Annotated in this window: 49 protein-coding genes and 1 riboswitch (2 of these 50 only partly in view); of the genes, 41 read left to right on the forward strand and 8 right to left on the reverse strand. The window is 30.8% G+C overall.

The annotated features are described in order from the left end of the window. The 7 genes from AC0N0V_RS04650 to AC0N0V_RS04680 form a co-directional block, all read left to right on the forward strand. On the forward strand, window positions 1-389 hold the final stretch of the coding sequence (locus AC0N0V_RS04650; RefSeq protein ID WP_474462418.1) for a PhoH family protein. The gene continues 988 nt to the left of window position 1, outside the view; 389 of the gene's 1,377 nt are visible here — the last part of the coding sequence; its start codon lies beyond the left edge, outside the window; its stop codon occupies window positions 387-389. A 219-nt stretch (window positions 390-608) separates the two neighbouring features. After that, on the forward strand, window positions 609-1,619 hold the full coding sequence (locus AC0N0V_RS04655; RefSeq protein ID WP_474462419.1) for a phosphodiester glycosidase family protein: 1,011 nt from the start codon (window positions 609-611) through the stop codon (window positions 1,617-1,619). Between the two features lie 40 nt (window positions 1,620-1,659). Then, a complete protein-coding gene (locus AC0N0V_RS04660; RefSeq protein ID WP_474462420.1) occupies window positions 1,660-2,685 on the forward strand; it encodes a hypothetical protein in 1,026 nt (341 codons plus the stop codon). A gap of 153 nt (window positions 2,686-2,838) precedes the next feature. Continuing rightward, window positions 2,839-3,483, forward strand: coding sequence for a site-2 protease family protein (locus AC0N0V_RS04665; protein WP_474462421.1), 645 nt, complete (start codon window positions 2,839-2,841; stop codon window positions 3,481-3,483). 301 nt (window positions 3,484-3,784) lie between these two features. Further along, on the forward strand, window positions 3,785-4,420 hold the full coding sequence (trmB, locus tag AC0N0V_RS04670) for a tRNA (guanosine(46)-N7)-methyltransferase TrmB (protein WP_474462422.1): 636 nt from the start codon (window positions 3,785-3,787) through the stop codon (window positions 4,418-4,420). A gap of 423 nt (window positions 4,421-4,843) precedes the next feature. After that, window positions 4,844-4,929, forward strand: a riboswitch (cyclic di-GMP riboswitch). A 107-nt stretch (window positions 4,930-5,036) separates the two neighbouring features. Beyond that, a complete protein-coding gene (locus tag AC0N0V_RS04675) occupies window positions 5,037-6,245 on the forward strand; it encodes a sensor domain-containing diguanylate cyclase (RefSeq protein WP_474462423.1) in 1,209 nt (402 codons plus the stop codon). A 542-nt stretch (window positions 6,246-6,787) separates the two neighbouring features. Next, window positions 6,788-6,997: a hypothetical protein gene (locus tag AC0N0V_RS04680; protein ID WP_474462424.1), complete on the forward strand. Its 210-nt coding sequence runs from the start codon at window positions 6,788-6,790 to the stop codon at window positions 6,995-6,997. Window positions 6,998-7,471: 474 nt separating this feature from the next. On the opposite strand, the gene AC0N0V_RS04685 is transcribed toward AC0N0V_RS04680, so the two are convergent. Next, the gene (locus AC0N0V_RS04685; protein ID WP_474462425.1) at window positions 7,472-8,656 is read right to left on the reverse strand and encodes a sensor domain-containing diguanylate cyclase; all 1,185 of its coding nucleotides are present in this window, start codon (window positions 8,654-8,656) and stop codon (window positions 7,472-7,474) included. A 402-nt stretch (window positions 8,657-9,058) separates the two neighbouring features. Between AC0N0V_RS04685 and AC0N0V_RS04690 the strand changes: the two genes are divergently transcribed. Then, window positions 9,059-9,712 (forward strand): (Fe-S)-binding protein, encoded by a 654-nt coding sequence (locus AC0N0V_RS04690; protein ID WP_474462426.1) that lies wholly within the window; start codon window positions 9,059-9,061, stop codon window positions 9,710-9,712. A gap of 15 nt (window positions 9,713-9,727) precedes the next feature. Next, window positions 9,728-10,297 carry a bifunctional transcriptional activator/DNA repair enzyme AdaA gene (locus tag AC0N0V_RS04695; RefSeq protein WP_474462427.1) on the forward strand — a complete coding sequence of 190 codons (570 nt, stop codon included), beginning with the start codon at window positions 9,728-9,730 and terminating at the stop codon, window positions 10,295-10,297. 178 nt (window positions 10,298-10,475) lie between these two features. Here AC0N0V_RS04695 and AC0N0V_RS04700 read toward each other — a convergent pair whose 3' ends face one another. Next, window positions 10,476-10,631 carry a hypothetical protein gene (locus AC0N0V_RS04700; RefSeq protein WP_474462428.1) on the reverse strand — a complete coding sequence of 52 codons (156 nt, stop codon included), beginning with the start codon at window positions 10,629-10,631 and terminating at the stop codon, window positions 10,476-10,478. Between the two features lie 231 nt (window positions 10,632-10,862). Here AC0N0V_RS04700 and AC0N0V_RS04705 point away from each other — a divergent pair, with 231 nt between their 5' ends. The 12 genes from AC0N0V_RS04705 to AC0N0V_RS04760 all read left to right on the forward strand — a co-directional run bounded on the left by AC0N0V_RS04705 (window position 10,863) and on the right by AC0N0V_RS04760 (window position 25,913). Then, window positions 10,863-11,429 (forward strand): TetR/AcrR family transcriptional regulator, encoded by a 567-nt coding sequence (locus AC0N0V_RS04705; protein ID WP_474462429.1) that lies wholly within the window; start codon window positions 10,863-10,865, stop codon window positions 11,427-11,429. Between the two features lie 172 nt (window positions 11,430-11,601). Continuing rightward, window positions 11,602-13,611, forward strand: a complete 2,010-nt coding sequence (locus AC0N0V_RS04710; RefSeq protein ID WP_474462430.1) for a methyl-accepting chemotaxis protein — start codon at window positions 11,602-11,604, stop codon at window positions 13,609-13,611. A gap of 62 nt (window positions 13,612-13,673) precedes the next feature. Further along, window positions 13,674-13,982, forward strand: coding sequence for a winged helix-turn-helix transcriptional regulator (locus AC0N0V_RS04715; RefSeq protein ID WP_474462431.1), 309 nt, complete (start codon window positions 13,674-13,676; stop codon window positions 13,980-13,982). A gap of 285 nt (window positions 13,983-14,267) precedes the next feature. Beyond that, complete coding sequence (locus tag AC0N0V_RS04720) at window positions 14,268-14,969, forward strand: pirin family protein (protein ID WP_474462433.1); 702 nt, start codon at window positions 14,268-14,270, stop codon at window positions 14,967-14,969. Between the two features lie 74 nt (window positions 14,970-15,043). Further along, window positions 15,044-15,643 (forward strand): nitroreductase family protein, encoded by a 600-nt coding sequence (locus AC0N0V_RS04725; protein WP_474462434.1) that lies wholly within the window; start codon window positions 15,044-15,046, stop codon window positions 15,641-15,643. Window positions 15,644-16,138: 495 nt separating this feature from the next. Beyond that, window positions 16,139-18,136, forward strand: a complete 1,998-nt coding sequence (locus AC0N0V_RS04730; RefSeq protein ID WP_474462435.1) for a methyl-accepting chemotaxis protein — start codon at window positions 16,139-16,141, stop codon at window positions 18,134-18,136. A gap of 186 nt (window positions 18,137-18,322) precedes the next feature. Next, on the forward strand, window positions 18,323-18,595 hold the full coding sequence (locus AC0N0V_RS04735) for a late competence development ComFB family protein (protein WP_474462436.1): 273 nt from the start codon (window positions 18,323-18,325) through the stop codon (window positions 18,593-18,595). A 13-nt stretch (window positions 18,596-18,608) separates the two neighbouring features. Continuing rightward, complete coding sequence (locus tag AC0N0V_RS04740; protein ID WP_474462437.1) at window positions 18,609-20,051, forward strand: thioredoxin domain-containing protein; 1,443 nt, start codon at window positions 18,609-18,611, stop codon at window positions 20,049-20,051. A gap of 223 nt (window positions 20,052-20,274) precedes the next feature. Continuing rightward, a complete protein-coding gene (locus tag AC0N0V_RS04745) occupies window positions 20,275-22,281 on the forward strand; it encodes a methyl-accepting chemotaxis protein (RefSeq protein ID WP_474462438.1) in 2,007 nt (668 codons plus the stop codon). A 455-nt stretch (window positions 22,282-22,736) separates the two neighbouring features. Beyond that, window positions 22,737-23,906: an iron-containing alcohol dehydrogenase gene (locus AC0N0V_RS04750; RefSeq protein WP_474462439.1), complete on the forward strand. Its 1,170-nt coding sequence runs from the start codon at window positions 22,737-22,739 to the stop codon at window positions 23,904-23,906. A gap of 248 nt (window positions 23,907-24,154) precedes the next feature. After that, window positions 24,155-24,448, forward strand: coding sequence for a hypothetical protein (locus AC0N0V_RS04755; protein ID WP_474462440.1), 294 nt, complete (start codon window positions 24,155-24,157; stop codon window positions 24,446-24,448). 154 nt (window positions 24,449-24,602) lie between these two features. After that, window positions 24,603-25,913 (forward strand): hemolysin family protein, encoded by a 1,311-nt coding sequence (locus AC0N0V_RS04760; protein WP_474462441.1) that lies wholly within the window; start codon window positions 24,603-24,605, stop codon window positions 25,911-25,913. A 179-nt stretch (window positions 25,914-26,092) separates the two neighbouring features. Here the strand turns inward: AC0N0V_RS04760 and tpx are convergent, their stop codons facing one another. Both tpx and AC0N0V_RS04770 read right to left on the reverse strand, forming a co-directional pair. Next, window positions 26,093-26,587 carry a thiol peroxidase gene (gene tpx, locus AC0N0V_RS04765; RefSeq protein ID WP_474462442.1) on the reverse strand — a complete coding sequence of 165 codons (495 nt, stop codon included), beginning with the start codon at window positions 26,585-26,587 and terminating at the stop codon, window positions 26,093-26,095. Window positions 26,588-26,717: 130 nt separating this feature from the next. Beyond that, entirely contained in the window at window positions 26,718-27,605 is an 888-nt protein-coding gene (locus tag AC0N0V_RS04770) for a DUF2156 domain-containing protein (RefSeq protein ID WP_474462443.1), read from the reverse strand. Window positions 27,606-27,915: 310 nt separating this feature from the next. Here AC0N0V_RS04770 and ymfI point away from each other — a divergent pair, with 310 nt between their 5' ends. The 4 genes from ymfI (at window position 27,916) to hflX (ending at window position 31,678) form a co-directional block, all read left to right on the forward strand. Further along, window positions 27,916-28,659, forward strand: a complete 744-nt coding sequence (gene ymfI / locus AC0N0V_RS04775; protein ID WP_474462444.1) for an elongation factor P 5-aminopentanone reductase — start codon at window positions 27,916-27,918, stop codon at window positions 28,657-28,659. A 115-nt stretch (window positions 28,660-28,774) separates the two neighbouring features. Continuing rightward, window positions 28,775-29,149, forward strand: a complete 375-nt coding sequence (locus tag AC0N0V_RS04780) for an SdpI family protein (protein ID WP_474462445.1) — start codon at window positions 28,775-28,777, stop codon at window positions 29,147-29,149. A 155-nt stretch (window positions 29,150-29,304) separates the two neighbouring features. Next, window positions 29,305-29,688 carry a GntR family transcriptional regulator gene (locus AC0N0V_RS04785; protein ID WP_474462446.1) on the forward strand — a complete coding sequence of 128 codons (384 nt, stop codon included), beginning with the start codon at window positions 29,305-29,307 and terminating at the stop codon, window positions 29,686-29,688. Between the two features lie 208 nt (window positions 29,689-29,896). Further along, window positions 29,897-31,678 (forward strand): GTPase HflX, encoded by a 1,782-nt coding sequence (hflX, locus tag AC0N0V_RS04790; RefSeq protein WP_474462447.1) that lies wholly within the window; start codon window positions 29,897-29,899, stop codon window positions 31,676-31,678. A 151-nt stretch (window positions 31,679-31,829) separates the two neighbouring features. Here the strand turns inward: hflX and AC0N0V_RS04795 are convergent, their stop codons facing one another. Next, window positions 31,830-33,143: an SH3 domain-containing protein gene (locus AC0N0V_RS04795; RefSeq protein ID WP_474462448.1), complete on the reverse strand. Its 1,314-nt coding sequence runs from the start codon at window positions 33,141-33,143 to the stop codon at window positions 31,830-31,832. Window positions 33,144-33,660: 517 nt separating this feature from the next. Between AC0N0V_RS04795 and AC0N0V_RS04800 the strand changes: the two genes are divergently transcribed. Beyond that, a complete protein-coding gene (locus tag AC0N0V_RS04800; RefSeq protein WP_474462449.1) occupies window positions 33,661-35,733 on the forward strand; it encodes a methyl-accepting chemotaxis protein in 2,073 nt (690 codons plus the stop codon). Between the two features lie 420 nt (window positions 35,734-36,153). Here the strand turns inward: AC0N0V_RS04800 and AC0N0V_RS04805 are convergent, their stop codons facing one another. Then, a complete protein-coding gene (locus AC0N0V_RS04805) occupies window positions 36,154-37,836 on the reverse strand; it encodes a methyl-accepting chemotaxis protein (RefSeq protein ID WP_474462450.1) in 1,683 nt (560 codons plus the stop codon). A 422-nt stretch (window positions 37,837-38,258) separates the two neighbouring features. Between AC0N0V_RS04805 and AC0N0V_RS04810 the strand changes: the two genes are divergently transcribed. The 7 genes from AC0N0V_RS04810 (at window position 38,259) to AC0N0V_RS04840 (ending at window position 47,118) form a co-directional block, all read left to right on the forward strand. Then, the gene (locus AC0N0V_RS04810) at window positions 38,259-38,942 is read left to right on the forward strand and encodes a DedA family protein (protein ID WP_474462451.1); all 684 of its coding nucleotides are present in this window, start codon (window positions 38,259-38,261) and stop codon (window positions 38,940-38,942) included. Window positions 38,943-39,108: 166 nt separating this feature from the next. Beyond that, window positions 39,109-39,576 carry a hypothetical protein gene (locus AC0N0V_RS04815; RefSeq protein WP_474462452.1) on the forward strand — a complete coding sequence of 156 codons (468 nt, stop codon included), beginning with the start codon at window positions 39,109-39,111 and terminating at the stop codon, window positions 39,574-39,576. Window positions 39,577-39,692: 116 nt separating this feature from the next. Continuing rightward, window positions 39,693-42,131, forward strand: a complete 2,439-nt coding sequence (locus AC0N0V_RS04820; RefSeq protein WP_474462453.1) for an ATP-dependent DNA helicase — start codon at window positions 39,693-39,695, stop codon at window positions 42,129-42,131. A gap of 35 nt (window positions 42,132-42,166) precedes the next feature. Next, on the forward strand, window positions 42,167-42,808 hold the full coding sequence (locus tag AC0N0V_RS04825) for an HDIG domain-containing metalloprotein (RefSeq protein ID WP_474462454.1): 642 nt from the start codon (window positions 42,167-42,169) through the stop codon (window positions 42,806-42,808). Window positions 42,809-43,009: 201 nt separating this feature from the next. Continuing rightward, the gene (locus AC0N0V_RS04830; protein WP_474462455.1) at window positions 43,010-43,444 is read left to right on the forward strand and encodes a hypothetical protein; all 435 of its coding nucleotides are present in this window, start codon (window positions 43,010-43,012) and stop codon (window positions 43,442-43,444) included. A 253-nt stretch (window positions 43,445-43,697) separates the two neighbouring features. Further along, complete coding sequence (locus tag AC0N0V_RS04835; RefSeq protein WP_474462456.1) at window positions 43,698-46,262, forward strand: EAL domain-containing protein; 2,565 nt, start codon at window positions 43,698-43,700, stop codon at window positions 46,260-46,262. Between the two features lie 145 nt (window positions 46,263-46,407). Further along, window positions 46,408-47,118, forward strand: a complete 711-nt coding sequence (locus AC0N0V_RS04840; RefSeq protein ID WP_474462457.1) for a L,D-transpeptidase family protein — start codon at window positions 46,408-46,410, stop codon at window positions 47,116-47,118. Between the two features lie 52 nt (window positions 47,119-47,170). On the opposite strand, the gene AC0N0V_RS04845 is transcribed toward AC0N0V_RS04840, so the two are convergent. Together AC0N0V_RS04845 and AC0N0V_RS04850 are read right to left on the reverse strand one after the other, a co-directional pair. Beyond that, window positions 47,171-48,337 (reverse strand): aminotransferase class V-fold PLP-dependent enzyme, encoded by a 1,167-nt coding sequence (locus tag AC0N0V_RS04845; protein ID WP_474462459.1) that lies wholly within the window; start codon window positions 48,335-48,337, stop codon window positions 47,171-47,173. Between the two features lie 511 nt (window positions 48,338-48,848). Next, window positions 48,849-49,544 carry a hypothetical protein gene (locus tag AC0N0V_RS04850; RefSeq protein WP_474462461.1) on the reverse strand — a complete coding sequence of 232 codons (696 nt, stop codon included), beginning with the start codon at window positions 49,542-49,544 and terminating at the stop codon, window positions 48,849-48,851. 169 nt (window positions 49,545-49,713) lie between these two features. Between AC0N0V_RS04850 and AC0N0V_RS04855 the strand changes: the two genes are divergently transcribed. From AC0N0V_RS04855 to AC0N0V_RS04890, 8 genes are all read left to right on the forward strand, one after another. Further along, the gene (locus tag AC0N0V_RS04855; RefSeq protein WP_474462463.1) at window positions 49,714-51,384 is read left to right on the forward strand and encodes a spore germination protein; all 1,671 of its coding nucleotides are present in this window, start codon (window positions 49,714-49,716) and stop codon (window positions 51,382-51,384) included. 74 nt (window positions 51,385-51,458) lie between these two features. Then, window positions 51,459-52,658, forward strand: a complete 1,200-nt coding sequence (locus AC0N0V_RS04860) for a Ger(x)C family spore germination protein (protein ID WP_474462465.1) — start codon at window positions 51,459-51,461, stop codon at window positions 52,656-52,658. A 6-nt stretch (window positions 52,659-52,664) separates the two neighbouring features. Beyond that, window positions 52,665-52,898: a hypothetical protein gene (locus tag AC0N0V_RS04865; protein WP_474462466.1), complete on the forward strand. Its 234-nt coding sequence runs from the start codon at window positions 52,665-52,667 to the stop codon at window positions 52,896-52,898. Between the two features lie 157 nt (window positions 52,899-53,055). After that, the gene (locus tag AC0N0V_RS04870; RefSeq protein WP_474462468.1) at window positions 53,056-54,165 is read left to right on the forward strand and encodes a GerAB/ArcD/ProY family transporter; all 1,110 of its coding nucleotides are present in this window, start codon (window positions 53,056-53,058) and stop codon (window positions 54,163-54,165) included. 18 nt (window positions 54,166-54,183) lie between these two features. Beyond that, complete coding sequence (locus AC0N0V_RS04875; protein ID WP_474462469.1) at window positions 54,184-55,296, forward strand: GerAB/ArcD/ProY family transporter; 1,113 nt, start codon at window positions 54,184-54,186, stop codon at window positions 55,294-55,296. After that, window positions 55,286-56,383, forward strand: coding sequence for a GerAB/ArcD/ProY family transporter (locus AC0N0V_RS04880; protein WP_474462470.1), 1,098 nt, complete (start codon window positions 55,286-55,288; stop codon window positions 56,381-56,383). The genes AC0N0V_RS04875 and AC0N0V_RS04880 overlap by 11 nt, the downstream gene beginning before the upstream one ends. A gap of 242 nt (window positions 56,384-56,625) precedes the next feature. Beyond that, window positions 56,626-57,537, forward strand: a complete 912-nt coding sequence (locus tag AC0N0V_RS04885) for a putative selenate ABC transporter substrate-binding protein (protein ID WP_474462472.1) — start codon at window positions 56,626-56,628, stop codon at window positions 57,535-57,537. 86 nt (window positions 57,538-57,623) lie between these two features. Next, a protein-coding gene (locus AC0N0V_RS04890) for a phosphonate ABC transporter ATP-binding protein (protein ID WP_474462474.1) crosses the window boundary here: on the forward strand, window positions 57,624-57,671 show its start. Its footprint extends 708 nt past the window's final position; 48 of the gene's 756 nt are visible here — the first part of the coding sequence; the start codon lies at window positions 57,624-57,626; its stop codon lies off the right edge, out of view.

Genomic DNA, 57,671 nt, shown 5'->3' on the forward strand with positions numbered 1-57,671 from the left:
TAGACTCCGATGAAAAAGAAAGATATAAGAATGAGAAAGAATTGGCAGATAAAGTCAGAGAGTTATTTGATAGAAGAATCATAACCACTGAGGCTGTAGCGTATTTAAGAGGAAGATCTATAGTTAAGAATTGGGTAATTATAGATGAAGCGCAAAACTTAACGCCTAAACAGGTTAAATCAATAATTACTAGAGTTGGAGCAGGGACAAAGCTTATATTAATTGGTGACCCGGATCAAATAGATCAACCATTTTTAGATTCAAGATCAAATGGGTTATGTTATGCTTCCGAAAAAATGAAGGGCAGCCAATTATGTTACCAAATTACATTAAAATACGATGAATGTGAAAGATCACCACTTGCGTATGAAGCATCTAAGCGGTTATAATTAAAATATAATAATAATTGAGCACTAAAGACTTTATTCGCCTTTAGTGCTTTTTGTTTAGAACTTAAAGTATAATGTAATTAAAAATTAAGATTAATTTTAGGATTTTATTTTTATTAGTAAAGTTTTTGATTTATTTATAATTATTTCTATTTAAAAAATATATCATTTATTGTACAATGTTGAAGTATGAAGTTTTAGAAAGGAAAGGTTTAACGTATGGATAAAAAGAAAACCGAAGGTAAGAAAAAGAAATCCTTTTGGAAGTTATTTTTAGGTTTTTTAATATTTGAAGTGATCTTTACAGGGGTAACGGCTCCGCTTATAATATTTCATGGACCTTTTGAAAATGTAAAAAAGACAGTGGTTGGTGCGGCTATGACAACTCTTAGTCACCAATATATTGCCAAAGCATTTTTATCAGATGATGAAATAAGTAGAATATTAAGTGAAAACTCAATAGAAACTATCCAACAGGATAGTGATGAAGTAACTGTTAACTTTGCAAATAATCATGATAGTAATATTGAAAGAGAAGATATAAGTGATGGAAGAAAATTCAAAGGATATATGTTAATCATACATGATCCTACTAGGGTAAAAGTAGGATACAGCAAGGATATACCAAAACAGGGAGAACTAACAAGCCAAATAGCTAAGAGAAATGGAGCGGTTGCAGCTATAAATGGTGGAGGATTTGTTGATAGCTCTTCTGAAGGAAGTCAGTGGACAGGTACTGGAGGAAAACCAGTAGGAATAATTATGGGTGATGGAAAAGTTATATCTAGTGATATACAGGATGAAAGCACAAAAGTAGATGTTATGGCTTTAACTAAGAAGGGAGTTCTTTTAGTAGGACCTCATAGTTTAAGTGAAATGAAGGAACTTGGAGTTACAGAAGCAATTTCCTTCGGCCCAGCTATTGTTGTTAATGGTAGAGGAACAATTAAATCAGGTGATGGTGGTTGGGGAATAGCTCCAAGAACAGCAATTGGTCAGAGAAAAGATGGTGCTATACTTATGCTTGTTATAGACGGAAGACAAACAAGAAGTGTTGGAGCCACTCTAAAAGATGTACAAAACATCATGCTTCAATATGGAGCTGTTAATGCTACGAATTTAGATGGTGGTTCTTCTTCAAGTATGTATTATGAAGGTGAAGTAATAAACAATCCTTCTGATCCTTTAGGTGAAAGATCAGTGCCATCAGCAATATATGTAAAGCCTTAGAGCGAGTAGTCATCGGAGAATTATTAAAGGGGAGTGGGAAATGAAAATTTTTAAAAGGATATTTTTATGGATTATGATATCCCTAGCTGTACAATTTGCCGGGCTTTATTATGCTAATAATTTTTTCTTATCTACAAATACGTCTATAGAAACTAAAAAAATAGTAAAAAATGATACAAAAAAACCTGATGCGGAAATTAAGGTGCCAGATAATGCTAAGCATGTTGGGGTATCCTTTGATGCAAGGTATTTAGCTTATTATGATGGAGACGTGTTAAAGGTGGTTAACACGAAAACAGGAGAAGAAAAAAACGTAGAGTTTGAAGATGGTATACAAGTATCTTATTATAAATGGCTTCCAGACAGAAATAGGATGCTTATAGCAGAAAAAGAGACATCTAAAAAAAGCTCGAATTTTAAGTTAGCCTATTACGATGTAGATAAAGATGTAAAAGAAGAAATAAAAGAGTTAGATTGGGCAGATAAAAAGGCAGAAGTTGAAGATATACAGGCATCACCTCTAACTAATATAATTTATGTTAAGGTGACTAGTACTGGAAAGAGAAGTAGTATTTACTGGATAAATATTATGAAGGAAATGAAGAAAGTTACTACTAAAACTTATGTAATAGGGAAAACTAGAGTAGTTCCTCATGAGGATAAACTTGTATATGAGGACTTGACTTACAATAGAATATTAGTAACTGGACAAAATAATCCAATAACTATAAATGGAGTAGAAAAACTGTCATTAATAGCTGTTGATGATAATGACAACGTCTATGTAGGAGAAACTCAAGAAAATAAGGTTACTAAAATATATTATGGAAACATAAAGGATGATCCAAGTAAGTTTCAGATGGTAGATTTAAGAATGGCAGTAGGAAAAGAGGATATATTTGTTAACCCTCAAGGTAAAATTTATATAAATGATAATCTAAGAGGGGTTGTAAAAGAGTTCGGAAGTGGTAAAGAATACCTTTACGCTGGAAACTTTGTTCAGATGTATGATGGTGGATCTATATCAGTAAGTGATGGAAAGCTTGTAAAAACTTTATTTAACTAAAGAGAAGGGATTAGTGAAAGTATGTGTCACTAATCCTTTTTATATAACTGTGAATGTTTTCTTAATTTACATCACATTTGTTGAGTATTAGTGTTGCTTTTGTTATAATTAAGATACTTTTAGTGGAATTGATTAAAGAAGGGATGATTTTGTTTGAATAATTGGTTATTAGGAAAAATTCTTATAATACCAGCAATATTAATAGGACTTACTTTTCACGAATATGCCCATGCTTTTGTTGCAGACAAACTTGGAGATAAAACGCCAAAGTTTCAAGGTAAGCTTACCTTAAATCCGTTTGTACATATAGATATATTAGGATTTATAATGATATTAGTAATAGGATTTGGATGGGCAAAGCCTGTAGAGACTAACCCAAGTGCTTTTAAAAATAGATACAAGGATGATTTAAAGGTGTCTATAGCAGGACCAATTGCAAATTTAATAGTAGCCTTTGTTGGAGCGATACTTATGGGTCTTCTGTTGAAATTTGGATACAATGCTTTAGGTTCAACTCCTACTCTATATGCAATATTAGTTACTATACTTAGAGCAGTAATTAGCATAAACTGTATGCTTTTTATCTTTAATCTAATACCTATTCCAGGGCTTGATGGATTCCATGTTTTAAGGGACTTATTTCCATCTGCTTATTACAAGATATCTGATACTTTTTACAGGTATCAACTTATAATACTTCTTATTTTTATTGCAACTCCATTAGTAAATTATATTGTAGGAATTCCATCAGCATTTTTATATAATGCGCTGACAAGAATTGCTGGAGCTATGATGTAAGTAATAATTAATGGGAAATTAACAGTTGACAATAAAGGTTAATTTTTGTTCTTTGTGGAAAGATTCTTAATTAAGTTTGGTAGAAAATATATTTAATGTAGATAAAATTAAATTAGAACTAAATTTAAGAATTGAACAGGTAGTGGTTAACAAGCTGCATAATGGCGATTTGCCTTATGCAGTAATTTTTGTGCAATTATTCTTAGTACATAATTGACAATATTAACTTTAAACTGCATAATTATTTTGTAGAAAATATATAATTAATGTAGAATTTTATTTGTAAATCAGGAGGAATTTCATGAGATTAAGAAAGAAATGGTGGGCTAGACCTGAGATGGAATCAAGTCCTTTAACTATAGTAAATCCAAAAGAATATAAGGGTAAATGGCATGAGGAATTTAAGAATAATAATGATATATACTTAGAGCTAGGATGTGGAAGAGGAAAGTTTATATCAACTCATGCCGAGCAAAACCCTAATATAAATTATATAGGTGTGGATTTAAAAGATGAAGTAATAATATATGCTCTAAAGAAATTAGTTGAAGCTGAATTAGAAAATGGAAGGGTCATCCCTATGAATATAGCTGGTATATCAGAAGTATTTGATAAGGATGAAGTAAGTAGAATTTATATAAACTTTTGTAATCCATGGCCGAAGGAAAGACATAACAAAAGAAGACTTACACATACAAAGTTTTTAACAGAGTATAAAAAGTTTTTGAAACCAGGTAGCGAAATATGGTTTAAGACAGACGATGCTCAGCTATTTGAGGATTCACAGGTTTATTTTAAAGAGAGTGGTTTCAGCATGGAGTACTTGACTTATGACCTGCATAAGAGTGATTTCCAAGGAAATGTTGTTACTGAGTATGAAGAGAAATTTACTTCACTTGGCATGAAGACTATGTTTTTGCTAGCTAAGTTATTGTAGCCCCCAAAAATAGTTCTGACACTTAAAAAAGAGTCCTTACAATGAAAAAAAAGTTCTGACAAAAAAACGGAATAAACATAGGAAAAGAATCCACATTTCTGGAATAAACTAAGCCAGGGATGTGGATTTTTTATTGGATTTTTTCTTCCCTCTTTTCATTCAAGCCATAAAAGATTGATATAAGGATTGACATCAAACTGCTGGAAGGCTTGAAAATAGGGAGATTAGAGACATGAGTGAATCTCCGAAGGGGGAATGTATGGAATAAAGAAGCCTTGAATTATTGATACAATTACTCTATAATCAGACTAAATGATTGAGAAAATTATTGAAAAGTTATTTTTCTGCATAATTTAATCAAAGTTTGTCAGTAAAGCATGGAGAAAATGAAAGAGAAAAATTTTTAAAATTAAAACTTTTAAATCAATTAAATGGCAAATTCAGCGAAAGTTGGAGACGCAAAGCTACGAGTCTAAAGTTTTTAATGCTATGATAGTCGGGTTGCAAATAGGTATAACTATTATGTTATAAGCTATAGCAGTCTGAGGTATGTGCTATAGCTTATATTTTTAACAAAAATTTTATTATATAAAGTATTAAAGGATTTGGTGTTGACATGGAATGTTTAGAGAAGGGCAATTCAATTTGGGATAGTATAAAAAAAGAGATTACGTTTGAATTAGATAGCAGTAATTCAATTATTGATATAAGTCATAACGTAGTTAACATATTGGGATTTCCTCATGATGAAATGATAGGGAGGAGCATTTTTGATTTTATTAAAGATGAGGAAATTCATTCTAACCTTAATTTGAAATTTGTTGACAATATAGACATGCTCTTTACACATAAGAATGGAAGTTTAGTATACATAGAGTTACAAATTAAAATAATAGAGGATGATTGTGGAAAAGTTCTTAGGAAATATGGTTCTATGATTGATATATCAAGATACAAGAAGATTGAACAAAGAGAACAAAAATTAAGAAATGTACTTGAAAATGCAAAGGATATAATATATCGTTTTCAAATTGTTCCTGAACCTAAGTTTGTTTATGTTAGTCCAGCTATTGAAGAAGTAGTTGGATATGAGGTGCAAAACAATTATGATGACTATATGTTCGTTTTTAAGGTTGCACATCCAGAGGATGTCCCAATTTTAATTAAGAAAATGAATAATGAATTAGATTATTCAAAACCAATTGAATCAAGATGGGTTCATAAAAATGGTAGTTGCATTTGGATAGAAGATTATGTTACACCAGAATATGATAGTAATGGAAACCTTATAGCATTTGCAGGTGTTTGTAGAGATATTAGTAAGAGAAAAGCATTAGAAGAAAAGCTGAATTATTTAACTTATCATGATAGCTTAACAGGGTTGAAAAATAGAACCTTTTATGACAAACAAATAGAAGAACTGAATACTCTAAATAACTTACCAGTTGGAGTAATTGTTTGCGATTTAGACAACCTTAAGGTAATAAACGATACTATGGGACATGGTAAAGGTGATGAAATTATTAGGATAGTCTCAGACCTGTTATTATCTATAGAAAATAAGGATATATCTGTTTCAAGAATAGGTGGAGATGAATTTGTAGTTATAGTTAGGAATACTGATAAATCTGGAATAATAGAGCTTTGCAAAAATATTAATTCATTAATTAAAAGTTATAATATGGTTAATAAAAAATGGTCAATTCAAATATCTATTGGACATGCCTTTACTGAGAATTCGATTGGCAAAATGGAAGAAACTTTTAAAAATGCAGACAAAGATATGTATACTAATAAATTACATAAACATAAAAAGATAAAATAGATAGTCGAGTTAAACAAATAATATCAGATGTAATTGGAGAATATGTATTATGAAAATAAATTCTGCATGTAGGTAATAGAGTTGTTAAGAATATAGAGGAAATATTTGTTCCAAGTTTATATTTAAAATTCAGAGCAAGTATCAGAATAGAAAGAAATCTTCGGAGAAGAAGATAACACTACATCAAATAGAATGATGAAACTAGACTGAGAGATGTTGAAGCAATATTTAATGGAGAAAAGATAACTAATTTTAATGGGAGCAAAAATGCAATTAGAGACATAGAAAATCATAAAGAGCTTTGTCAGGATATTTTTAAGTTAAGTAAGGAAACTAAAATGAAGCTATCTATGGATATAATTGAGAGGGTTTATTTTGTTCTAACGGGAAATAAAGTGGCAACAGAAGAGTATGAAATCCTAAGTTAATTAGTACAAGACATTAATAATATTGAGATAGATTACTGCAATGCATTAGAGATAGTCTGCTATTTTTACTGTTACTCTCAAACTGTAAGCAATTATTATGGCAGGGGGGGCAGAATGTTACTTAATTATCTTCTTATGGCTAATAATCTTCCACCAATTATCATGTTTTATTTAGATAAAGAACAGTATCATTTAGCGTTAGAATATTTTAAGGAAACGCAAGGGATAGATAAAATGATTAAACTTTTAGATGGCCAGGCATATAAGACGTGGGTTAAGGATTATAACTTAAAAGTAAAGAGTCTTAAAGACTTTTTCAATTAGAAGTAGGCGTATTAACAAAACAAACTCTTTTCACAGTTAAAAAATCATTCTACGAATAAAAAAACGTTCCATAAAGTATGAGCAAAAATCAGGAAACTCTCCTGAGTCTTCATGCTTTTTTTAACATCCATCATTCAAGCTAACATTAGCATGAAAATAGTTGGAATAAAAATCAGGAAATTAAGCAAGAGAGAACTGTTGAAAGGCTTGAAAATAGACGGATTTATAGAATGAGTTTTTAGCAGGGAACAAAGTAGTCTAATAATTTTAAGCTTAAGCATTAACCAGATATACGCTTAAAATTCTAAGATGAGAAATTCAAATTGCGTTCCGAAATAGAAATAATGAACAGTTGTTAAAAATACAAAAGGTGTTTGAACGAGTTTGATGTTAGACTATAAAGTATGGTCTAAGGGAATTAATAATAATTTAAGTATATATGATGTTATTAAAAAAACAAGATGACTTTTATTATCATCTTGTTCCCTTCTTTTTCTCATACTTGTTTTTATACATGTTTTTATCGGCTCGGCTTAGTTGTTCAGGAATGTTTTTCGATGACGAAGAATATGAAAAACCTGATGATAGATGAATTGGCATTTCATTAGTTTTGTTATATTCTTCAATCAAAAATAGCATTTTAGAATACATACCCTCAGCCTCTTTGGGAGAAGCATTAGGAATAAGAATAATAAATTCATCGCCACCGTTTCGTACAATTGTATAATTTTTACTGAAAGTATTAGTAAAAAAAGTAGAAACATTTTTTATTAATATATCTCCTTTTTGGTGTCCCAAGCTGTCATTTATATATTTTAGATTATCCAAATCACATACTATAACACCAATAGGAACATCAACTTTACTGGTTAGTGTTTCTATCTGCTTATTAAGGTATGTCCTATTGTATAATCCTGTTAATCCATCATGATAACTAAGCTCTTCCAATTTTTTTTCTAATTCTTTTCTTTCTGTAATATCTCTACTAATTCCTTCAACAGATATCAACTCTCCATTAATATTAAAGTTTGGTATTAAATAATCTTCAATCCAAACGTAGTGGCCATTTTTATGTCTATGTCTTACACGAAAAGCCTTAGAAAAATCAGCATGTTTATCAACCTTACTTTGTTGTATTTTGATATCATCTTCATGTATAATATTAAATACTAAATTGGGGTCATTATAAAATTCGTCTACGCTAAATCCCAGGATGTTGGCAACAGAAGAGCTAAGATATGTAAACATTGGTTTAGGTAGAAGTTGATATCTGAAAACAATGTCTTTAGCATTTTCAATCATCTTAAGTAAACTATTATATTTTTTCTCGAAATCAATATAACGACTAATTTCAAAACACGAAAGTTCTAATCCAATATTTTTATTATTGGCATCATATAAAGGATTTGCTACTAAATCCAAATATAATTTTTCACCATCTTTTTTTGAAGCTGAAATTTGAATATTTGAATTGATAATTATGCTATTAAAATCACAGTCCAAATATTTATTTATATAAGTGTTTAGAATTTCACTAGCAGTAAAGCCTAAAAGATCATAACAGTTAGAAGAAATTGAAGTGATTATTCCTCTATTATTTAGTTCAATATGTAACTCTCTTAATGTTTGAAATTTTTTAATATTAACAAGTAAGTTCATTTAGTATTCCCCCAAATATTAAATTTGCAACGATTCAAAATAAGTAAATTTCCATATATATCATATAAACAATTATAACTATAGCAATAGAGATTTTCCATGTAATTTATTGGAAGGAAGGTGATTATCATTCAGGTCTTTTGAGCAAAATTAATAGCTAAGAATATCATATTATACTTATTAAGAAGAGATAGCTGATATTTTGAATGAAAGTTTCAAGATGCAAAGGGAAATATGTAAAAAGGTATGTTATCGAATTTAACATATCTTTTTCAGAAGAATAGTTGCTAGATAACTTTACTTTTATTCTTACACAAAATTACTTGATGGAATATAGGAAGATTTATAGTTATAGTTCTTGTAAAATATGTTTGTGTTAGAATAATTGCTGGGGGGATTGAAATGAAACAAGTCTATGCACCAGGATGTGCGCTTATGATTTATAAGCCTGAGCTTGCAAAAAAAGTTTTGCAGTTTTTAAATAGGAATTTAGGAACTATTCATGAACATCTAACATGTTGTAGGCATGAACCTAAACTTGAAAGTGGTACACAAGTAATTAACACTTGTGCAGGTTGTGATAGGCGGTATAGAGAACTTTATAATGAAATATCTACTACATCGCTTTGGGAGATTTTAGCTGAAAATAACACTTTTCCTTTTCCTAATTATAACGGTATGGAAATGTCTATACATGATGCTTGTCCTACACGTACAGAGGAAAGAGTACATTCTGCAATAAGAAAACTTCTTGAAAGAATGAATATAAGGATTATTGAACCGAAAAATACCCGTACTAAATCGGCGTACTGTGGTGACAGTTTTTATGGCAAACTACCTTTAGAACTTATAAAGGAGCAGATGAAAAAACGTTCAAATGAAATGCCTTGTGAGAATGTAGTAGTGTACTGTGTATCCTGCATTAAAGCAATGTATATAGGAGGTAAAAAGCCACGTTATATTGTAGACCTTTTATTTGGAGAGGAAACAGGAATTGGTACTTATGAACTTGAAGCATGGCATGATGAATTGCAAAAATTTATAGATGAACATTGATAAAGGAGAAACCTCATGAAAGAATCTATGAAAATTTCAGAAAGTGAAAAATGGGATGCTGTTGTAAAGTGTGACAGAAACTATGATGGCTTATTTTTATATGGGGTAAAGACAACAGGAATTTTTTGTAGACCATCCTGCAAATCAAAAACACCAGTGCGAAAAAATGTGATTTTCTTTGATGATGCAACAAAGGCTATAGAAACTGGGTTTAGACCATGTAAAAGATGTTGTCCAGATAAAGTATCTTTTGGACCTGATTTAGAGCTTATAAGGAGAATTCAAGATACACTAAATAGAGATTATAATAAGCAGATTGATTTATATGATATTTCGTCACAATTTGGAGTGAGTAAAAATCATCTAGTAAGAGTTTTTAAACAACACAGTGGTTTTACTCCTTCACAATATATTGTTAAAGCAAGAATAAATATAGCCGAAGAACTGTTAAATACAACAGATAAAAGTATTATCGAAATAGCCTTTGGAAGTGGGTTTAATAGCTTATCTAACTTTTATAAGTGTTTTAAGGAGCGTACTGGGTATACTCCAAATGAATATAGGAAAAGTAGAGGTGATTTATAGTGCCTTTATATTTTTATGAATTTTTCCAGTTTAAATAAAGCATTATTATATACATTTAAATAGAAGCTTATATCCATAGTTAAAGGATATAGGCTTTTTTAAGAAATATATCTATTTGTTTTGTTGACGTAATTTAAAGGCTATCAAATGTAACAAATTCTCCTACAGGCTTTCTGTATCATCTCATTCTTCTTTTAGAGGTATCTTCTTTTACCATAGCTATCAGAAGAGCTATTTCATAATTTTCAGGGAAGTTGAAAAGCTGCCTAACTTCCTCTTGATTAAAACCAATCATAGGACAAGTATCCCATTCCTTATCCTTTGCAATCAGCATAAACATCATAGCAGATAATTATGAATGAAGTAGATTTTTCTATGTTTTATTAATTACTATTAGAATAATTTAAAAATATGATATATTTCATTAATTCATAAGTCGAAATGTTAAATAAATGTTAAATAAAATATTGAAATTTAGTGAATTATAATATATAGTTGTATTTGGAAATAAGCCGTATATGAGTATTATTTAAGAAATATTTTAAAATATTAATGAGGAGATAATATGAGCAAAGAAGAACTAATAGCAAAAAGTGCAATAAATGTATTTGCTAGAGAAGGTTTTCATGAAGCAAAAGTTCAGCAAATAGCTAATGAAGCTAGTGTAGCAGTAGGTACAATTTATAATTATTTTAAAAGTAAAGAGGATATTTTAAATTATATACTTGAAAAAGAGTATCAGAAAAGAATTGATTTTTTACGTAATTATAAAGATAGTAATATTAGCACAATACAAAAAATTCAAGGCTATTTAGAATTTAACCTTGATATGATTAGGAATAATTCACGTATTGCTAAGGTGCTAGCACAACAGTCTGAGTACCCAGGGGGAAATATTAATAACAGCGTAAGGGAGCTTAGAACTCTTGTAGCGGATATATTGCTAGAATTAATAGTTGATGGTCAAAACAAGGGAGAGATTAGAAAAACAGATGCCAATATATTAAGACAAATAATTAGGATGACAATAAATGGTGCCATATTTACTGAACCTTTTGACGCTTCAGATGAGAGCTACAGAATATTGAAAAATGAAATAATGGAGTTTATAAAAAGGGCTACACAAATTTAGAAACGGTATTTATAGGGGGTAAAAGCAATCCTATTTCAGCCGAATAAGTTTATAGCCTTTTTGAAAATGGCTTATTGAATGAAGGCTCATTCAGATATGGTATGTTTGTAAATTGGTATTATAATAATATTTTTATTCAAAACATCATTAAAAAGGAGAGGTTTAGCTTATTATGAACAAAGCAAAAATCAAAATTAAATTTAATAGCATAAGAAGTAAGCTATTAGTAAGCTTACTGAGTATTTGTCTTATACCAATGATTGCACTTGGAGTAGTATCTTATATTGAATCTAAATCAGTATTAACTAATAAATTAAAGAGTACAAGTTCTCAAATATTAAGAGAAGCCAATAGAGGAATTGATAAAGAGCTTGTTGCTATGGGAAATGGTGTAACAATGCTTTCAAATAGCTTTAATTTTATAAATATAGAGAGCAATCCTGAAATTTCACAGTATCTCATAGATACTCTTAAAGGTGTAAAAGATAGCAACCAAATTGTACGATCTGTTTATATGGGCACAGTTACAAAAAAACGTTATGTATATCCTAATTCTGATGTTGGAGCAGATTATGATCCAACATCGAGACCTTGGTACAAAAAGGCAGTAGAGAATAAGGGAAAGGTAGTATTCAGCGATCCGTATAAAGATGTATCTACTGGAAAAACTGCAGTATCTATTTCAAAAACTGTAGAAAAGAATGGAGAAATAGTAGGAGTAGTATCTATGGATATAGACTTTTCCGCGTTAGCTAAAAGTATGTCAGAAATCACGGTTGGGGAGAATGGATATGCGGTACTTCTTGATAAAAATGGTTTAATTTTAACACATCCAGATGCAAAGTTAATTGGAACTGATACCTTTGCTAAGCTTCCTGTGTGGAGTGAAGTAAAAGAAAAAAGAGAAGGTTTTACTACATACGAATATAACCGTGTAAAGAAGTTTGCTGTATATACAAACAGCCCTGTGACTGGGTGGACAGTATTAGGTACTATGGAGCTGAATGAGCTAAATAAGGATACAAGTTCTATTTTAGTAACTCTTATTATATTTCTAATTATAACTGGTATTATAGCAGTTGTGTTATCCGTGATAATAACTAAATCATTAATTATAAATATAAACAAGATAAAGGATATTATAACAAAAGCATCTAATGGAGATTTAACAGAAATTATTGATGTTAAATCAAACGATGAAATTGGAATCTTAGCAAAAAACTTTAATACTATGATAGAGGATATTTCTAGCATTTTAAGAAACGTTGAAAATTCATCACAAACAGTTTTAGAAACAACAAGTAACCTAACTGCAATAACAGAAGAAACTACAGCTTCTGTATCAGAAGTATCAAGAGCAATAGATGAAATATCACACGGAGCGGTTCAACAAGCTTCAAGCACACAAGAAGTAGTTTCTGAAATGGAAGAATTAGCTGATGGATTAGAAAGCATTGCAAATTCAACTAACGAAATGAATGAGGTATCTTCAAATACTAAAGATTTAAGCAATAAGGGGTTAGAGATGGTTAAACTTCTTATGGATAAATCAGTAGAAACTAAAAAAACTACGCAATCTATAGCCGAAATAGTTGAAGATATGAGCAGAAGTACAGAAGAAATTAGCAAGATTTCTGATAGCATTACACAAATAACTACACAAACAAATCTATTATCTCTTAATGCTTCTATTGAGGCTGCAAGAGCAGGAGAAGCAGGTAGAGGATTTGCTGTAGTAGCTGATGAAATAAGAAAGTTAGCTGAACAATCTAAGAACTCTACAGAAGAAATAAAGAAGATTGTTGAGGTTATTCAGAAAAAATCCAATATAGCAGTACAAGCTATGGAGGAAACTAAAAATATTGTTACTGAGCAAGATAAAGCTGTAGAAGGAACAAATGAAATATTCAATGATATATATAAGTCTATAAATGACTTAATTGAAATGGTTCATAGGGTAAAGGAAGGGGTTTCAAATATTAATAATCAAAAAGAAGAAGTTGCTAGTCAAATCCAAAGTATATCCTCTGTATCAGAGGAGACAGCTTCATCATCAGAACAAGTATCTGCTTCAACAGAAGAGATAAATGCTACTATGGACGAATTCACTAGATATGTGATGGGGCTTCAAAATTTATCTGAAAAGCTAAATGAAGAACTAAGTAAGTTTAAAATAAGATAATAAAGAATGTTTTTACTTTTATTAAGTCTATATGATAAAATAATCAAAGGTGGTGATTTAGTATGGAAAGGTATCATATGTGTCCGAAATTTGAAGCCGCTTTTGAGTTACTAGGTAAGAGATGGACTGGATTAATCATAAGAACATTATTAAGTGGACAAAAGAGATTCTCTGATATAGCTGAAGCTATTCCAAATTTGAGCGCTCGCATGCTTACTGAGAGATTTAGAGAGTTAGAGAGTGAAGGGATTGTTGTTAGAAAGGTTTATCCAGAAACTCCTGTTCGTATAGAATATGAAATCACTGAAAAAGGAAAAGAATTGCAGTCAGTTATGGATGAAATTCAAAAGTGGGCAGAAAAATGGAGTTAAAAAATAATATTATTTTTATAGAAAGTTTCCTGTTTATAGGTAGGGAACTTTCTTTTTTTTATATTTAAATAAAAGAAAACTATTAATAATTACTATTGACTAATAGTTGATTTTGTGACATAATACAAATATAGAGGTTACTAAATGTAACTTAATATTAAAATTAAATGTTATATTTAATAGTAAGTGAAAAAGATATGTCCCAGATTGCTATTATACAACCGAAGAAAATAAGTATTTATTGAGATAGGGTTTTAAATAGAAATTGAAAAGGGGAGACAGTAGATGTTAAGAAAAGTAGATAATAAAAATATGGGAAGAAGCAATCTTGGATGGTTAAAAAGTATATTTCATTTTTCATTTGCAGAGTATTTTAACCCTAATAATATGAATTTTGGAGTTTTAAGGGTAATAAATGATGACTTAATTCAATCCAATACTGGGTTCGATACACATCCTCATAAGGATATGGAAATTATATCATATGTTGTAAATGGTGATTTAACGCATGGTGATAGTATGGGAAATAAAAACACTGTAACTCGTGGCCAGGTGCAATATATGAGTGCAGGAACTGGAGTGTATCATAGTGAGCATAATTTAGGAAAGGAAACAGCAAGATTTTTGCAGATTTGGATATTGCCTGATAAGAAAAGCTATAAGCCTAATTACGGAGATTACAGATTTAACTCAGAAGATAGAAAGAATAAGTGGTTGCATATGGTTTCAAGTAAAGAAGGCGGTGCACCAATAAAAATAAATCAAGATGCTAATATTTATTCTTTAGAACTTGATAAGGAAAAAGAAATTAGCTTTCCTGTAAAAGAAGGAAGACAGGCATATCTGGTTCAGATAGAAGGAAGTTCAATAGTAAATAATATTAATCTAGCTGACAGAGATGCAGTGGAAATTGTTCAGGAAGATATTTTAATTAAGGCTAAGGAGAATTCTCATATTTTAATTATAGAAATGAATAAAGAAGTCTAAAATATAGTACATTAACAATATTGGTATTAAATACAATAAGAAATATATCTTATATAAATCAGGAGGAAAATAAAATGTCAAAAGATTTTTATACTGCAGTAGCACAAAGACGTTCATTTTATGGTATTAGCAAGGAATCGATCGTTTCAGATGAAAGAATCAAAGAAGTTATTGAACATGCTGTAAGACACACACCATCAGCATTTAACTCTCAAAGCACAAGAGTTATCTTGTTATTAGGAAAGCATCACGATAAGTTATGGGATATCACAAAGCAAGCTTTAAGAAAGGTTGTTCCAGCAAACCAATTTAGTTCTACTGAAGAAAAAATAAATTCATTCCAAAATGGATACGGTACAGTTTTATTCTTTGAAGATAATAGTGTTATTGAATCTCTTCAACAACAATTTTCTCTTTACAAAGATAACTTTCCAATCTGGTCTCAACAAACTAACGGAATGCATCAATATGTCATATGGACTTCATTAGAACTTGAAGGCTTCGGTGTGTCATTGCAGCACTATAATGAATTGATTGAGGAAGATGTAAAGAAGGAGTGGAGCATACCAAGTAATTGGAAGATCATTGGACAAATGCCATTTGGGAAACCAACTGGAGAGCAAGATGAAAAAGAATTTCGACCATTAGAGGAACGTGTAAAGATATTTAAATAGCATTGTATATAAACAGAGTTCTTGGTGCCTTTACACTTAGAAATCGTTACCCAAGGACGTAGCCGCTCTAATCCTCCCGCTTTCACACTTTTGGGGGGATTAGAGTGGGCAGTCATTGGATAAGAGCTAGAGAATCTAATATTATGATCAGAGGGGCTGTCTCGCAATGCATAGATATGCATTGCGAGAAGCCTTTTTTATAATATAAATTAAAACTACAACTTTATTTTTTTGTTTTTCTAAAATAATATATTGAGCTACTCTTTTTAGACAACATTGAGGCTACATCAGAGCGTTCTGTATGCTGTATTAATTCTTTAGACACCACACATATGTCAATTGAATTCCATTTGTACAATGTATAAATATGAGTTTAAATTATGGATTTATTTTCCAATGAAGATAGGAAGAAAGAGTACGATAGATTTTATATAATAATTAGTAAGGTATTAATATACAGAATTATTATTAAAAATCTAAGGAGGATTACAAGAGATGAAGTTGAAAATTAAAACCATAAAAACAAAATTAACTGTAAGCATGATACTTATATCTTTATTTTCGGTGTTGGTACTAGGAATATCTTCTTATATTAAAGCAAAATCAATCTTAGAAGATAAATTACAGGTTACAAGTAAGCAGACACTTTCAGAAATAAACAATTCGTTAAACAATTATTTTGATGGTGTTTCTATACAGCTTAAAATGGCAGCCTCTAACGTAAATTTTTCTCAAATAGACTTATCGGAAGGACGTATAGAATTTACAAAAGGATATCTTAAAGATATAAAAGATAGTAGCGGAGATATTATAAGAGCGTTCTATGGGACTGAATCAGGAAAATTTACAATATATCCACAAGTTGAGTTGGGTAAGGATTTTAGCTACAAATCTAGGGATTGGTATACTCTAGCTATGAGTAATAAAGGAAAAACAGTATTTACTCAGCCATATAAGGATTTAGTAACAAATAAAATAATTGTTACTGCAGCAAGAGCTGTAGAATATAATGGAAGTGTAGTGGGAGTAGCTGCTATGGATTTATCACTCGAAGCTATTTCTGACATTTTCTCTAAATCCAAAGTAGGTGACTCTGGATACGTAACTATATTTGATCAGAAAGGAGTTATTGCTTCTCATCAAGATAAGGATAAGATTGGCACTGATAACCCAACTAAGCAAAGCTATTGGAACGAAGTGAAGACAAACAAAACTGGATTTACTTACTATGCAATTGAAGGTGAAAATAAATTTGCATCTTACGATACTAATGAGCAAACTGGATGGAAATTGTTGGCTTCTATGGATGAAAGTGAACTTATAAATGATGTAAATGTCATTAAATATATAATCTTTATAACAGTTCTAATAGTTGTAATTTTGGCTTCAGTAATAGCATTTATTTTAAGTAGGTCAATAGGGAATAATGTGAACAAGCTTAAGAGTTCATTTAGTATTGTAGCTAATGGAGATTTAACAACAATAGTAGATATCAAGTCACAAGATGAACTTGGAGATTTAGGTAAAGATTTTAATTTAATGATGTTAAATATATCTGACCTGATGAGAAACGTTGAAGCGTCTTCTAAAACAATATTAGAGGCATCATCAAATATTGCTAGTATGTCAGAGGAAACCACTGCATCTGTTGGTGAGATTTCTAAGGCAATTGAGGAGATAACACATGGAGCAACAAGTCAGGCTCAAGATGCTCAGCAAAGTTCTATTAGTATGAATGAGTTGTCTCAAAAGTTAGATGAAATTACTAAGTCTACAAACGAAGTAGGAGAGATTTCTTCTGAAACTCAGTTATTAAGTTCAAAAGGATTAGAAATGGTCGAAATATTAACTGTAAAATCTAGTCAGACAAGGCAGTCATCAGAACATGTAAGCGAAATTGTTCAGGATGTGAATAACAGTATAAATCAGATTACATCAATATCTGATGCTATATCTCAAATTACAGAACAGACAAATTTATTATCTTTAAATGCTTCTATAGAAGCAGCAAGGGCTGGTGAATCTGGTCGAGGATTTGCTATAGTAGCAGATGAAATTAGAAAACTTGCAGATCAATCAAGAAGCTCAACAGAGGATATTAAAAAAATAGTAGAGGTTATACAAAATAAGTCTGTAACAGCTGTAAATGCTATGAGGAATTCTGAGATTACAGTTAAAGAGCAAGAAAAAGCTATGTTCGAGACTAAGAATATATTCAATCAAATAATAAATGGAGTTTTAATGCTAACAAAAAGAATAGAGGAAATGGAGAAGTCTATTTTAAATGTAAATAAAAACAAGGAAGACGTTGTTGTTCAAATGGAGAACATATCTGCTGTTTCTGAGGAGACTGCATCGGGAACAGAAGAAGTGTCAGCCTCTACTGAGGAAGTGAATGCCACTATGGATGAGTTGACAAGATATGCAGAACAGTTGCAGAATCTTTCTGAAGATTTGAAAGGGCAAATTAACAAATTTAAGATTAATAGTTAAAGAGGAGGTTAGTTAAACTTCCTCTTTAACTATTGTATCTTTTTATCATATTTATAGGCAAGTATAAGAATTTAATATATACTTAATATAAGTAAACTTTTTAGTTATGATGGGTCAAATAAGAATTAAAAGGAATATAATAGATTAAGGTTCTGGAAATATCTATAAAATTAGGGGGAGAAAGAAATGCTTAAAAATTATATGGAGACTATTGTTGATAATATATTACCTGATGTTTTACAACAATATAAAGATATATGTAAATGTGAATTATGTACTGAAGATATTAAAGCGATTGCCTTAAATAATCTGAAACCATTATATGTGGTTACTCAAAAAGGAGTAGTGTATACAAAGGTAAATGAATTAAGAACACAGTTTATGACAGATGCATTGAAGGAAATAGTCAAAGCAATTGAAATAGTATCAAAGCATCCAAGACATAATTTAAGCGATTAAAGCATATAATCTCATGCAACATATTGTAACATTTAATACCTTTTTAGAATACAATAAAAAAGATAAGCATGAGAAAGGAATTAATACTATGGACGAACATTGCAGTGGTAAAATTAACAAGTCTATAAAGGGTAATAAACCCAAAATGCTGCATGGAGAGACCTTTGTATCAAAAGATATTATAGAAAAAGCAGTTGACGAACTTAAGAGAGAGTTCGATAAAGAACATGGAGGATTTGGTGAAATTCCTAAGTATCCTAGACCACATAGTTTGTATTTATTGTTAAAGTATTATAAGCTAACAGAAAAAAGAGATATCTTAAAAATGATAGAAAAAACCTTATTGAATATGTATAAAGGTGGTTTCTTTGACCATGTAGGTTTCGGGTTTTTTAGATATTCAACTGATAGAAAGTGGTTAGTTCCAAGTTTTCAAAAAGCCTTACAAGATAATGCACTTTTAGCTATTGTTTATACGAATGCATATGAGATTACTAAAAAAGAATTTTATAAAGAAGTGGCAGAAAAGATTATAACCTATATACTTAGAGATATGACAAATGAGTATGGTATTTTTTACTCTGCTGATGGGGAAAAAAATGTATGTGAGGTTGCTAGTCTTGGAGGCACGAATACAGATTTTTACACTTGGAGTATAAGTGATGTTGAAAAAGTGTTAGGAAAAAATGATGGACAGCTTTACTGTAAATATTATAATATTGGAAGAAAAGGTAATGTTAATGATAAGAGCATTCCTAACTTAATTAATACGGATTTAAATAAAATTGAGAACAATATAGATTTGAAGAAAAAACTTAACTGGTTAAATTTAAAACTTTATTCATATAGACTAGAAAGAGAAGTGCCAAAAAAAAATTATAAAGTTTCAACCTTCAAAAATGGACTTATGATAGCAGCCTTAGCTTACGGTGGTAAAGTACTTAATAATGTGGGTTATGTTAACGAAGCAAGTGAAGCAGTTAACTCTATATTTAAAATTCTTTTAAGAGAAGATGGAAGGCTTTTGGGAATATACGAAGAAGGTAAAGAGCAGTATATGGCCAGAGTTGATGATTATGCAGCACTTATATGGGGCTTAATACAAATGTATGAAAGTACAGGTGAAGACATATATTTAGATGCAACTTTAAACGTAAATAGAGATATGATTAAATATTTTTGGTGTGAAAGACAAAGTAAGTTTTTATTACTAGGAAATGATGAAGTAAGACTTGCAAAAGAAGATAATAATGAATATGAAGAGGGAATCTATATAGGAAATTCATTAGCTGCTTTAAATATGATCAAAATTAATAGCTTTATTGAAGATTGCGAACTAAATTGTAAAGCTAAAAAACAACTAAAGACATTTGAAAGTGAACTAATAAAGAGTCCTAATAATTATACTTTTTTTACTATATCCTTAATAGATAGGCTAATTCTTGCGAAGAAATAAAATCACAGTTCCGTTATGAAACGGGACTGTTATTTTTTTATTTATATAATTAAATTAAAAATAAATTATAATAGAAATTGCAATTTTATCAGAGCAAGGAATGAGATTTTAAAATTTTATAAAAAATTTATAAAATTCTAAAGTTGATATAAAAATCGTCGATAAATAAAATAAATATGTCGAATTGGGCTAGAGGTATATCACATAGAAGGGAAGAGATATAATGAGAAAGACAAAACAAATGAAAGTAAACGGATCTATTAAAAATAAGTTAATATTCCTGCTTGTTGGATTAATAGTAATACCTATTACTTTGTTAGGGTTTATTACTTATAATAGTGCCAAAAACGTATTGTCAAGTGAACTTAAAAAGAATTCTATGCAGATAGGAGAAAAATTAAATACTTCAATCGATAGTTTTCTTATAAGCAATGAACAAAATGTCAATATGCTAAGTAATAATGGCAACGTAAAGGATGCACTATATAAAAGCGAAGATGAGTTGAAATATTTATATGATATATTAAAAAACTATAAGGAATCTCATCCAGACGTAACTAATGTTTATTTAGGGACATACAATAAAAAAATGTTTCTCTTCCCAGAGGCTAAGCTGCCAGATGGGTATGATCCAACCTCAAGGCCTTGGTATGAGCAGGCTGTTAAGGCTGGAAAAACAATATGGACTGAACCATATATCGATGGACTCTCAGGAAAATTAACGGTTACAGTTGCAGCACCTGTTAAGAGCTCTAACGGAGAATTAACTGGAGTAATAGCGGCTGATATCTCTTTAGATGTACTGACAAATATCATTAGCAGCACGAAACTTGGAGATAAAGGATATTTCTTTATTGCAAATAAAAAAGGTATAATAATGGTACATCCTGATAAGAGTTTTATAAATAAAGAAATTCCTGTAAAGAATTTATTAGATGAAGTTTTAAAAAATAGTTCTGGATTCGTTGACTACAGCTATCAAGATGATAATAAACTTGGTGTTCTTACTAATAATAAAAGAATCGGATGGAGTATAGTTGGAGTTATAAATTATTCTGAAATTAGTGGGAATTTGTCAATTATCATTAAAGTAGTAGCGACAGCAGGCATTATAATTTCTATAATTGGTGCCATAATAGGAATACTGTCATCAAGGCCTATAACAAAATCATTATCTCATTTAGTGGAAGATATGAAAAGGATTGGTTCAGGCGATCTAACAGTTAGAAGTAATGTTAAATCTGGAGATGAGATTGGAATACTTGCCTCAACACTTAATTTAATGGCAGAGGATTTAGGGAATTTGATGAAAAATATAGGTTCTATATCTATAGAGGCAACTAAAGGGTCGGATACGTTAGCAGCAATTGCCGAAGAAACTAACTCTGCAACAGAAGAAATATCTAGAACTGTTGGAGAAGTTGCATCAGCAACGAATGATCAAGCTAGAAGTACTGAAATAGGTCTCCGAAAGGCTAACGAACTTTCAGATAGTATTCAATCTGTAGCTAATGCTATTGAACATACTAAGGAGATATTCAACGAGGCTAATGGTTTAAATAGCAAAGGTATAAGTACAGTTAAGCTGCTAACAGGAAAAACAGAAGAAGCTAACAGGGCTACTAAGGATGTAGGTAACGTTATAACAGAAGTTGATAATAGAACAAACCAAATTGGAAGTATTATAGGAACAATTAGTCAGATTGCAGAGCAAACCAACTTGCTAGCATTAAATGCTTCAATTGAAGCAGCGAGAGCAGGGGAAGCGGGACGAGGTTTTGCGGTAGTAGCGGATGAGATAAGAAAACTTGCAGAACAATCAGGAACTGCGGCTAATCAAATAAGAAGCTTAATAGTTGGTATCCAGGAACAGTCCAAGAATGCTGTTATAACTATGAATGGTACTACAAAAATTGTAGTTGAACAAGCTAATGCGGTTAAAGAAACAGAAGGGATTTTTGAACAAATTACTAATAGTATAATGGGAATTAATGAAGAAATAGTAAGAATTCTTTCTTTAAATGAAGGAATGATTTACAAAAAGAATGAAATAGTATCTGTAATGGAAAATATTTCAGCATCAGCGCAACAAACTTCAGCATCAGCTCAAGAAATATCAGCTTCAACAGAAGAACAAGTTGCAACTTTTGAAGAGGTAACAAGAACGGCAGATGAACTTAATCAGTTAGCAACAAAATTAAACAGTGAGATTGGAAAATTTAAGGTATAGAGAAGCAACATTAAAAGTTGACTTATCCTACGAGACATAATACCAATTTTCAGTGCGTTAAATATTTTTAAGTAGTCTAAAGCTGAGGATTAATGAAAAACCAAGAATCTTAGAAAACTTGCTACACTCAAACAATCAAAGATTCTAAGTTTTTCATTAATCCTTCGCTAAGACTACTAAAAAAACATTTAAATGTACCTTGAAATTGGTATTATGCCTTTTCGGATAAGTCAACTTTCTAGTTTGGTTATGTATATAGTTGCTTATTATATACATAGTATCTAATAAGTAACTATATATCAATAAAGTACATTCTTTTGTGGCATAATTATGAATGATATACTATAATTGTAAGATAAGTGCATAGGTAAAATATTATACATAATTATTATTAATTGAAACATAATTATAAAATTTTGCAATGTCTAAAAATATAAACTTAAGGAGTGACTTTTATGGAAAACTTTACATTTAAAAATGCAACAAAGATTATATTTGGTAAGGAAACTGAAGGTGCGGTTGGTGCCGAAATTAAACAGTATGCAGATAAAGTATTACTATGTTATGGTGGAGGAAGTATAAAGAAAAGTGGACTTTATGACACTGTAATAAAATCCTTAAATGAAAGTGGAATAGCTTTTGTAGAATTATCAGGTGTTAAACCAAATCCAAGATTAGGTCTTGTTAGAGAAGGTATAAAACTATGTCGTGAAAATAATATAAAGTTTATATTGTCTGTTGGTGGCGGAAGTGCTGCAGACACTGCTAAGGCAATCTCAGTGGGAGTAACTTATGACGGAGATGTATGGGATTTCTATGAAGGAAAGACTCAAGTTAAGAAAGCATTACCTGTGGGAGTTGTCTTAACTATACCTGCAACTGGTACAGAGGCTAGTAATAGTTCTGTTATTACAAATGAAGATGGATGGTATAAAAAGGGTCTTAGCACAGAGTATATTAGACCAGTATTTTCAATACTAAACCCAGTTTTAACATATACTCTACCGGCTTACCAGACTGCTTGTGGCGCAGCTGACATTATGGCTCATATAATGGAGAGATATTTTACTAATGTTGATCATGTAGATTTTACAGATAGATTATGTGAGGCTACATTAAAGACTATTATAAATAATACCCCAATAGCTTTAGAACAGCCTGAAAACTATGATGCAAGAGCAGAAATTATGTGGGCAGGTACAATAGCGCATAATGACTTATTAAGTACAGGTAGAATAGGTGATTGGGCATCACATAAAGTGGAGCATGAATTAAGTGCTATATATGATATTGCACATGGAGCGGGACTTGCGATTATTTTTCCTGCATGGATGAAGTATGTGTATAAACATAATGTAAATAAATTTGTTCAATTTGCAGTAAGGGTATGGGATGTTGATATGTCCTTTGACTCCTATGAAACTATTGCATTAGAAGGGATTAGAAGAATGGAGCAATTCTTTAAGAAGATAGGTCTTCCTATAACATTAGAAGAGGCGAATATTCCTGTTGATAGAATTGCAGAAATGGCCGATAAGTGTACTGATTCAGATAGAAAAACAGTTGGAAGTTTTGTAAAATTAGGAAAGGAAGATGTCTTAAATATATATAAATTAGCAAAGTAAGCTTTGTACTTAATAGAGTCCTTATCTTCTGATGTTAGAGAGATTCAGAGGGTAGGGACTTTTATCTGATCTAATACTCTCCCTTAGCCAAGGTTATGCGGCGAGCTGCTACGACCCTGGATAACGATTTCTAAGTGCCAAAGACATTAGGAACTCTGTTTATCAAATAAAAGGTATGGCATATTTCTCTATTTTTGCGTAAAATATTAAGTGAAAACTAAATACATAAGATAAGGAGAAAATGATTGATGAAAAAAAAGCCTGTTATGAATAAAAAATTTAAAGATGTAAAAAAACCGATTATGCCTACTGTAATTATTTTAGGACTTCTTCTTTATATACAAGGATTTATTTTTGTTTCTAAATTGAACACAGTAATGATGTTAACTGGAGGGTTGTTTATTTTTATTCCTCTTCTAATAATGGCATTTTCTAAAAGAAAAAAGCAAAAAGTATTATCAAGCATATTGATTGTTATATCAATATATTTTATATTTCTTTTAATGTATATGTTGTTTTTAGCTATTCGTTCAATATTATAATAATATTATCAAAACTTTATTTATATATTCTATAATGGTGGCAAACCTGAATAAAATATAATGAAACTATATAAAGCTAAAATTTGAAAAGTTTTAATTTTTATGATATTATCTTTTATACTATATTTTTTATCATTTATAAGGGGGAATATTAATGGAAGCAGACCCTGGTAGTAGTATATTACCAGAAATTTTACTGATTTTATCCTTAATTCTAATTAATGCATTTTTCGCAGCTGCGGAAATGGCAATTGTATCTCTAAATAAAAACAAGGTTAACCTTCTTGCAGAGGAAGGAAATCAGAAGGCAAAAGTATTATTAAAGCTTATGGAAGAGCCAAGCAGATTTTTATCAACAGTTCAGGTTGGTATTACTCTTGCAGGATTCTTTGCCAGTGCTTCAGCATCTGCAACTGTAGCGGATAAACTAGCACCTGTCATAGAAAAATTAGGAATACCATATGGCGATAAAATTTCTGTAGCTTTAATTACTATAATACTTTCTTATTTTACCCTTGTTTTAGGTGAGTTATTTCCTAAGAGATTGGCATTACAAAAGTCTGAAGAACTAGCAATGTTTGCAGTGAAGCCAATTGTGTTTATTTCTAAGTTAACACTGCCTTTTGTAAAATTACTTTCTGGTTCAACAAATATACTTTTAAGACTTTTTGGAATTAATATAGATAACCTTGAGGAAAAGGTATCTAAAGAAGAAATAAAGTCTCTTATTGAAGTTGGACAAGAACATGGAGTTATTAATGAAACAGAAAAAGAGATGATTAATGGTATATTTGAATTTGATAACAAGCTTGCAAAAGAAGTTATGACTCCTAGAACAGAAGTGTTTTTGATTAATATTGATAGTAAAGTAGATAAGATTATTGATGATGTTCTAGAGGAACAATTTTCAAGAATACCTGTTTATGAAGGAGATAATGATAATATTATAGGTATTTTGTATATAAAGGATATTTTTATTGAAGGAAGAAAGAATGGTCTTGAAAATGTAAATATTAGAAATATATTAAGGCCTGCTTATTTTGTTCCTGAAACTAAAAATATTGATGATTTATTTAAAGAGTTACAAAATACTAAAAATCATATGTCTATTCTTATAGATGAGTATGGTGGTTTTTCAGGAATTGTTACAATAGAAGATTTAATAGAGGAAGTAATGGGAAATATATTTGATGAATATGACGAAGTTGAACAAAATATAAAGAAAGTGGATAACAATACCTTTATTTTAGATGGATTACTACCTATCGATGAAGTAAATGAGCATCTAAATCTAGACTTAGAATCAGAAAATACTGATACTATTGGAGGATTTGTAGTTAGTTTAATGGGAAGTATACCTAAGGATAATGAAGAAAATACTATAGAATATGAAAACTTAGTTTTTAAAATTGAAAAAGTAACTGAAAAAAGAATAGAAAAGTTAAGAGTTTGTATATTGAAATAGGAAAGCTTGACATATATCCTTCTGGATAAGTCAACTTTCGGCGTTGTTTAACTATAAATTATAAAAAATAAATAGGGGGTTTTTGCCTATTGAAGCAAAAACCCTCTATTTGTTTTGTGGCTATATTATTTACTCTTATTATTTACAGATATTAAATAATTTATACAAGCTTAAAAAATTTATTTAGCCTCTTTTGCAGCCTTTAGAATAGAATCATAGTCTGGTGGGTTTGTAACCTCAGAAACATATTCCACATAAACAACTTTGTTACTGCTGTCAATTACAAAAGCAGCTCTAGCAAGAAGTCCTAAACCATCTATATAAGTACCAAAGTTTTTGCCTACTAATCTATCCCTAAAGTCTGATAGGGTAACTACGTTTTCAATACCGTGAGAAGCACACCATCTCGATTGAGCAAAAGGTAAATCCATTGATATTGTATATACAGTTACACCAGGCATTTCAACCGCTCTTTCATTAAATGTTCTTGACTCTAGGTCGCAAACAGGAGTGTCTATTGAAGGCACTGTAAGAAATATTCTAACTCCTTTTGTATCTTTTAAAGAAATAGGTGCTAAGGAATTATTTAAAACAGTAAAGTCAGGTGCATTGTCACCGACTTTAACAGTATTTCCTAAAACATTAATTGGGTTTCCTTGAAATTTTAATTCCATAATAAATACCTCCGATAATTTATATTATTTAATAATTAATATCTTATAATAATATTAACATAGATTTCCAGTCTATGCAACTAATTTTTGCAACTAAACATAAATAGTGTTGCCATTAGATAAAAAGATATTAGTTTATATTAAATTTTTTTATTAACTTAATAGGGGCATAAGTCAACTTTGCTTGCCTAAGACCTTCAATTCCAAGATCCTGTTCTCTGTTTATATAAGGTACATCAGTAAAGTGGCGTTCAATAAAGGCTCTATTTACGAAGTTATACAAACCTCTAATATTTGAATCTGCTTTCTCAATATGAATTATAGCCATGTCTTTATTCATTTTTTCCCCGATTGTAAATGCTGATATTTTATCATCTATAGATACAACCATTCCAATAAAATCTAAATTTGAAGAGTTTTTTAAAAGTTCTTCAATAGACCTCAGCTCATGAAGCAAATATCCTTTACAAACATGCTGATGGCACCACTCGCGAGCTGCTTTTATACATGGTCTAATCAATTCACAGTTTATTGGTAAGATTTCATAACTGTAGTTTTTCACGAAATAATTATAATGATTTTTTTTCTTGTGAAGCTTCTTACCGGATAAGGAAGCCAAAGCTTTGCTTTCATAAAGATAGTCAAAGTTATCTCTATCCTCTTCAATGGAAAATTTATTTTCTCCGTAGACATCTATGAGGTCATTAACAAACCATTCTTCTGCATCTTTAAAGAGATAGTCTGTTTGTAGTTCGTCTTTTAATTCCATAAGAAAATCAACTATGTGCCTTAAAGAATCTTTATCATAGCCTATAGGTTGCATAAAGTGAGTTTTACCATCAAAATCACTTTTAAGTATAATTAGAACATCTTCATAGAGTGCATAGTGTATATCTAATGCTTTCCTCCATATGAAGAGATTTGTAAAAGAGTATTCACAGGTTTCATAGATATAGGGCTTTAAATATTTATCAAAAAGATCTTTGTCGTCAATAGTTAAAGGTTTAAATTTAAGCATGAGAAAAACTCCTTTTCATTAAATTAAATACTAAATAATATTTAATATTGCTTGTTTACATATTAACATTATATTACAGAAGCTATTTAATTAACTTATACTTTAATAATATTTTAAATTTATTTACAGATTTAATACTATATCTAATAAATAAAATAGAAGTATTGAATTTAATTTACTAAAGCATTAATATATTATTATGAAATAGTTATTCTATTTTATTTTTAGTTGGATTTTTCTAGTATAGAAAGTTATTTTTAAATTAATTTTAGAATGTGGTGATTTTATAATTGTAAGAGGTGAGTGTACTGTGGAGAGTTTAAGTGGAAAGGTCGCGGTAGTTACCGGGGCTTCAAGAGGTATTGGAAGAGGAATTGCATTGGAACTTGCAAAGGCTGGTGCTAATGTAGTTATAAATTATAAAGGTAATAAAAAAGAGGCCGAAATAACTTTAAATCTGGTTAAAAAACTAGGAGGGTTTGGTGTAATTGTTAAGGCTGATGTAAGTAAATACAGCGAATCAAAGAAATTAATAAATGAGACAATAGAAAGCTTTGGGAAGATAGATATCTTGGTAAACAATGCGGGAGTATCTAGTGTAGGTTTATTTATAGATATGAGCGAAGAAAAGTGGGATGAGATAATTGACATAAATTTAAAAGGTGTTATAAATTGTTCACATTCTACACTAGATTATATGATTTCTCAAAAGAGTGGAACTATAATAAATATATCCTCAATGTGGGGAAATGTAGGAGCATCCTGTGAAGTTGTTTATTCCTCGACTAAAGGAGCGGTGAATTTGTTTACAAAATCTCTAGCAAAGGAAATGGCACCTTCAGGAATAAGAGTTAATGCAATTGCACCTGGGGTTATTGATACAGAAATGAATAGCTGGTTAAGTGACGAAGATAAGAGAGGGTTAGAACAGGAAATCCCTTTAGGTAAGTTTGGTGACATTGAAGATATAGGGAAAACTGTAGTGTTTCTAGCTAGTGATGGAGCTAAGTATATAACTGGACAAGTGTTAACAGTGGACGGTGGAATGGTGTAAAACGAACTGAAAATATAGTAATTTTCAAAATGGACTAGCTTTTTTTGGGAATTTAGTTTATTATAATGACATAATAGTCTGACAAGTACGATTATTGGGAGAGGGTGTTGTCATTATGGTAAATTCACTAATATTCGGTTTAGTTACCTTAGGATTTGGTCTGATACCTAAAATAGTAAGACCTAAGAAGATTAATTCATGGTATGGCTATCGCACAGTTATTTCTATGAAAAATCAAGATACATGGGATGAGGGAAATAGGTATTCCACAAATCAATACATAATAGCAGGGCTTATTCTATTAGTACTAGGAAGACTTGGATATGCCTTCTTAAATGCTAAAGGGTATTGGGTTCCACTAATAGGATTTATACCAATTCTATATTTTACCGTATTTTCAACAGAAAAACATTTAAAAAAGATTTTTGATAGTAATGGAATGAGGATTAATCAGGGATTTAAAGAATTAAAACAAAAGAATATTCAATAATAAGTAAAAAATACCACTATCTAATTTGGGGGATGGTGGTATTTTTGTATTTAAAATACGTTGATAAATTATTATACTTGTTATATATTGTATATAACAAGTATAACTTTTGAAAAGGGAGTGTTTCAAAATAGTAGACTGGAGGAAATATAGATATGATTCTAAAAATAGACTTTGAGTCAGATACACCAATATATGTGCAACTAAAAAGGCAAATTATAAAGGGAATAGCAAGAAAGGAAATGCAGGAAGGTGAGAGTTTACCTTCGGTACGTCAAATGGCTGAGGACATAGGTATAAATATGCATACTGTAAATAAAGCTTATAACTTGCTTAAAGTCGATGGATTTTTAAACATAGATAGAAGAAAAGGAGCAATAATAAATAAAATACCAACACCATTTTCTGAAGAGTATAAAGAGAATGTAAAGGAAGAGGTCGATGCTATAGTAGCGGAAGCTTATTGTAGAGGATTTGGTGAGGAAAAGTTCTTGAACATGTGCAAGGATATCTATGATAGCTATAATAGAACTACTTAGTTTAGAAAGTAGAAATTTCAACAATGAGAGATTATTAAAAAACAACAAAGTAAACTTTCTGGAGGAAAGAATATGATTAATAAAGTTATGCCATTAGTTATATTGGTAGTGACCATACTAATTATATTTTTGATACAAATTCTAATGCCAAGAACTCTATTTATCTATGATACTTAGTAGGAAAAACTTTAAAAATGGAGATGATTTTATGATATATGGAAATACGGAAGGCGTAAGAAATTTCATGCTAGAAAAACTTGAACAGATATACGAAATTAGATTTCCTAAAGATAGTATTTGTAACGAGGAATTAATAAAAGTTATTTGTGAAGCTACAACCTATTTGAATAGAGAGGTTAGCGTTGCTATCAATAGAAAAGGCGGCATAGCTGCTGTAGCAATAGGTGACAGCACTACTGTTGAACTTCCTGAAATCAATGTGAAGGAAAAGAGTTTAAGTGGGATTAGAATAATACATACACATCCTAATGGAAATTCAAAGCTTTCAGCAATAGATATGTCTGCTTTAGTAAGACGAAAATTAGATTGTATAGTAGCCATAGGCGTAAGTGAGAGTGCTATTACAGGTATTACTTTAGGATTTTGCAGTATTGAAGATGATTTGCTTATAGGTGAGATGACTGAACCTCTTGGAGTGCAACCTGCTCTTGAATATAATATTTTAGATAGGATAAATCATATACAAGGATTAATGAAAGATAATGAATTTATAGATGATGACAGTGAGAGAGCAATTTTAGTTGGGTTAGAAGATGAAGAAAGTTTAGATGAGTTAGCAGAACTTGCTAAGGCTTGCAATGTAAGAGTAGTACAAAGAGTTCTTCAAAAAAGATCAACGATTGATAATGCTTTTTATGTTGGAAGAGGAAAAGTTGAAGAGATAGATTTTTTGAGACAATCCACAAACGCTAATGTTATCATTTTTGACGATGAACTTTCAGCTTCACAGATAAGAAATTTAGAACAAAATTTAGGTGCAAAGGTTATAGATAGAACTACCTTAATATTTGAAATATTTGCAACTAGAGCAAGAAGTAGAGAATCTAAGATACAGGTAGAACTTATCCAGCTAAAGTATAGACTTACAAGACTTTCTGGACTTGGAACTGTTCTATCTAGAACCGGTGGAGGAATAGGTACTAAAGGACCAGGTGAAAAACAACTAGAGGTAAATAAAAAACATATAAAAGAAAAAATACAGGATTTAATAAAGGAACTTAAAAAAATAAAATCAGTTAGAGAAACTCAAAGAGAGAGAAGAGCTAACATACCAAAGGTTTCATTAGTAGGTTACACGAATGCAGGCAAATCGACTCTTAGAAACAAACTATGTCAGGTAGCTATGCCAAAAGAGGCAGTTGAAAAGGAAAAGGTATTTGAAGCAGATATGCTTTTTGCCACCTTAGATACAACTACAAGGGCTATTGAACTTACAGATGGTAGGATAACTACTTTAACAGATACTGTAGGATTTATAAAGAAACTACCTCACGACCTAGTAGAAGCTTTTAAGTCTACCTTAGAAGAAGTGGTTTACTCTGATTTGCTTTTACATGTAGTTGATTCTGCATCCAGTACAGCTGAGGAGCAAATAGAAGCGGTCAATGATGTTTTAATGCAAATTGGAGCAAAAGATAAGCCTATTATACTAGTTTTAAATAAAATAGATAAAGCAGCGGAGGACCGTATAACAAGCATTGAAAAAGAAAATACGAATGTAAAAATAATAAAAATCTCAGCAGTAGAGGGGACCAACCTAGATCTATTATTGGGAGAAGTAGCGAAAGCTTTACCATACAAACTGAGAACTGTGGAATATAACATACCTTATACAGAACAAGCTGCCTTAGCATTTCTTCATAGAAATGCTAAGGTTAAAGAAGAAGACTATAGGGATGAAGGAACTTATATTTGTGCTTTAGTAGATGATGAAGTATTTAATAAGTGTGCAAAATACATGATAAAATAAAAAGATTTTAATATTCGTAAAATGATGTAATGTGAACTTTTCGCATTACATCATTTCTGTATATAAGTCCCTACCTAAACATCAATCTTATGAAACGCCGTAAGCTTAATCTTTAAACAGCCCGTTGAACTTAGCTTAAACTACAACTTACCTATAATTTAATGTAATCAGAATGAACATATCCAACTTCAGATCCAGCCTTAACCTTATACCAACGACCACTATTTCCCAAAACCTCTACCTTAGTACCAGAAGGAAGTTCGGAAAGTATTCTTCCAGTCCAAGGAGTATTTCTTAAGTTCAAGCTGGAGGCCTGATCGCTTAAAGCTACAGTTCCAACCTTATTTGATGTTGATTCCGTTACAGTTGTTGCTGCAGTGCTTTCTGTTTTATTGCTAGCAAGTTGAGATGTATTCACATAACTAGAGTGTACATACCCTGTGGTACCATTTGTTCTTACCTTATACCAACTACCATTAGATTCCAGGATATCAATCTTTGTACCATTACTTAAAGCAGTTACTATACCGCCGTTTGGAGTGGTCCTTAAATTTAAAGAAGATGATTTATCACTTAGGGATACAACACCAGACTTCAAGGTGCTTGATCCATTATTTATTAAAGTTGGTGTAGGTGTATTTTGGGGTGTATTTTGTCCAACTATATTTATGTACTTTGAACTTACATATGAATAAGAAGAATTATATTTAATTTTATACCAATCTCCAGATTTACTAACTATGTTAACAGACTCACCTTTCCTTAATAATCCTACGACATTAGAAGATGAGTTGGCTTTATCTCTAACATTTAGTACAGAACCAGAATTTGTAATATTAACAGTTCCTTTGTTTATAATAGGCTCATCTTTAATAGGAGATTGTTCATTGTTCTTATCGGTATTAGTATTATTTGTGGTATTTGACGGAATTGTATATGGAGGTTTAATTTTACCTTCTCCAATATAAATATATCCTTTTAAATATAGATTTCCTCGGTTTTTAATCTCTTCTTTAGATACGGCTTTCACTTTTCCATCGTAATCTTTCCTAACACTAAAGTTACCTTCAGTGAAATATACGGTATTTCCCTCTACGCTTTCTACAAATGCTACATGACCGTAACCGTAGTTTCCGCCACCCCACACAGCTATTGAGTTTGGTTTTGGTTCGGTACCATATGAATAGACTTTATCTTTAGCGTTAGCATACCACCAATCTACAGCATTGCCATAAAATTCAGATGGTAGTGAAACTTGAAGTTTTTCAAGAACTCGTCCATATGTGAACCAAGTACATTGGCCTTTATATCCGTACTTTGTAAAAATATTAACACTGCTTGTATAGTAACTGCTCTGTGGATTAGGCATAGTTCCGGCAGCTTGTACAATATTAGAAGAAAGTTTACTATTCATAAGAGCTGCAGATATAAAGAAAGCAAAAACCATTTTTTTAGAGCTATTCATCTGTATCCCCCTCGTTTATATAATGTAAATTAAATTCAAATTAAAGTTTATATTAAAATTCAAAATTATTATCGTACATAATTTTGAAAAATTTATAGGTGTTTTAGAATATTTTAGTAAGCTTATGAATATATTCATATTTTAACATATTTTTTTATAGTTGTGGGAATAAAATGGTAAAAACCCTTTACTTTATTATATTAAGCCTTATTTTGTTGAGTCAATTTAACTTATATTAAGACAATAATTTAACAATATTTATAAGAAAAAAGGAGGATTTTTTCCCAATATATCGAATAATGTTTATATTGGAATAAGTGTATTTTAAATCCAATAGTCTTCAGAAGGAATTATGAAAACCATTTTGAGAGTTAAGTCACAAATAAATTATAATTTAACTATTATACTTATAAAGTAGAAAATAATAATAACTAGCTATTAAATATATTTTTAGAAATATATACAGCAAAAGTAATAATTATTTTAAGCTAAAATTTAAAAAAGGGGATTGTTACACATGAAAAGGATTAGAAGCAAAATAATTGTAGGGATATTGGCCTGTACTTTCATAGTGGCAGTATTAATAGGAGGTGTTAGTACATATGAAGCTATTAGTGTAATAGACAAAGAAGCTAGAGACAAACTTTCAGCTATATCAGAGAGCAAAACAAAAGATTTTAATACTATGTTTAAGGATACTGAAAAAACTATAGAGTTTTTATCAAACACAGTGTTATCAGATTTTGATTTAGAAAAAGCAAAATCTGATAGTACATACTTAAAGCAGTATGAAAATAAAATAGAACCTCTTATAAAAAAGCTGGGAGAAACTACAGAGGGTGCAATGGGATGCTATATATATTTTAATCCTGAGCTTACAAATGCTCTGTATTATGTTTCTTATGATGATACAGATAAGGATAGAAACTTCTCTAGGAAAACTTCTTATGTTATAGATGACTTTAAACAAGATAATAAAGATATGAACTGGTTTTATGGACCAGTTAAAAAGGGAAAAGGCGTGTGGAGTGATATTTATGTGGATATGCACTCTAAAGTTGAAATGATATCTTATGGAAAACCTATTTATATCAATAATACTTTAATTGCAGTTGCTGGCGTGGACGTGGAATTTGATCTTTTCCGTAAAGCAATAAATAATATAAAGGTATATGATACTGGATATGCATATCTTTTATCAGAGCAAGGTGATTTTTTAATTCATCCTAAATATAAGAAAGCGGATAATATATCTTCTATAGAAAATGGATCGTTTAAGATTGTTGCAGATGAAATTAAAAAAAATAAATCAGGTGTAATGGAATATGACTATAATGGTAAAGAGATAGTTGGTTATTATGCGATGCCTAATGGTTATGTAATGGTAACAAGTGTTCCATATGAAGAAGTGTTAAAAAGTATTAGTAAACTAAAAATACTAATTCCTGCTATAGTGGTATTAGGTATGATAATTGCAATAATAGTAGCACTTTTAATTGCTAACAATATAGCAAAACCACTAATGAAGGCTATAAAACTATTGGATAAAATATCAAGTTTAGATTTAACTTATGATGAAGACTATGAGCAATTAATGAAAAGCAGTGATGAAATAGGAATAATGGCTAGATCACTTGCAAATATGAGAGAGTCACTTCAAGATATGGCAGAAAGTATTAAACAAGGGGCGAAGAATGCAGCACTTAGTGCGGAAAGTCTTTCAAGTGTAGCTGAAGAGAATGTAAGCGCTATTGACTCAGTAGCAAGAGCTACTGGAGAGATTGCAGAGGGCTCAACTGAGCTTGTTAAAAATGTAGAAAGCGGAGTGAAAAAACTAGATTATTTAGCTAATCAAATAAACGATGCAGTGCAAAGTTCTGATATAATGAGGAAGCAGATTGATGAAACAAGCATTGCCAACAAAAAAGGAATTGATTATGTTAATAAACTGGAGAGAGCTGTAAAGGATAATGTTCGAATGGTGGACAAGGTTGCCTCACAGGTCATTGAGTTAGATAGAAAATCAGAACTTATAGCTAAGATAACAGATGCTATTAAATCAATAACCGATCAAATAAATTTATTAGCATTGAATGCTGCTATTGAAGCCGCAAGAGCTGGAGAACAGGGAAAAGGTTTCGCCGTAGTTGCAGATGAAATAAGAAAATTAGCTAGTGAAACAGCAACCTCTACAGAAGAGATTGATAAAATTGTAAAAGAGTTTAAATCAAATATAGGCACTGCAAGAAATGAAGTAAATGAGGCGAAGACAGTTATAGACAAAACTAGTGAGGTCTCCAAGAATACAGAAAAGGCTTTCCGCGATATTGATAAGTCCGTATCAAACGTAATAGGTCAGATAGATAGGCTTATAGCAAACATTAATAACATAGGCGAAAATAAGAATGAAGTAGTCACTTCAATTGAAAGTATATCTGTTATTTCGGAACAATCAGCGGCTACAACCCAAGAGATTTCTGCATCAGTGCAAGAACAATCCATAAGTATGGAACAGATATCTAAATCAACAAATGATTTAACTAAAGTAGCAATGGATTTAGAAAAGTTAGTAGAGAAGTTTATAACGTAAACTAATAATCAAATTCATTATTATAAAGTATTATGGTAAGTTTTTTATGGATTAGGTGAAACTTTATCTATATTGATTTCATATTAAAACAGAAAAATAATCAGTTAGTTATTATATAAAACATAAGAAAAGAGCAGGGTAAGGAGATGTAGTTGATTCCCTGCTTTTCTTTATTTAATTATGATATTGCTTTAACCTTAATATGCCCTTAATCATATAATTAATTCGTATTTATTAAGCTATTTCAAAATTTAACTGTACATAGTAAAAATATAATTAGAAACTAAAAAGCAGGGTGGAAAGTAATAAAAACAATCCCTGCTTTTTATTGGAGTGAACTGTGATGGTGAATAATTTTTAAATCTAATATTTGCTTAATTCAAAAATTTATACATAAAGTTTATAAAAAACTTTAGTAAGCTAAACTTTAAATCTATTAAGTTGAACAGTTATCTTTTGGGCAACATCATTTAGCTTTTGTGCTGAGTTTGAGAGTTCATCAGAACTTGCATTCATTTCCTCGCTAGAAGCGGAAATTTCTTCAGCCGATGCAGAGGTTTCCTCAGACACAGAAGAAACAGCTTCTACTTTAAGGAGTATATCATCCTTTTCAATATTAATAGTTAAAGCGGAATGATTTATATCGTTAATTTCAGGAAGAATATTTTCTATTGCTGAAATTATTTCCTTAAATGAAGTTATGGAATGTTTAATTCCCTCTACTTGGTTAAATAATACCTCTTTAACCTCTTTCGTGGAATCTGCAACTATTGAAGATCTCACTGTTACATCAGTTAATAACTTATTTATATCTAATGAAGATTGTTTAGACTGCTCAGCAAGCTTTCTAATTTCATCAGCTACAACAGAGAATCCTCTGCCAGCTTCTCCTGCCCTTGCAGCTTCTATAGCCGCATTTAAAGCTAATAAATTAGTTTGATCAGCTATACTGTTAATAACATCTGTAATTTCATTAATCTTTTTCATATCTTGTCCAAATTCAACTATTTCTGTAGTAAGCTGTGAGAAAGCACCATTTAATTCCCTTATTGAATCGGCCATAGATTGAAGTTGAGTGCTACTGCCCTTTGACATAGAATCTATTTTTAGGGCATTTTCTCCAACTTGATCTATCTTTCTAGCAATGTTAGAAACTTCATCTCCAAAATGTATTGTTCTGTCATTTACTACTGCTAGTTGTCCAGCTTGTTCCGATGCACCCTCAGCAACCTCCTGAATTGCATTAGATACTTCCTCGGAAGTAGAACTTAATTCTTCTGATACAGCAGATAAATTTTCAGCTTGATCTTGAAGAACATCTGCATTAACCTGAATTGCTTTTATCATACCAGATACATTTGTAAGCATGGAGTTAAAGCTATCTGCAAGATCTTTCAACTCATCTTTTGTATTTACCTCTACTTTATTAACTTGTAAATTACCTTCTTTAACTTCCTTCATAGCAGAAGCTATCTTCTCTATAGGATTTGATATCTTTTTAGAAACTATTAAGGTTATTATAGAAGTTAAAATTAGCACAATTAAACCAACACCAAACACTACAAGTAGTGCTTTATTTTGAGCACCAGTAAAATCCGAGATATCGCCACTTAATACGATATACATGTCCCATTTTTCATAATAAGTATAATAAGCAAACTTGTGTTGCCCTTTCCAATCATATTTTATCTCTTTAACTGGTGTCATACCGTAGGCTTGATGCGAAAATTTATCTTTATTTTTTAGCATTTCTTTAATAAAGTCGTACTGATTTCCGTCAGTTCCTATAAGTTCTGAGTTTGGATGAAATATAAATTTACCGTTACCACTCAAAGTATACCCATAACCATTTTTTCCAACCTGACGAGAGATTATATATTTAGAAAAGGCACTCTTTGCCTCCTCCTTAGTTTTAGAGTTTGTCTCTAGTCCGTCTGCTACGTCCCAAGCGCACATAACCCTTTCAGACATTTGTTGGCTTAATGTCTTATTTGACTCACCTACAATAGTTACATAACTAGGTATTGCAATAGCTATCAATGTAATTAAAATCATTGAAATTATAGAAAAAACTAGTTTTGTACTAAGTTTTTTGAAATTCATTTAATCTACTCCTTCCGTTTTATTTCTAAAAATATAATTAATAAATTTTTAATAATAATTTTGTGTTTAAAGTATGTATCTTTAATCAACTATTATACTACTTTAGTTTGCTTTGAACTTTCTTAGGGCTTAACATTTAAACTTATATAGTTTAATTTTATTTATAGAAAATTAATATATCTATATGGATGATTATAACTTATTTTATGATGAATTTAAAGATAAAATTTACTAATAAATAATATTTATTTATCGGTTAAATTAGTAGCATGCCCTTGGTAAGTTAGAGAAATAAATATAAGCTTGTTTTACGTAGTAAAAAGCAAAGTTAACGTTCTATTAATTGAATTTGTGGATAAAGTAGTATATACTATATCCGTATATATTAACATTTATAAAATAGATGAAAAGGAGATTTTTTGATGGAAATATTGAAACATTTTGTAGATATTATTCTACATCTAGATAAGTACTTAAATATAGTTATACAAAACTATGGAATGGGTACATATATAATACTATTTTTAATAGTATTTTGTGAAACGGGCTTAGTAATTCTACCGTTTCTTCCGGGGGACTCCTTACTTTTTGCTGCAGGAGCCTTTGCTGCATTAGGTTCGTTAAACATTTACTTATTATTTGGCCTTTTAAGTATAGGAGCTATTATTGGGAATACGCTAAATTATTATGTAGGAAGAACTATTGGACCTAAGATATTTAATAAGGAAAATGTTAAACTTTTAAATAAGGAGTATTTAGATAAAACACAAGCATTTTACGATAAGCATGGTGGAATAACTATAATAGTTACTAGATTTATGCCAATAATTCGTACTTTTGCACCTTTTGTAGCTGGAATTGGGAAAATGAATTTTATGAAGTTTATGTCTTATAATATAGTTGGTGGAGTTACATGGGTTGCATTATTTTCATTTGGGGGATATTTCTTTGGTAACATACCTATAGTAAAAAAGAATTTCACAATAGTTATACTTGCTATAATTTTCGTTTCATTATTGCCAGCTGTGATTGGAATATTAAAAGAGAGATTTGGCAAAAAAAAACAGAGTGATGGATCAAATGAGTTAGAAGATAAAATAGTGTAAAGAGTGATAGCAATAAAAGGATTAAAGTTAACTAAAGTTAATTTTAATCCTTTTATTGCTGTTTTCTTTAGTTGCAATTGATAAACTTGTCACTGGATATTTTAAAAATAATTGTGAATACTAATTTTACATATTCAATATAACAAGAAAGGGTAAACCAAGAATTATGAGAAACGGCATTGAAAAAGCTTTATGGAGTATTGCTATTCCAGGATTTGGTCAATTATTAAATGGTAAGTATTTGAAGGGAGTTCTACTAATTATATTAGAGTTTCTAATTAATATTAAGTCCAGTATAAACACAGCTATTGTTTATAGTTTTAACGGTAAAACTAGCGTTGCCGTTGACCAGGTCAATTATCAGTGGCTGATGTTTTATCCCTGTGTTTATTTATTTGGCATTTGGGATGCCTACAGAGATGGAGAAAAAGAAAAAAGTGATATGTTACTATATGTTCCATTTGCTATTTCCGCTTATATAGGAACTGTAGGAGTAGTTTACTCGTCATATCTCAAAATAATGGGAATCTTGCTTGGACCAATCTTTCTTACCTTACTCTTTATGATACTAGGCTGGGGAATTGGTTACTTTATTAGGCATCTTATTTTAAGGAGAATAAGTAATTCTAATTGACTAAACCTAGTAAAAAATTATTTGTAAAATAATTTAATTGTAAAATCCAATTCAATTCTGTAGAATATAGGTACTAAACTACCTATATTAAGAACAACTAAAAGAGAGTTGATTTTATGGAAAATTCACAAATTAGAATATCAGTAAGAAATTTAGTGGAATTTGTTTTAAGAAGTGGCGACTTAGATAGCAGATTTACAGGAAGTAGCAGAGCTTTGGAAGGTACTAAGGCACATCAAAAGCTCCAAAAGGAATATAAGGAGAAGTTTTCTGAAGAGAAACAAATTCCATTAGAAGAAGTTACGAAAGTTAAAATTGAATATAGCGCGGAAGTAAGCTTAAAACATAGCATTGAGTATCGTGATTTTCACTTTATTATTGAGGGACGTGCTGATGGTATAATAGTTAAAGGGGAAGATGTTACTGTAGATGAAATAAAGTCTACAACTAAGCCTTTAGAACTTTTGGATGATAATTATAATCCAGTACATCTTGCTCAAGCTAAATGTTATGCCTATATGTACGCAATTCAAAATAACTTATCACAGATAAGTATACAGTTATCATATTATAATTTAAATACTAATGAAACTAAGAGGTTTAAAGAGAGCTTTACTCTTCAGCAATTAGAAAAATTCTTATTTGATTTGCTGGATAAATATTATTTTTGGGCAAATTTTATTAGAGATTGGAGAATAAAGAGAGATACTTCAATAAAAAATATATCATTTCCCTTCGAGGTCTATAGAAAAGGACAGAGAGAATTAGCTGTAGCTGTATATGGTACTATAAGAGAAGGTAAAAAAATTTTTGTACAGGCACCTACGGGTATTGGAAAAACTATATCTACTTTATTTCCTTCTATAAAGGCTATAGGAAAAGGTATGATTTCAAAGATATTTTATCTAACAGCCAAAACTATAACAAGAAGTGTTGCTGAAGAAGCAGTATTTAAGATGGCTAGTCAGGGTTTGGAATTAAAAACAATAACGCTAACAGCTAAAGATAAGGTGTGCTTCAAAGAAAAATCAACCTGTAATCCAGATGAGTGTGAATTTGCAAAAGGACACTTTGATAGAGTAAATGCAGGAATAAAAGAAATTTTAATCAATGAAAATATTATAAATAGAGAGATATTAGTGAGTTATGCAGAGAAATTTAAAATCTGCCCTTTTGAATTTTCTCTAGATTTAGCACTATTAGTTGATTGTGTTATATGTGATTATAACTATGCTTTTGATCCAAGAATTTATTTAAGAAGATTTTTTGATACTGGAGATAATGACTATGCTTTCTTAATTGATGAGGTGCATAATCTAGTAGATAGAGCTAGAGAAATGTTTTCGGCAGAATTAAATAAAAAACCTTTTTTAGAGTTAAAAAGGGCAATGAAAGATAAGGAGCCTAAAATAGCCAGAGCTCTAGATAAAATAAATTCATGTATGGTAAAGTGTAGGAAATTATGTGATGAGGATGCTTTAGTAGCAGACAATAATGATATAATACTAAAAAACAGAAATGTATATGTGAAAAAAAAGGATATTGAAGAATTATATCCCCTACTCAGAAGATTTACATCAGAATCGGAAGAATGGCTTTCTAAAAATAATAAGCTAGAAAATCATGAAGAACTCTTAGAATTATACTTTGATGTACTTACATATATTAGAATATCGGAGCTTTATGATAAAAGATTCGTTACTTATTTAGAGAAAAATGATAGTGATATCAAAGTAAAAATGTTTTGTTTGGATCCTTCTAATCTTTTAAGAGAAGCTATGAAAAGAGCAAAGTCTGTTATTTTATTTTCAGCTACGTTGTCACCTATGAATTATTTTAAAGAAATACTAGGTGGATCAGAAGATGATTATATTATGAGGCTGTCTTCGCCTTTTTCAGTAGAAAACAGAAAGCTTTTAATTGCAGATAAAATTTCTACTAGATATAATCATAGAGAAAATACTTACTCTACCGTTGTAGACTATATTCATACTTTAATTTGCAAGCAAAAGGGAAATTATATTACATTTTTTCCTTCTTATAGTTACATGGAGAAAATATATAAGGATTTTCATGAAGAATACCCTGATATTAATGTTATAATGCAGCAAAGTAATATGATAGAAGAAGATAGGGAGAAGTTTTTAAAGAGTTTTAAAGAGGAAAATAGGGATACATTAATAGCTTTTGCTGTGCTTGGAGGGATATTTTCAGAAGGTGTTGATTTAAAAGGTGATAGGCTAATTGGAGCCGTTATAGTTAGTGTTGGGCTACCACAGCTTTGTTTAGAAAGAAATATAATTATGAATTATTTTAAAGAAAAAAATAATTTAGGCTACGAATATTCCTATATGTATCCAGGGATGAATAAAGTGCTTCAAGCTGCGGGAAGAGTAATTAGAACAGAACAAGATAGAGGAGTAATTCTTTTGATAGATGAAAGATTTGGAACATCAGCATATAGAAGTCTTTTTCCAAAGGAATGGCATCCAAATGAAACTGTTAGAAGTGTTAAAGATATACAAAATAATATAGAGGGATTTTGGAGAAAATAAAATAGAAAAACAATCAAAGTAGGTGAGTAATTTTAATGGAAAATTTAAAAGATATATTTAAAGAATTTGATAAACATTTAATGCTAGATGAAAAACCTTCAGAGTATTTTGATGAACTATTTAAAACTGGAATTTTTGAAAACACTCATCCATTAAATATGATTGGAGATTTAGCAAATACGCCACAATCACCTGTATATCATCCAGAGGGAAATGTATGGAATCATACTATGTTGGTTGTTAATGAAGCTGCGAAAAGAAAAGATAGAAGTGAAGATCCTCATGCTTTTATGTGGGCAGCGCTTCTTCACGACATAGGAAAAGTACCAACTACAAAAATGAGAAAAGGAAGAATAACTTCTTATGACCATGATAGAGTAGGTAAAAATCTTTCTATAGAGTTTCTAAAGCAATTTGATTGTGATGAAGAATTTATTAAAAAGGTTTCTACTATAGTAAGATGGCATATGCATACTTTGTTTGTAGTTAAGAATTTACCTTTTTCAGATCTTAAATCTATGCTTGATGAGATATCTGCTAAAGAAATAGCATTATTTTCTTTATGTGATAGATTAGGAAGAGGAAATATCACCAAAGAAAAGATAAAGGAAATACATGACAATATGGAGTACTTCACAAGAAAATGTGAAAATTTCATGACTGCAGGAGTAAGATAATGAACTAAAGTAGAGTAGTCACTAATTTAATTATTAAAATTTTAGGGGAGATATTGCTAAGTGTGAAGTAGTATCTCCTTTAAAAATGTTCTTTAAAAATTAAGGAATAATTTTTAAACATCAATCATATGGTAAAGTGTGTTTAAATTTTTACTTATTGGTAAATAATGTAAATACAATAAACTATTTGGGGATGATGTTATGAAGAGAATTAAATCGTTTATACTTGATACTTTTATGGCACTTATTATATTTTCTATAGTTCTTATAGCAGGCCTTATAGATATAAGAGCTGAACAATCTCCTAAGGATGCACCAGTAATGAAGGAGATTGGTTTGGATTTAGGAAAAAATGATAGAGAACTCCAGGTATTAGGTGATAAAATTTCTAATCAAAATAGAGAACTTGAAGGACTGAGGGAACAAATAAATAGCAATAAAGTTAAAAGTAATTCTGAAGAATGGAATAATAGGATAATAGATTATAATAATAAGCTATTAAAGTATAATAAAGATATGGAAGAGTATAACTCTAAATTAGAGGCTTATAATAAAAAATATAACCAATATAAACTACTCGGAGAAAAAAATGAAAATGTAGTAGTGTGGGTTAAATCAGTAATAGGTATACAATAATAGGACAAAGGAGATAAGCTTTGTCCTATTTTTCTGCATACATATCGGCATAATTTTAATTAAGGGTTATAATGAAAGACTACTAAATTTATTTGTAAGGTTAAGGATATAGTTCCAACTATCTTTAATATTTTTAAGCAATTGAAAGTATTGTTATATTAGGGTAAAATTTAAATTAACAAATGAATTAAATAGATTAAATCATGTAGATAGCTTAAGTGAAACAGAATTTTGTTAACTGAGAGGTAGTAATATGAAGTGGGTAAAAAATTTAAAGATAAAGCATAAGATTTTAAGCGCATTCTTTATAGTCTCTTTATTCATTGCTGCAGTTGATTTTATTGGAATAAAAAGCATGAAGATTTTAAAGGATAGCTCTAAAAGAATTTATGAAAACAATCTTATTTCGATACATGAGTTAGATAGTTTAAATGAAAATCTTCTTAATATTCGATCTAATATATTATTTATAGCTAATGCTAGTGTAAGCAAAGAACAGATTGTTGAATACCTTAATGAAATAGAGTATTTAGACAGAGAAAATAAAATCCATATGTCAAAATATGAAAGTAGTAACCTTGGAGAAGATGAAAAAAGAGTTTATGAATATTTTAAGGAAGATTATGGTGATTATATAAATCATAGAAACGAAATAATAAGGCTTATTAACAAAGGAGATTTTGAAAAAGTCAAAACAGCAGTAAATAATATAGTTCAAGTAAGGGAAAAAATGTTTAATTCATTAGAGTCTTTAATAGATATGAACATTAATACAGCAATGAGGAATAATAATGAAAATAATATTCTATACAGCAAAGTAACTATACTCAGTAAAGTTCTGATTGCAATAGAATTATTTTTAGCTTTATTTTTAGGAGTTTACATATCTAAGTATATATCAAATCAATTACAGAAGGAACTAAGATTTGCTGAAGGTTTATCAGAAGGGAATCTAGATGGTGCTATAGATATAGATACAAAAGATGAATTTGGAATTTTAGCCGAAAGTTTAAATAGGGCAGCAGGAAACACTTTAGAATTAGTGGAAGAACTCACTGTACAAGAAGAAGAATTGAGGGCACAAATGAACGATATGCAGGATATGCATGAAAAGTTATTATTAAGCGAAGAGAGATATAGACTTGCGGTAGAAGGATCGAACGATGGCGTTTGGGATGTAAATGTAATAAAGAATAGAATTTTTATTTCTGACAGAGGCAAAGAGATTGTTGGATTTAACTGTAAAGGTAATTACTATAACTTGGATTACTTCCTCACAATGTTGTTTGGAGAAGATAAAGCAAAGGTTGAAAATAGAATAAAAAAGAACTTTATGGAAAAACGGTCTTCTTACAGTATGGAATTTCCTGTGCACACACCTTTTGTAGAGCATAAGTATGTTCTGTGTAGAGGAAAGGCAGTATGGAATAATGAAGGTAAACCTATCCATGTAGCTGGTTCAATAACAGATATTACAGATAGGAAAAAGGCAGAAAAAGTTATTGAAAATATGGCTTATCATAATGAAATTACAGGACTTCCTAACAGAACCTATGCAATGAAAAAGCTTCGTAAGGTTATAAAAGAGCTGTCAAATAATAATAAGAGATTCGCGCTATTGTTTCTTGATATGGATAACTTCAAAATGGTAAATGATACTCTTGGACATGACATGGGGGATAGTTTTTTAAAGAAAGCTGGTGAATTATTTAAGAACTGTCTAGGAGGGGGTGATGAAGTTTGTCATTTAGGGGGAGATGAATTTATATTTTTAATCTCATCTGCGGAAACAGTGGATCAAATAAGTGAGGTTTCTGAACGAATATTAAACTTGTTTAAAGATTCTTTTAATATAAGCGGAAATGAAATTATTTATGTTACTGCTAGTATAGGGGTTGCAATAAGTCCGGATAATGGAATTGACCTAGAGTTTTTACTGAAAAACGCAGATACTGCTATGTACTATGCAAAGAATACAGGAAGAAACAAATTTGAATTTTTTAATGAGAAAATGAATTCTATGATTATGGAAAAGTTAAAATTAAAGAATGATTTAAGTAATGCTTTGATAAATAATGAACTTATTGTGTTTTACCAACCTAAAGTTGACACTAAAAGAGAAAAGGTTGTAGGTTTTGAAGCATTAGTAAGGTGGAAAAAGTCAAAAGAAGGACTTATTCCACCGGGAAAGTTTATTCCAATAGCTGAGGAAACAGGATTAATAGTACCTATTGGTGAATATGTGCTTAGAAGGGCATGTATGCAGAATAAAATTTGGCAGCAATCAGGTAGGAAGGCTCTAAGGGTAGCTGTGAATTTATCTATAAAGCAGCTCCAAAGAAACGATATAGTTGAAACAATTAATAATATATTAGTGGAAACTGGATTGGACCCAAAATGGCTTGAAATTGAGATTACAGAGAGTGTTGTAATGGAGAATTTTGATAGAGCTATTGAAATATTAACAAAACTTAAAGGTATGGGAATTCACATTTCCTTAGACGATTTTGGAACAGGTTATTCTTCATTAAATTATTTAAGACAGCTACCTATTAACGCAATAAAGATAGACAAATCATTTATTGACGGCCTTCATGCCGGTTCTACTGAAAGTTTTATTGCAGCTTCTTTGATAAATTTGGCTCATGGAATCGGTATAAAGGTAGTAGCAGAGGGGGTTGAAAACGCTGAACAGATAAGAATTCTGCGAGGCCATAATTGTGATGAAATACAAGGGTATTTTTTTAGTAAGCCGGTTACAGCTGAAGAGTTTGAAAAATTACTGGAAAGAGAAATCTATGATGAACAAGTTATATAAACAGAACTCTGTTTATATGAAGATGGAATGTCAAAAATAATATAATTTTAATGAGCTATTAAAAATTATTAAATTTTTAATAGCTCATTTTTGAAAAATATGCTAAAATTTCTATAGTTAAGTAAATTATACGGGAGTGATAACTATGAGAAAGAAACGCACTATTTTTCCGTTGATATTTTTGATATTTGGTATAGTAATAATATTTCTTATTACGAGGTCAGTTATAAAAAGACATATTGATACCAATAAGAGTAATGATAATAAAGTAAGGGAAACTTTACTAAAAAATAATAATAGTCAGAATACTGGAGAACAAAGTTCAATGAATATATCTAGTGATGATAATAAGGGCAGTTTACAGATCTTTTTTAATAGACCTAAAACTATGCCATCTAAAGCTTTAGTTAAAGTGTATAAAGATAAGAGAATATTAGAACTTTATGGTGATGAACAACTAATTGGTAGGTTTAAAATAGGACTTGGTAGGTCTCCTTGGGAGGATAAGGAAAAGGAAGGGGATAATAGAACTCCTATAGGAAAATATTATATATGTTCTAGAAATGGTGCAACAAAGTATACATATTTTATGGGGTTAAGTTATCCAAACATAAAAGATGCTGAAAAAGGGTTACAAAAAGGAATTATAGATCGAGCCACATACAATAGAATAAAGAGCTCTATAGATGCTGGAGAGCAGCCACCATGGAATACACCTTTAGGTGGAGCGGTTGGAATTCATGGGGGTGGGAATAAATATGATTGGACCTATGGCTGTATTGCGATGACAAATGAAGATATAAATATTCTTAAACAGTATACTCCTATTAAAACACCAGTTGAAATTTATAAGTAATAAAAAGATTACAGACTTTAGACTTTTAAATCTGTAATCTTTTTATCTATAATTAAATTATTTTTTTATTATAGGACCCGGTGCTTATGATCTTCAATGCTTTCACAAGAGTATCTATATGCTTCTTTTTATTAAAATATCCAATACCTATTCTCACGGTGCCTCTATCTAATGTACCGATAACGCTATGGGCAGTTGGTGCGCAGTGAAGTCCAATTCTTACTGCTATATCATATTTTTGATCAAGAACCTGAGCTATTTCATCAGCGGGTATATTCTTTATATTAAAAGATATAACTCCAACTATTTTTTTTGTGTTTTTAGGACCATAAATCCTTATACCATCAACTTCGGAAAGCTTCTTTAGCGAATACTCTACTAGATCCTCCTCTGTCTTTCTTATCTTATCTACGCCAACTGATAATACATAGTTTAATGCCTCACCAAGCCCAATAAGCCCAGCTACATTAGGAGTACCACATTCATATTTTGTTGGGAATCCTTCTGGTTGGTATGGATGCTTTGAATCCCCACCAGTACCACCAGATTTTAGAGGTGTCATGCAAGTATCACAATTAATTAAAAGTCCCCCTGTACCTGTTGGGCCAAGCAGGCTTTTGTGACCTGTAAATGCTAAATAATCAATGTTATCACGAACAACATCAATTGGATATGCTCCTGCAGTTTGAGCAGAGTCAATAAGTAATGGTATGTGATGTTGTTTTGCTATTTTACCTATCTCTGTTATTGGTTGAATTGTACCCGTTACATTAGAAGCATGGGTAAAAATAATAAGCTTTGTGTTAGGTCTTATTAGATTTTCGACATCAGAAGGATTTGTAATTCCAGAAGAAGTACAAGGCACCATTGAAATTTGAATTCCTCTATCTCTTTCTAAGGTTTTTAGTGGTCTTCTAACAGCATTGTGCTCTAGGCTGCTAGTTATAACATGATCTCCATTCTTTAAAAGCCCATTAATTACTAAATTTAATGATTCTGTGATGTTGGAGGTGAATATTACTTTCTTTGGGTCACTACCATTGAATAATTTACATATCATCTTGCGGCAATTAAATACAAGTTTATCAGCTTCCATTGCATTTTTGTAAGCACCTCTTCCGGCAGTTGCCCCTACCTTCTTCATATAATTCGCCATTGTATTAATTACTACATCAGGTTTTGGATAAGAGGTAGCTGCATTGTCAAGATAAATTGCCAATAAAAACACTCCTTAAATAATGATTACATTAACATTATATAAAGTAGTATGAGAAAAGGTACTAGAAATGTTTGTGTTGAATAGCAAAAAAGTGCGACTTAAATTAAGGTTAACAGTGTTACGTCAGCCCTCTCTTCAAGAACATCAGCTAATACTAACGCATTTTTAAAGACTCCAATTTTTTTCAATGTTTTCTTATAGAAAACTGTGAAAAGAATTGAGAGTCTTCAAATTTGTTAGTATAAGATGATGTAGTCTTTTGGTCGAAGCTGACTCTACACTATAAACCTACTATTTAAACAGGTTGCTATATTAGGGTTAAGTCATACTCTTTTTTATGCCGATAAAGTAAAATATTATCTATTTAAAGTGTATAGCACATAGAAAATATGATATTTAAGCTTTTTAATAAAATTTGATTAGAACACCTACAATGGGTGTAAATATAACCAAAAGAGACTAGCTATCTCTAAGAAATAAGTTTTAAAATCTATATTTATAATATGACCTATTAACGCATCCACCAAGGTCTTTGATGATAGTATGGATAGTGGTGGTAATATGGATATTGGTGGTAATATGGATAATGATGATAAGGGTATTGATGATATGGATACTGGTGATAAGGGTAATATTGATGATAAGGTTGGTGATTTTCAGTAGTATGGCCACCTTGTCTATCTAAATCATCACAGAAATCATCATTTAAATCATCATTACAGTTTCCATCCCAATCTTCAAAGCGATCACTTGTTTTACTACAGCCACAATTATTCATATTATTGTGCATTGCCTGAGGGTACATCATTTGTGGGTGATGCATTGCAAGCGGTTGAAGCATTTCTGGGCCATGCATCATTTCTGGATTATGCATCATTGGACAGTTAGCCATCATGTATGGACATAATCCCATAGGCTCCATTGCATAAGGCATTTTGTGATATTCCTCAGTTGTGTGGTCAGAAGTATGAGTATGGTCATGCTTTTTATGATCAGTAGTTGTAGTAGTATGTGCATAATGTTGTTTATGATTGTCAGTAGTGTGTGAACAATAATGCTTATTATCAGTAGTATGTGAAACTTTGTGTTTGTTATCTGTAGTGGAATCTTTTTTAGAACACTTGTTATTATGCTTCTTGCCGCGTATATCATCTATCTCCTCATTAAAGTTTTGGTTCAAGTCTAAGTTATCATTTCTATAATACATAAATACCTCCGATATGATTAACTACATTATTATTCTATTCGGTGGCAATAAAAAGGTTACAAAAAACATTAATAAATAATTTATTTATGAAATCTATTAAAATATATTTTTGAATAGTATTGTTAATAATAGAAAAAACTATATAAAAAGGTATAGAGGAGTTTTATTTATGAACATTTTTAAAGCTTTATTAAAAAAAAGTAATCAGTCACAAAGTTCAGACGATAGTAGTCAAATAAATAATGATTCCGCTAATACTTGTACGATGAATAATAATGGAACAAACAGGAATGCAGGGAATAATTCAAAAGAGCCTTTAAACATGAATCTTCAGCAAAATATACAAATAATTAAGCAAAAGACAGGTTCAAGTATAGATGTAGTAATAAAGGAACTTTATGTAAATGAAAACGAAAGCTCAAAATTATGTGTAATATACACAGATGGGATGACTAACATACAATATGTACAGGATTTTATTTTAGAGACCTTGTCTCAAGACTTGTTAAAAGGAACCTCTGCTTCTAACATTCTTTCTAAGCCGAATGCTATTAGGGTTATAAAGGATATAGTTCTAACAGTAGGTGAAATTGAGCAGATCGATGATTTTGAAGCTCTTTTTACAGATTTGTTTTCAGGAAATGCCATTATTTTAGTAGATGGGTATACTCAGGCACTTTCCGTAAGTGTAAAAGGATTTAAGGATAGAGGGATTAATGAGCCTAGCTCACAGACTGTTGTTAGGGGTCCAAAGGATGGATTCTCTGAAACAATTATAACTAATATTTCTTTAGTCCGCAGAAGAATTAAAGACCCAAACCTCTGGATAGAAATAAGACAAATTGGAGTTAGGACAAAAACCAGTGTAGCTATTCTCTATATGAAAGGAATTGTAACTGACAAAATTGTAGAGGAATTACATAGACGTTTAGATAAGATACAAATTGATGGGATTTTTGAGAGTGGATACATAGAAGAATATATTCAAGATTCAACATATACTCCTTTTCCTACAGTGTTTAATACAGAAAGACCAGATACTGTGGCAGCGGCATTACTTGGGGGACGGGTTGCTATTATGGTTGATGGAACTCCTTTTGTTTTATTAGTTCCAGTTCTGTTTTCACAGTTTTTTCAAGCGTCAGAGGATTACTATAATAGATTTGATATAAGTTCCCTTATTAGAATACTTAGATTTGTGTGTTTTATGCTTGCGCTTTTGACACCTGCTACTTATGTTGCAATTACCACTTTTCATCAGGAGATGATTCCAACTACTCTTCTTACCAATTTGGCAGCACAGAGAGAAGGAGTTCCATTTCCTGCAGCTATAGAGGCTGTTTTAATGGAAGTTACCTTTGAAATTTTAAGAGAAGCAGGAGTTAGAATGCCAAAAGCCATCGGTAATGCTATTTCAATTGTTGGAGCATTAGTTCTTGGCCAGGCAGCGGTAGAAGCTGGTGTTGTTTCAGCGATAATGGTAATAATTGTATCTGCTACAGCTATATGCAGCTTTGTTTCACCAGTGTTTTCCATGTCTATTGCTGTAAGAATGATCCGTTTTATATTTTTATTTTTAGGAGCAACTTTTGGATTATTTGGTATTGCCTTAGGTCTGATAGTGATGGTACTGCATCTGTGCAGTTTACGATCTTTTGGAATCCCATATTTAGCTCCAATGGGTCCTTTTATTATGGCGGATCAGAACGATACACTTATCAGGTCTCCACTTAAAAATATGATAAAGAGGGCACGTTTAATTAATCAAGAGAATACAACTAGACAAACAGACGTATCAAAAACGGAGCCAGATCCTTATAAGGGTGAAGAGCAGAGTTAGAAGCTCGGAGTTAAATGTTATGGATTAATAAGATATTGATTAATATATTTAAAACTGGGATAAGGAGGTTAACTATGAATAGAAAGATTGCTGTAGTATTAGTATTTATAATTGTATCGAGCCTGCTTACTGGCTGTTGGAGCAAAAGAGAACTAAATGAGCTTGGTATTGCTACTGCAATTGGGATTGATAAACATGAAAATAACTATTTTGTCAGTGTTCAATTGGTTAACCCTGGAGAAATCTCTAATAAAGGGGCTACGGGAGGGAGATCGACTGTTATAACCCATAGAGCCTCAGGCAAAACTATAACTGAAGCTCTTAGGAGAATAACCATTATGGCGCCTAGAAGAATTTATCTTTCCCACCTCCGGATTATTGTGTTTGGAAAGGAAGTAGCAGAAGAAGGGCTTTCAAAGGCTATAGATTTTCTTTCAAGAGATCACGAAATGAGAGCAAATATATATGTATTAGTAGCAAGAAATGCAAAAGCAGAGGAAATACTGGATATACAAACACCTCTTGAGAAAATACCAGCGAATAAAATATATAGCTCACTGGAAACCTCGGAAAAGTTATGGGCATCTACTAATACCGTTAAGCTAGATGAGCTTATAAATAATATGGCAAGCACAGGAAAAGAGGCAGTAATTACTGGCTTAGTCCTAAAAGGAAATCATAAAACAGGTATGAGTTCCGAAAATATAGAAAAAACAAAGACACCTACATTAATACAAACAGAAAATTTAGGAGTATTTAACCAGGATAAATTAGTTGGTTGGTTTGATGAGATGCAAAGCGTTGGTTTTAGTGACATAGTTGGAAATACCAAGAGTACTGCTTCAACAATTAATTATCCAAACGGTGGCAATATTAGCATGAATGTTATAAGAGCTAAATCTTCTATGAAAGCACATATAGAAGACGGAAAACCTAAAATAAAGGTGCTTCTTAAAATAGAGGGAAATTTAGGCAGTGTGCAAAGCAATATAGATTTAACTAAAACAGAGACAATTACCGAGTTAGAAAAACTATTTGAAAAGCACATTAAGAGTAAAATGAATTCGGCAGTTTTAAAAGCTCAGAAAGATTTTAAGAGTGATGTTTTTGGATTTGGAGAGGAGATACATAGAAGGCATCCAAAGGAATGGAAGAAATTAGAGAAAAATTGGGATGAAGAATTCTCAAAATTGAAGGTGGAAACAGAAGTAGTAGTGAACTTAAGGGGAATGGGAACCATTACAAATCCTATACGAAAAGAAATTGAGGAGTAGATAAAATTGAAATATATTCTATTAATTTTAGTGTTAGCTACTGTAATTACCCTTATTGAAGTTCCGGATTTGATTAGAAAAAAGTTAAAAAGAGAGTTGAAGGCATTTTTTGTACTCCTCTTTTTGTCAGTTTCTTTAAGCATTGCCTATGCTTTAAATTTAAATATTCCCAATCCTTCTGATTGGCTTACAGACCTATACAATCCTATGAATAATTTTATAGCTAAAATATTTAAGTAGTTTAAATATTTTAGCTGTCACATAAGTTAAGTATGAGCAAATCAATGAGTAGAATTTTTACCGAAGGTTATAATTGCTACCGACAATGGCGACGCAATGACAAAATTAATAAGTAGAGTTTTACTAGGGACATTTAGAAGATGTAGGTAAAGTGAAAATGAAAAGAAGTGAGGAGAAAATGCTAGAAGGTGGAAAAATAAGTGCACATCAAATTAAGGTGTTAGTAATTTTAAGTTTTATAGGTACATCTATAATAAATGCTCCATCAACACTTACTGTGATTGCTAAAACCAGTGTATGGATTACTGCTTCACTGGGCTTAATAGTAGGATTGTTAATAATGAAGTTATACATATTCTTAGGAGAGATGTTCAATGATATGACTTTAGTTCAGTACTCAAGAAAAGTTTTAGGGAGAGGTTTTGGAACGATCCTCTCCCTATGGTTTGTTTTATTTTTGTTATTAAATACTTCTGCCTTTCTACGAATTGCAGGAAATTTTATAGATACTTCAATAATGCCGCAAACTCCAACAATAGTTATTAATATATTATTTATGATTGTAGTCATTTTTGGCAGCCGATTGGGAATAGAGGTTATAGCACGAACAGGAGAAGTTTTGTATCATTGGGCTTTAGGCGGGGTTATTTTATTAATTCTTCTTTCAGTTCCAATGATTAAGCTTAAAAATATACTTCCAATGCTTGATGTAGGAGTAAAGCCTATGCTAAAAAGTATATTACTTTATCAAAGCTTTATTTCTCTACCATTTGTCGTGTTTTTGATGATTTTTCCCGCTTATGTGGATAGAGAAGAAGAAGTGAAAAAGTCTTTTTTAAAAGGAATGCTAATTGCAGGAATTATATTTATTATAACATTATTTATTTGTATTTTAGTTATGGGGCCCGCCACAACGGCTAGAAAGCTATATCCTACATACAGCTTAGCTAAAAGGATAAATATAGGTAATTTTCTTGAAAGAATAGAGGCAGTTGTTGCTATGATATGGATTATTGCTATATTTTTTAACACGGTTATATATTTTTATGGAACCGTGATAGGTTTTGCACAGATTTTTAAACTGAAAGATTACAAATGTTTTACCATGCCCTTTGGAATTATTATAATTATGCTAGCCCAAATTAGATATCCAAATATAGCATACGCTATGACTTGGAATACAACCACATGGGTATCTTATGCACTTACTAATGGACTTTTTATTCCGTTATTTTTATTAATTGTTGGTAAGCTTAAGAATAGGTAGAAAGGAGTTTTACAAGTCATGGATAAGGCTAAAATTGACACAAAAGAGCTTTTTTCTTTGATGGTATTATTTGAGCTTGGAAGTGCAATTGTAGTTGGGCTTGGAATGAAAGCAAAGCAGGATGCATGGCTGGCAATTCTACTAGGAATGATAGGAGGAGTATTTCTAGCTGTTTTATATTTCTATCTATATAAAAAGAATTGTAACTTGTCTCTAACAAGTCTCTGTAGAAGAGTTCTTGGAAAGTATATTGGTGTTTTTATTGGGGTAATATATATATCATATTTTACCTATTTAGCAGGGAGGGTTTTGAGAGACTTCGGAGAGCTTTTGGTTTCAACAGCACTTCTAGGCACACCTATAAATGTTATTGAAATTCTTATGATGCTTTCAATCAGTTACGGCTGCTATTTGGGGGTAGAGGTAGTTGGAAGAGCAGGAGAAATATTCTTTATAGTTTTTATGTTTCTTGGAACAGCCTTCTTTACAATTATGTTTGCTTCTGGAGTAATTGAATCCAATAACTTTTTTCCAGTTTTGGAGGAAGGGGTAAAACCTGTTTTAACTACAGCATTTCCTTTGACGCTAACATTTCCATTTGGTGAAATAATTGTGTTTACTATGTTATTCCCTTATTTAAATGAATCTAAAAAGGTGGGAAAGACAGTTATTTTTGCGGTACTATTTAGCGGCATTATTCTAACGACTGTTATAGCTATTAATATAGGGACCATTGGGGCTGCTATGGCAGCAAACTCTACATTTCCGCTCTTAAAAGCCCTAGAGAAGGTAAGTTTTGGACACTACTTTCAAAGGATGGATCCAATTGCTATATTAATGCTAATTATTGGTGGATATTTTAAAATTTTAATATTCATGTATGCTTCATTAATGGGAATTAGAGATATATTTGGTGTTAAAGATTATAGAAAATTTATAATTCCGCTTTATTTTATTATTGTAATTTTATCTATAATAATGGCTAGAAATTTTACGGAACACTTGGAGATTGGTCTCAAAGTAGTGCCAAAGTATGTGCATATTCCCCTTCAGGTAGGCATACCAGTGCTTCTTGGTGCAGCAACTTATATTAAGGGAAAAAAAGAAGGGCGAAATAGCAATGTTAAGTAATGAGAAGATAGGAAAATCAGGATTTAAAGTATTTGTAATTTTAACTTTTATCGGAACTTCTGTTTTAAATATACCGGGCACATTAGTTGGAAAAGCAAAGCAGGATGCGTGGATAGCTTCCATAGTCGGAGTTATAGTTTCTTTATTTATTATAGGTTTTTATAATATTGTAGCACAGAGAATGGTAAATATCACCCTAGTACAATATTCTCACAAAGTATTAGGTGAAAAGCTAGGAAGAATAATTTCCGTGTGGCTTGTTTTATTTTTCGTATTCAACTCTGCGTCTGTATTGTATATTGTAGGTACTTTTATAACAACAAATATTATGGTGGAAACCCCCTCAATTGTAGTTAACTTATTATTTATGTTAGCAGTTATTGTTGGGTGTAGACTGGGAATTGAAGTTATAGTACGTTCAGCAGAGGTTTTATTTCCTTGGGCAATTTCCGGATATGTTATTCTAATTTTTTTCTTATTGCCTCAGTTAGAACTTAAAAAGCTCCTACCTTTATTTGAAGTAGGGTTAAAACCTATATTTCATGGAGCTTTATTATTTGAAGCCTTCGTTCCTTTGACCTTTATAGCTTTTTTAATGATTTTTCCAGTATCCACTAATAACTTGGAGGAAGAGAAACAGTCTTTTTATATGGCAGTTTTAATTGGAGGAATATTGATCATCATTCAAACTGTTGTAACTATTGCAATTCTAGGCGTAGAGTCAGCAAGTAGACATTTGTATCCTAGCTATGCCTTAGCGAGAAAGGTGGCTATAGGGTATTCCTTTGAGAGAGTAGAAGCAATTATTGCGATGGTATGGATAGTTAGTATATTTTATAAAACCAGTTTATATTTTTACGCATCAGTTGTAGGAGCTGCACAAATTTTTAATTTAAAGGATTATAAGTGCCTAGCTCTTCCTTTAGGGATAATTGTTGTTGTACTTTCACAGGTAATATATCCTACTGTAAATTATGAAATGAATTGGGATAGTACTACATGGGTACCTTATGTTTTAACTAATGCAATACTTATTCCATTGTTACTGTTGGTTATAGGTAAATTTAAAGAGAGGAGAAGGCAATAGTTTATGTAGAATATTAAGCCATACGAGTTATTACCTTCTCTTTAATTTAAAGAGAATAAAGAGCGGGTAGTCATCGGATAAAATCAAGGAGAAAAGTTGTTAAATGACATGACTATAAGAAAAATTTATAGTTGCATAAGTGAGTATTTTAAAACGTAATTGTACAAGTTTTGTATAGTATTGTAAAATGTTGTTGAATATGAAATTAATAATGATTTTACATAGTAAGGGGAGAATTAGTTATGAAAAAATTTATGACAGCTTTATTAGCAGGACTTATGGCAGTTTCATTAACAGCTTGTGGGCAAAAGCAAGCAACAGATAACTCTAAGAAAGAAACAGCTCAAAAAGAGTTTAAAATAGGAGCAATTCCAGACCAAAGTGCAGCAGAATTAAATCCTAATATGGAAGCTACAGCAAAATATCTTAGTGCAAAGACAGGCTTAAATGTTAAGTTTGTTCCATCTAATGATTATGCAGCTTTAGTTACTGCCTTTGAAAGAGGCGAAATGCAAATGGTTTGGTTTGGTGGACTTACAGGAGTTCAAGCAAGAGCAGTAGCACCAGGAGCTGAAGCTATCGCACAAAGACCAAGAGATTCAAAATTCCAATCAGTTTTTATAGCACAAAAAGATTTAAATGTTGCTAAGTTAGAAGATTTAAAGGGAAAAACTTTTACTTTTGGTAGTGAAAGTTCAACTTCAGGAAGCTTAATGCCACGTTACTTCTTAATGAAAGCAGGCATTGATGCAGAAAAAGATTTTAATGGCAAACCAAATTATTCAGGTTCACATGATAAAACAATTAAACTTGTAGAGTCAGGAGCTTTCCAAACTGGAGCTTTAAATATATCTGTATGGGAAAAAACTATTAAAGAAAATAAAGTTGATTTAAATAAAGTTAAAGTATTCTATACAACACCAGAATATTTTGATTACCACTGGACAATTAACAAATTAGATAACATAGATAAGGTATATGGAGAAGGAACTAAGCAAAAAGTTAAAGATGCATTACTTTCTATGGGATCTGACAAAAGTGAAGATGCAGTAAAAGCTTTAAAATTCTTCCAAACTGATAAGTTTGTAGAAACTAATAATGATAATTATAAGGCGATTGAAGAAGTTGGAAAAAAGACAGGTATGATTAAATAGAGAGATAATTTAATATACATAGATAAAATAGATACTTAATTTAATATTAAGTATCTATTTTATCTATGTAAACGATGGGTGAGATTATGAAAAATATATTTGAACTAAAAGAAATATCAAAGGTATATGAGAAG

The sequence above is a fragment of the Clostridium sp. CS1-1 genome, from assembly GCF_056135525.1.

Coding starts and splice junctions, on each gene's coding strand:
- AC0N0V_RS04840 (WP_474462457.1), top strand. CDS start 46,408: ATGAGAAAGAAACGCACTATTTTTCCGTTGATATTTTTGATATTTGGT.
- AC0N0V_RS04700 (WP_474462428.1), bottom strand. CDS start 10,631: ATGCTGATTGCAAAGGATAAGGAATGGGATACTTGTCCTATGATTGGT.
- AC0N0V_RS04860 (WP_474462465.1), top strand. CDS start 51,459: ATGAATAGAAAGATTGCTGTAGTATTAGTATTTATAATTGTATCGAGC.
- AC0N0V_RS04705 (WP_474462429.1), top strand. CDS start 10,863: ATGAGCAAAGAAGAACTAATAGCAAAAAGTGCAATAAATGTATTTGCT.
- AC0N0V_RS04885 (WP_474462472.1), top strand. CDS start 56,626: ATGAAAAAATTTATGACAGCTTTATTAGCAGGACTTATGGCAGTTTCA.
- AC0N0V_RS04780 (WP_474462445.1), top strand. CDS start 28,775: ATGGTAAATTCACTAATATTCGGTTTAGTTACCTTAGGATTTGGTCTG.
- AC0N0V_RS04875 (WP_474462469.1), top strand. CDS start 54,184: ATGGATAAGGCTAAAATTGACACAAAAGAGCTTTTTTCTTTGATGGTA.
- AC0N0V_RS04855 (WP_474462463.1), top strand. CDS start 49,714: ATGAACATTTTTAAAGCTTTATTAAAAAAAAGTAATCAGTCACAAAGT.
- AC0N0V_RS04810 (WP_474462451.1), top strand. CDS start 38,259: ATGGAAATATTGAAACATTTTGTAGATATTATTCTACATCTAGATAAG.
- AC0N0V_RS04655 (WP_474462419.1), top strand. CDS start 609: ATGGATAAAAAGAAAACCGAAGGTAAGAAAAAGAAATCCTTTTGGAAG.
- AC0N0V_RS04735 (WP_474462436.1), top strand. CDS start 18,323: ATGCTTAAAAATTATATGGAGACTATTGTTGATAATATATTACCTGAT.
- AC0N0V_RS04685 (WP_474462425.1), bottom strand. CDS start 8,656: ATGAACTTACTTGTTAATATTAAAAAATTTCAAACATTAAGAGAGTTA.
- AC0N0V_RS04660 (WP_474462420.1), top strand. CDS start 1,660: ATGAAAATTTTTAAAAGGATATTTTTATGGATTATGATATCCCTAGCT.
- AC0N0V_RS04815 (WP_474462452.1), top strand. CDS start 39,109: ATGAGAAACGGCATTGAAAAAGCTTTATGGAGTATTGCTATTCCAGGA.
- AC0N0V_RS04825 (WP_474462454.1), top strand. CDS start 42,167: ATGGAAAATTTAAAAGATATATTTAAAGAATTTGATAAACATTTAATG.
- AC0N0V_RS04680 (WP_474462424.1), top strand. CDS start 6,788: ATGTTACTTAATTATCTTCTTATGGCTAATAATCTTCCACCAATTATC.
- hflX (WP_474462447.1), top strand. CDS start 29,897: ATGATATATGGAAATACGGAAGGCGTAAGAAATTTCATGCTAGAAAAA.
- AC0N0V_RS04750 (WP_474462439.1), top strand. CDS start 22,737: ATGGAAAACTTTACATTTAAAAATGCAACAAAGATTATATTTGGTAAG.
- AC0N0V_RS04850 (WP_474462461.1), bottom strand. CDS start 49,544: ATGTATTATAGAAATGATAACTTAGACTTGAACCAAAACTTTAATGAG.
- AC0N0V_RS04830 (WP_474462455.1), top strand. CDS start 43,010: ATGAAGAGAATTAAATCGTTTATACTTGATACTTTTATGGCACTTATT.
- AC0N0V_RS04770 (WP_474462443.1), bottom strand. CDS start 27,605: ATGCTTAAATTTAAACCTTTAACTATTGACGACAAAGATCTTTTTGAT.
- AC0N0V_RS04730 (WP_474462435.1), top strand. CDS start 16,139: ATGAAGTTGAAAATTAAAACCATAAAAACAAAATTAACTGTAAGCATG.
- AC0N0V_RS04760 (WP_474462441.1), top strand. CDS start 24,603: ATGGAAGCAGACCCTGGTAGTAGTATATTACCAGAAATTTTACTGATT.
- AC0N0V_RS04745 (WP_474462438.1), top strand. CDS start 20,275: ATGAGAAAGACAAAACAAATGAAAGTAAACGGATCTATTAAAAATAAG.
- AC0N0V_RS04795 (WP_474462448.1), bottom strand. CDS start 33,143: ATGAATAGCTCTAAAAAAATGGTTTTTGCTTTCTTTATATCTGCAGCT.
- AC0N0V_RS04880 (WP_474462470.1), top strand. CDS start 55,286: ATGTTAAGTAATGAGAAGATAGGAAAATCAGGATTTAAAGTATTTGTA.
- AC0N0V_RS04835 (WP_474462456.1), top strand. CDS start 43,698: ATGAAGTGGGTAAAAAATTTAAAGATAAAGCATAAGATTTTAAGCGCA.
- trmB (WP_474462422.1), top strand. CDS start 3,785: ATGAGATTAAGAAAGAAATGGTGGGCTAGACCTGAGATGGAATCAAGT.
- AC0N0V_RS04725 (WP_474462434.1), top strand. CDS start 15,044: ATGTCAAAAGATTTTTATACTGCAGTAGCACAAAGACGTTCATTTTAT.
- AC0N0V_RS04720 (WP_474462433.1), top strand. CDS start 14,268: ATGTTAAGAAAAGTAGATAATAAAAATATGGGAAGAAGCAATCTTGGA.
- AC0N0V_RS04870 (WP_474462468.1), top strand. CDS start 53,056: ATGAAAAGAAGTGAGGAGAAAATGCTAGAAGGTGGAAAAATAAGTGCA.
- AC0N0V_RS04690 (WP_474462426.1), top strand. CDS start 9,059: ATGAAACAAGTCTATGCACCAGGATGTGCGCTTATGATTTATAAGCCT.
- AC0N0V_RS04805 (WP_474462450.1), bottom strand. CDS start 37,836: ATGAATTTCAAAAAACTTAGTACAAAACTAGTTTTTTCTATAATTTCA.
- AC0N0V_RS04820 (WP_474462453.1), top strand. CDS start 39,693: ATGGAAAATTCACAAATTAGAATATCAGTAAGAAATTTAGTGGAATTT.
- AC0N0V_RS04675 (WP_474462423.1), top strand. CDS start 5,037: ATGGAATGTTTAGAGAAGGGCAATTCAATTTGGGATAGTATAAAAAAA.
- AC0N0V_RS04740 (WP_474462437.1), top strand. CDS start 18,609: ATGCAACATATTGTAACATTTAATACCTTTTTAGAATACAATAAAAAA.
- AC0N0V_RS04785 (WP_474462446.1), top strand. CDS start 29,305: ATGATTCTAAAAATAGACTTTGAGTCAGATACACCAATATATGTGCAA.
- AC0N0V_RS04800 (WP_474462449.1), top strand. CDS start 33,661: ATGAAAAGGATTAGAAGCAAAATAATTGTAGGGATATTGGCCTGTACT.
- AC0N0V_RS04710 (WP_474462430.1), top strand. CDS start 11,602: ATGAACAAAGCAAAAATCAAAATTAAATTTAATAGCATAAGAAGTAAG.
- AC0N0V_RS04755 (WP_474462440.1), top strand. CDS start 24,155: ATGAAAAAAAAGCCTGTTATGAATAAAAAATTTAAAGATGTAAAAAAA.
- AC0N0V_RS04695 (WP_474462427.1), top strand. CDS start 9,728: ATGAAAGAATCTATGAAAATTTCAGAAAGTGAAAAATGGGATGCTGTT.
- AC0N0V_RS04715 (WP_474462431.1), top strand. CDS start 13,674: ATGGAAAGGTATCATATGTGTCCGAAATTTGAAGCCGCTTTTGAGTTA.
- tpx (WP_474462442.1), bottom strand. CDS start 26,587: ATGGAATTAAAATTTCAAGGAAACCCAATTAATGTTTTAGGAAATACT.